Origin of the sequence: Bradyrhizobium canariense, from assembly GCF_019402665.1 — a bacterium.
Taxonomy (GTDB): Bacteria; Pseudomonadota; Alphaproteobacteria; order Rhizobiales; family Xanthobacteraceae; genus Bradyrhizobium; species Bradyrhizobium canariense.
The window spans coordinates 1-56,265 of record NZ_VSST01000025.1; the positions used below are offsets into that span (position 1 = coordinate 1).

The following is a 56,265-nucleotide window of genomic DNA, read 5'->3' on the forward strand; positions in this document are numbered from 1 at the left end:
CTTTGCCTCGGATTCCGCAAAGATGCCGCTTGCTCATTTCCTCAGGCCGCGTTTCTAGCGCCTTTTGCGGCAGCTTCTTTCGGACGCGATCGCGGCGGGCAGCCATCGACGTCGGCCCTCGCTTGGGGACCGATCTAATCTTGAGTTTTGCTGTTGGTGGCTTGTGACCTCGAGTGAGACCCAACCGAGTCAGCCTGCCGCAGACGGCTTGCGACTGCACTCGAGATGACCCGCGATCTGCGCGGCACTCTGTTCCTCGGACCAGAGCTGTTTCAGGTGTGCCAATTCTCTTCTATTCCAACGCATGGAAGATACTTTGTTGCCAGTCCGGACATCCGTCGCTTCGCGCAATGTAAGTGGTCGAGTGGCGAAGGGCTGCCTGCCCGAGAAAATGACGATAAGCGGCTGGGTGCCACAGCTGCGAGTGCTTGCGGCTTGATGTTGACTACCACAAAGGGCACGTTCGCGCCCTCCCAATCCTGATAGGGGAGCTTCGCTCGCCTTTCGATTATTCTTTGTCGACAGGGACCGAACCAAAGTCCGTAACATGATTTCAGATTTCGGAGCTCGCGCGAAGTCCAGCCATGAACATGCGTGACAGATCATTAGTGCACCGCCCAAGCTCGTCGTGTTCGAGCAAGCTTCCCCGCGAACGCTAGACAGCGCACTCAGCTGATCCAGCAAAATTGCAGGCCAATGTCAGCGAGACAATCATGACAGCGTTATCGACAGAAAGCGCCTGCGAGAGCACTGATATCCCGCTGAGTCGCCTTGATGTAAGCGAGCCCAAGCGCTTCGAGGATGACACAGTTTGGCCTTATTTCGAGCGGCTGCGAAGGGAAGATCCCGTCCATTATTGCGAAAACAGCCCATACGGACCATATTGGTCGATAACAAAATACCGCGACATCATAGCCGTGGACTCAAATCACACAACATTCTCATCAGAGCGAAGCGTCACAATAGTCGACCCGCCGGAGGAGTATTGGACCCCCAGTTTTATCAAAATGAATCCTCCTCTCCACGCTCAGCAGCGTAAGACTATCAGTCCGATAGCGGCATCGGAGAACTTGGCAAATCTTGAAGGCTTGATCCGCTCGCGGGTTCAGAAGATTTTGGACGGTTTGCCGCGCAACGATACCTTCAACTGGGTCGACAGGGTCTCGATCGAGTTGACGACCCAAATGCTGGCCACGCTGTTCGATTTTCCATTTCAGGATCGGTGGTTGCTGACCTACTGGTCGGACGTAGCTGCCTTGACTCCACAAATGGGCGACCAGATCGACAGCTGGGAAAAGCGAAAGGTGGTGCTGTCGGAGTGCCTGGACTATTTTACGCGGCTTTGGAGCGAACGGGTCAATTGTGAGCCGCGCGGTGACCTGATCTCGATGATGGCGCATTCACCGGCGACCCGAAACATGGAGCCCCGCGAGTTCCTGGGCAACCTCATTCTGCTGATTGTTGGAGGTAACGATACTACGCGCAACTCAATTACCGGGGGCGTCTTGTTCATGAGCCAAAATCCATCCGAAATGCGAAAACTCCGGGATGATGCTTCGCTCGTGTCCGGCGCGGTATCCGAGATTATACGATACCAAACCCCCATTGCACACATGCGCCGGACCGCTGTGGACGATTTCACGATAGGCCACAAGCGAATCAGGCGAGGCGAGAAAGTTGTGATGTGGTACATCTCTGGCAACCGAGATGACGAGGTCATTGCGAGAGCCAACAGCTTCATCATCGATCGGGAAAATGTACGGCAACATCTCTCTTTCGGATTTGGGATTCATCGCTGCGTGGGTAGGCGCCTTGCGGAGCTGCAGCTGAAAATCCTGTGGGAGGAGATGCTGAATCGATGTTTGGAGGTAAATGTGGTCGGCGAACCGGAGCGAGTTCAATCGAATTTTGTGCACGGTTATTCCGCACTGCCGGTGCAGATCCCAGGTTAGTCTCGGCTGCGGCCGACCTTCAACACTGTCATGCCGTTCAGAGCCGGCGGTTGGGACAACGACTTTCTGGAGACCAGTTCTCTAGGTAAGTTCACCGGCGTTGCGTGCCGGGCTTACGGTTGTTTCGAAGGTTGCGGGCAGGGGCCGCTATCGCGTCGAGGATTTCGGCCGGGCGGCTACGATACTCATCACGGCCTGCTGGAGCCGTGCCAGCCTTTCAAAGTGTAGGGAAGCAGTCCGTCCAGTCGATGAACTGAATGACCAGACGGGCCATACGAGGGGGGCTCACTTCATGTGAAGACGAGGAAAAGCAGGCTCGAGCAGAGTAGCGCAAATCCGGCTGCGGTCAGCCCGAGGAAACTGCTGGAGACAAGATCATGACTGCCCATGAACGACCTCTGCGGCGAGGAATAGAGATCGGCAATCGCCGCTCCGCTTCCCTTTCTGGCCAATCTCGGCATTGTTATTCAAATGAGCCGGATAATTCCTGCTGGTCTCGGGGCAGAGCGCACTTTTCCAGCAAGATCGAGCGACAGTTCGCCGCCTTCCGGCGGGCATTCCTCGTTTTGTGCTCTCGTGCTTGCAAACGGATCGCTCCGCCAGAAGCTGAGTAGACCAGAGCATCTTGACAGCACAACTCACTCAAATCGTGCCGTCAGCGTTTGAGCGCTTGCAGGATTGAGCGCCCATCTGAACCGCCGCCGCAGGTTTGGCGGAGGCTCCAAGTCTTGAGAAGGTGGAGCCAAGACAAGCAAAGACGACGCAAATGTTCACCCGACGCTCGAGCCCGAGCGGTTCGTATAGCTCTGTATCAGGCCAACGAGCACAGGTCGCGCTGGACGACGGTGACTTCCATTGCGGCCAAGATTGGCTGCACGCGCAGACCTTGCATGACTGAGTCAAGAAGGTCGAGATCGACAGTGGGCAGCGGGCCGGCGTTCCGACCGAGCTGGCCGAGAAGCCCAAGGCTCTGGACCGGAAGAACCGCGAGCGTCGGCAGCCAACGAGATCCTGCGCAAGGCAAGCGCTTATTTTGCGACGGCGGAGCTCGACCGCTGGTCCAAGCCATGATCGCGTTGACGATGATCGTGCGGTCGGGCGACATGCCACCAGCGATGTTCAGATCTTCGGCAAAGGCTGTCTCGGGGCAATAGCTCTCATTGGTAGAGCGCGAAGAGATCGGGCCTCTCAAGGTGCAGGGCCAATCGATCCAACAGATTGGACGTCGCCTGGGGCGGGCTGATTCGACAGTCTCGCGTGAACTGCGGCGCAACGGCCGCCCGCGCCGAACCAGAGGGCCATGGCCGCCCATGTGAGGACCATAGCGCCCGCGTGAGGCTCGCTCAGGGAAATGAGGTTGGCGAGAGCCCGGAAATCCGAGCCGTACGGGACGATTCCGTCCTCCTCGCAATGAGACGATTCGAACGCGGCGCGATCGTTTCGAACGCAGGCGCCGCGCGAATTGCGAGGATACCAAGCCGCGTCAAACCATGAATTCACTTCTGCACGCGAGAGGCTTTTAACCGCTCGACAAATGTGCGCTATACCGAGTGCAAAGAGGGCACTAACCTTATCGCATTATCCCTCGAAGGGAGAGATGGAGCGTGAGCGAATTTACGGGAGAGGTTCAAGCGAATATGGGCCTGGTCTTGGATCAGGTCTGTGCGGGACTGCCGAATGGCGGTGACCACGAGAGCCGTCGATATGTCGCTGAGCAAGTGATCCAAGCGGTGCGGGCGGGAAAAACGAGTCTGGGGGAGCTGACCTCTGCGGGACGTCGCGCTGTCGTCTATCTGAAGAATGCGCCGAAATCAGCCTAGCAGTCCCTTGTTGCCGGCCCGATCTGCCCTGCGTTCGCTCGCAGGCAGCCGCGTACCCCACAGACCTGGCGTTAGGGCACATTGACGGATGGCATGGGCGCCGTCGGGCGCGGCATGAACGCGCTTTGGTGGTGGCCGCGTGCCGCCAACATGATCGCGAAAGCCGTGAGAACGATCAGGAGTCCACGCATATCGACAGATTACTCGGAGAGCTGTATCGCAATTATGAAACGGCTCATAGCCGGTGTGCCGAATCAAGAAGAAAATGAAGCTGTGTTGTATCATTCGATGAGGCGAACGCGTTTGGACTGCAAAGCGCCAAAGTCATAGCGCTTGTTCTTGCGGCAAGACGGCAAAGCCATGCCTTTTGTGCCGAAAACGTGCGTACGGGCCTCGTTGGAAGCAGAATCTGCGGCGGATTTCAATCGTAGGATCAATCGCTGGATGCCTTCGTTCTTGGCCTTCTGTTGGGCTTTCGTCCCCGTCACGAGTTCACCGAACGGGCCGCGGATCATGAGCGTCTAGGCCTCCAAGCTTCTCCTGACCACTTGCGATAGAGACTGACCCACGAGCTGTTCGTAAACGCCAGGATCCGTCGCACCCTCGGTATTGATGAGGAAGACCCGTGCGTCAGGTTCAAGACCAATCAGGCCGCGCAAGGTCGAATCGGCAGCAACTTTCAGCAACCCTGCCAGACCAACCCCGCCACTTTCGCCTGCAACGATAGCCGGATCACCGTCCCGGGGATTGGCCAAACGGTTCATAACCCCGACGGCGTCCTCGTCATCGACAATCATAAAAGCGTCGGCTGCGCGCGAAAGGATGCGCCAAGCGACGAGCGAAGGTTCGTAGCACTCGAGCATCGCCATCACTGTCGGCTGCCCATGAGCTACCTTGACACGATGCCCGGTTCGAGCGCTTTCAAACAGGCACGCTGCGCGCGATGGATCGACAACCGTGAAGAACGGGCGATTATCACCTAACAACACCGAAAAATGTCCGGCGACCGCTGCGGCAAGTCCACCGACTCCTGCCTGGACGAAGACGTGGGTCGGAGGTTCGGGCAACTGTCGTAGTGCTTCAGTCAGGAGCGCGGTATATCCCTGCATTACCAGACCAGGAATACGCTCGTAGCCCGGCCAGGACGTGTCAGACACCGTGATCCAGCCGTTCTCTGCGGCAACTCGGGATGCTTCGGCAACGGAGTCATCGTAGTTGCCGCTGACGCGGATCATCTGCGCGCCATGTCGGACGATTGCTGCGCTACGCTGATCGCTGACGCCCGAGTGAATGAATATAGCGCAGTTCGCCCCCACTAGCTGAGCGCCCTGCGCTACGGACCTGCCATGATTGCCGTCCGTGGCGCAGGATACCGTCATCCCCCGTGCTACGGCCTTCACCTCAGGTGCGTGAAGCTCCGAGATGTCGACAGCCCTGCCGAGGCGCGGAGTTGCTGCTTCTAAGACGAGCCGGATCACGGCATAGGAGCCGCCCAAAGCCTTGAAACTGCCAAGGCCGAGCCGGTGACCCTCGTCCTTGACTTGGATCGAGCCCACGCCAATCTCGTTGGCGAGGCCCGGCAATGAAATCAGCGGTGTTTCCTTGTGGCCATTGCGATATCTAAGAAACCGCTCCACCTCGCACGCAGCTTCGCAACTCAGCATGTTGGCATCCGCACCATCCAAAGGCGCCCGGTGGTCAGTGCGATGGTTAAGAAGCAACATGGTTCGAGTTCCCGGGGCGCAGATCTAAGCATCGCGGCGATGCGCTTGTCGAAACACTAGCGGGAATCCCAGCGATGTCACGCCTTCTCGCTAATCCGCAACAAATGGGAGGCCGCTCTCGATGACGACCCTGACGGTGCTCAGGATCGGGCGGGTGATGCCTGATGTTTGAAGATCCGGCGGGAGGGCGTTGCGGACATCGCTCACCCGTTCCTCGCTGCACTCCTCGTTTCGAGCACGAGGAAGGATGACGATTTCTAGGCCGTGGACACGAACTCGGTTTCTCATCACGTATCCAGATCCACCAGCACGAGAGCAAAAGAGGCAGCAGAGGCAAGCGCGTTGGATTGCGGTGGCGGGCCCTGCTCCCGGCCGGTTGATGCGTCCCTTCATGTTCTGCCGGCCCGGACGGCCAAACCGCGGCCGAAGTCGAACCAGCATCGACGCTGGTCGTGATCGCGTTGCACGGTGAAGCAAGGACCTCCGGTGGCAAGGCGTCCTTCGTAGCCGAATGGAGACTCTGCGCGCTATTCGGACGCGGAAGTTCGGCAGCGGTGAACTCGTGCGGCCTGCGAAGAGTAGCGTCGGCCCCAGCCCGCAGATGATGGCGCCTGATGCCTATCGCGCCTTAACGAAGAATGAGGGCCGTTTTGCAAAGCCATCCCTCGTCTTTGGAGCCCAATAGGTCACAATCAGGTCTACGCTCGTGTTGAGTCCGACCGAAATGAGCCAGGACGATGAACTGCATGCTGACACTCCCAGATGGGTCGACGAGTTGCGGGATGAACACGAGAAAGCATGCGGCTGTCTTCGGGTTCAGCGCCTCTACGACGATGCCCTGGCGAAAAGCAGAATACGCATCTGTCGTCTGCAATTCTATCGGATCGACGCTTGCCTCGCGCCACGCCTTGATCCCGAGCCAGATGAGATACAGGCCTCCGGCGATCTTTAGCAAGGTGAACGCTTGTGCGCTTGCGACAACACGGGCAGACAGACCGACGGTGCTGCCGAAAACGTGGACAAGCCCTCCGGTACCCAGGCCAACGCTCGATGCGAGCGCTTCACTTCTGCCGCCAGCAAGCGTCCGGGCCACAATATAGAAGAGATCCGGGCCCGGCGTGACCACCACAAACAATGCCACGGCCAGGAACAAAAAAGAACGTATGCGAGTCGAACATCGCTCAGCCCGTTAATCGTTTCAACTGACGTTCGCGGCGCCAATCTTCGTGCATGATGGCTAGACCCGTTTCACGCCTGAGTGCAATTGGACAAAGCTCAGGACTGCAGCGGCCGTGTGGCTTGCTGCAAAGCCATTTGTAACGCCGCCGGCCGCTGGACGGTTCTGGCTCATTTGCGCTCTTATCGGAAGTGATGGAATGCACAGCCGACGCCTCGCAGGCCTTTGCCGATGAAGCGGCGGCGCGTGGCTGAGGGACCCAAGGCTTCGCGGTCATGGCTGTCCAACAGTCGGATGACCAGTTTCGGCTGCTCGAAGAAGGAATGCACTTCTTCTCTGAGAGATCTTCCTACTGCCGGGTTGACGGCCTTGACCAAAACCAGAGGACGTCAAACTGGTACAGCAAGAATGCCGCAGACTGGCTCTATGGAATGAACCAGTTCTGGCCTACATCGGTCTCATGAATGCTCCACAGCATAGGCGACCCGAGATGAGCAATGAAAGCGCTCACCTGCACTCTGAAACAGCGATCGGCGCACCGGTTTACAAGACCTGGATATGCGCGCTCTGCGGGGTTGTTTACAGCGAGCGGGAGGGATGGCCGGACGAGGGCATTCCGCCGGGCACTCGCTGGGAAGACGTCCCCGACGAATGGATCTGCCCCGATTGCGGTGCAGACAAGAGTGAATTCCAGATGACCGAGGTCTGAACGAAATCCCGTTGATGCTGCGAGCAGCGTGCGCGGCATTCATCAATTGCCAGGGAGCTAGCATGTACGTCCCCCCACATTTCGCCGAGTCGCGCCCCGAGGCGCTTCACGATCTCATCAACAAAAATCCTCTCGGCATCCTCTTTACCAACGGGAAGAGCGGGCTCGACGCAAATCACCTACCTTTCGAGTTGCACGCGAAGGAAGGGCAACAGGGCGTGCTTCATTCACATGTGGCTCGCGCAAATCCCATTTGGCAGGATATCGGTACGGGGAACGAGGTGCTGATCGTATTCCGCGCCGGGGATGCCTACATCGCGCCGAACTGGTATCCCAGCAAGGTCGAGTTCAAGAAGCAGGTCCCGTCCTGGAACTATATGGTGGCTCATGTGTACGGACGCGTGACGATCCGCGACGATGAGCGTTACGTTCGTGGCATGGTCGCGCGGCTGACGCGCATCCATGAGGCGAAGCAGGCCGATCCTTGGAAGATGACTGACAGTCCCAAGGACTACATCGACATGATGCTCAAGATGATCGTCGGAATCGAGATCGAGATCACACGACTCGTTGGCAAGTCGAAGCTTAGTCAGAATAAAGAGGTCCGGGACATTCTCGGTGCAGGGAACGCGCTCAAGGCCCAGGGCAAGGATGTGATCGGCGATGCAATGCTGGCCGCCGCTGTGGCCAAAGCGGAGCAGGCCTGACTCATATCCGACGGAGCGACATGCTCGGAGAAATCGTGGCGCAACGCCCTACTTGTGATCCTCGGGTATGGCGGGGCCAAGCCCATCGGCGGCCCTGCGCAAGCATGGATAATCTCATTCGCCCTACGATCGTCTGCCGCTGGCGAAAGCTCTGGTTGGAGTCAAAAACTGGAGATCAGTGCGCGTTCTTCCCGGCGCGCTGCGGAGCACCCCAACCCAATGTTCAAGTTCGCGGCGAGCGCCGATTGCTGCGAAAGAGACCTGAGCGCGGCCATCCAGATATTATCTGGCAGTTTCCATCCGTGGGCGCTTGGACAGTTTGGCCTTTCTGTTCGCGCGGACCGATGCCTCAAGGACACCTTTCAGGCGGACTGCGGCCCCCTGCAATTCCGCGACGGAAAAGCCGCCGAAGCCGAGCATTAGACCGAACCGAGCAGGCGCATCTTGGTACATGGGCGAGATCGGTCGCACAACCAGCCCGGCCTTCTGTGCTTGCTCGGCTAGCTTGACGTCGTCGAGGCCGGCATGAAGCCAAAGCACCAGGTGCATACCTTGGTCGCTTGGTTGGAGCGCTGTCCAGGACGGCAGCTCTGTCTTAATGGCGGAGATCAGGGCCGCGCGCCGTTCTGCGTAGGCGCCCCGGATGCGCCGTATGTGAGCTTCGAAATAGCCCTCGCGCATATATTGCGCGAGCACATATTGATCGGCTGTCGGAGAATGGCGGTCAATAAGAGCACGGGCGCCTGCGAACGCCTCCACCAGCGGAAGGGGAACGATGGCGTATCCGATCCGCATGGAGGAAAAGAGCACTTTGCTCATCGTCCCGAGATAGACGACACGTGTAGGATCGAATCCCTGCAGGCACGGAAATGGATGTCCCGCGTAGCGAAGTTCGCTGTCGTAATCGTCCTCGACAATCCAGGCATTGTTTTGACGGGCCCAGGACAGCAGAGCCGTGCGTCTCGCCATGCTCATCGGCATGCCGAGCGGATATTGATGCGATGGCGTAACGAACGCGACCCGAGCCTTCGAGCAGCGGACGAGGCCTTCGTGGACGTCGATGCCCTGCGCGTCGACGGGAATCCGAGAGGTCTGGACGTTGAAGTTTCCGAGAACCGCGACAATACCGGGATAGGCGGGGTCTTCCGCCCATACTGCGTCTCCGTCCGCAAGAAGAACGGTTGCAGCCAGAAAAAGACCCTGCTGCGTACCCGCCGTGATCACGACCTGGCCGGCCTCGCATTTCACTCCACGGGCTTTACGAACGTAGTCAGTAATCGCGAGCCGCAAATCAGGCAATCCTTTCGGGTCGATGTATCCCGACGGGGCAGCCACGCGCAGCGCTCGGACGCGATTACCGAGACGGCGCCACTTGTCATCCGGGGCGACCGCGCCTGCCGGATGAGCGATTGCAAATGGCATCGTCCCTTGGGGCCGAAGAGTTTGCACGACCTCTGCAAGACGGGCGACGTTCTCCAGCAACACAAGGCCGATCCGCGGCGGCTCGATGAATGCCTGCGGTGGGCTCACGAGTTCGCTGTCGCCGTCGACGTTCGCCACGATTGTGCCGCCTCTGGCGCGCGCTTCGAGGTAGCCTTCCGCATGTAGCTGACCAAACGCCTCGATGACCGTACCCCTCGCGAGTTGGAGCGATGCAGCGAGGGTGCGGGTGGACGGCAGCCGTTCGCCCGGCTTCAAGATCCCGTTTGATATCGCCTCGCGAAGTGCCTGCGTGAGTTGTTGTCCGACCCGGCCTGCGGTCTTGTCGAGAGAACCCAGCGAGGGAATTGCGATGATGTTTCGGCGCCTTGCCATTGCCGTTCTGGTCTACCTATCCGCTCGTACTTTGAAGTCCAGAATAGACCAACTCTGTGAGTCATTGAAAGAAATCGTCACATACCGCTCTACCGCTCGGCTTTGACATCCCAACCCCCGACCAGTGATGGCCTTGCGGGTCAGCTACCATCTACGTAGGTAGGCCGGCCCGAGGGCCGTGGAAGATCGCCTCGTTGAATCAAGGGCTGAGCATCTTCGTTGTTGAGAGGCTATCCAGTTTCGAAGCCCATCGAAAGTGTGAAATCCATCGGCCGCGTAGCAGCGGACGTCCGGAAGGAAGGCCTGCATCAATTCGGCGAGCGCATGTCCCGGATCGAGGTTCAGCACCCCTGCTGACCCCCAGCTCTGCCACGGCCTCCAGGGTCGCTGACCAGTCGATGAGGCGCGCGACCTGGCAAGCGAGCTTCACTGTTGCATCGCTTGGGTAGAAGATGCGCTCGCCGTCGCCTCCTGCGAGCGGAATCCGCTGGCTTGCGATCGGCTCACGCCTGCTGGCGTCGAGCGCATCTTGCAACGGTTTGCAGGCGCGCGCGAGCCGTACGTGTGGGAAGTGATCTCAATGCGTGTCTATATGTTGAACGCGGCTGCGGCGCTCAGGCGCTACATCGATGATCGCCTTGTAGAGATGGATCGGCGAGCATCAGCGATAGCTCGCTGCCAGACCAATGAAGAATGCATGATCTGAGGTTCTCCGCAGGCGCGGACGCCCCGGCGGCGAAGGTTGCTGTTCGGCGCCAAGCAGAGGTTTGCCCTGAACCAAGCTCCAGCCAGACCTGCAGTTCATCGCGAGGAGCGGGCGTGTTCGCCATCGAGTTGCGCCAGCAACCAGTCTGCAAACGCTCGTACGGCCGATCTTTGTCGGCTGGCGCGCGGATAGATGAGACGGTGACCGACGTAACTGATATCGTTCGCGCGTCCCGCCAATGGGGCAACCAATCGCCCATTGGCCAGTTCACGCTCGGCCAGGAGGGGTGATTCCAACGCCACTCCCAATCCCTCCGCAGCGGTCGCAATCGCAAGAAAGCTCCGATCGAACCTCATGCCGTGGAGCGCGGGGGCTTCCAATCCGTTCGCGGCGAACCATTGATGCCACTGCACCTGCTTCACGTCTGAGCGGATGAGCGTCTGATCGAGCAGATCAGCGGCCTTCCTTATCGATTTTGCGAGCGAGGGAGAGCAGAGCGGCGTGACCGTCTCCTCCGGTAGAGGAACAATCTCCACGCCTTCCGCGCGCGGTGGACCGTAGACGATATCGATATCGAAATCATCGTTGCTGAAGCGCGCATAATCCGTGCTTGCGGCCAATCGAACCTCGAGCTTCGGGTAAGCAGCGAGAAACTGCGCAAGCCGTGGCGCCAGCCATTGCGCAGCAAAGCTTGGGGCGGAGTGGACGCGCACCAGTTGCGGTCCGCGCGCGGCGACTTCCTCAAGGCCGCGGCGGAGCTGATCGAACGCCGTCCCGGTGTGACGCATCAGATTTTCGCCGGCTGGCGTGAGCCGCACAGACCGCGCGCTGCGCTCGAACAGAACCGTCCGAAGCGTGGCCTCCAGCTTGCGGATCGCGTGACTGACGGCGCTCGGCGTCAGGTGAAGCTCATTCGCCGCATCGCGAAACGATCCGGTCCGGGCTGCGGCTTCAAAGGCACGAATTGAGGATATCGGGATCTTCGAGAGCATCCGATAAGTGAACCAGATTCATCGATCCGTGACAACTGTGCGTTAGTACATCCGGCCTCCGCGCCTCATTCCTAAATCCAGCAAGGAAGAACAATTTGCGGGAGGAATTGATGCTGCTCAGCGGTAAGACGGCAATCATTTCGGGCGCGGCCTCGCCGCGCGGGATCGGGCTTGCCACCGCCCGGCGATTCGCCGCCGAGGGCGCTCGGGTGACCATTCTGGATATCGACGCGGGCGCCGCGGCGGACGCTGCGGCATCGCTTGGAAAGTCCCACATTGGACTGGCGTGCAACGTCGCCGACAAATCGTTCTGCGAACAGGCAGTCGCCCGCGTGATCGAAACCTTCGCACGCATCGATATCCTGATCAACAATGCCGGGATCACCCAGCCGGTCAAGTTCCTGGACATTTCGCCGGCCGATTGGGATCGAATTCAGGACGTCAATCTCAAGGGTATCCTGTTTCTGTCGCAAGCGGTGATCCCGCATATGCGCGCACGAAAGTCCGGATCGATCGCGTGCATGTCGTCCGTCTCGGCCCAGCGCGGTGGTGGCATTTTCGGCGGCCCACACTACTCGGCTGCGAAAGCAGGGGTCCTTGGCCTCGCCAAGGCGATGGCGCGGGAGTTCGGCCCTGATGGGATTCGCGTCAACTGCGTCACGCCCGGCCTGATCGGCACGGATATTACGGCAGGCAAGCTGAACGATGAAATGAGAGCGAAAATTCTGGAAGGCATTCCGCTCAATCGCCTCGGCACGGCAGAAGACGTTGCCGGTATCTACACCTTCCTAGCCTCCGATCTATCTGCCTACGTCACGGGTGCCGTGATCGACGTCAACGGCGGCATGCTTATCCACTGAGCCCAGCGAGATAAGGTCCAGATCGATGGAAACGCCCACCAATACGCTTATCAACGCGCCCAAGCTAGCGGACCGCGCCTACAATATCCGCCGCAATGCGCTGCGCATGGGCAAAGTCCAGGGGCAGGGTTATATCGCGCAGGCGCTGGACATATCCGATGTTCTCGCCGTGGCCTACTTCCACGCCATGCGTTACCGGCCTGAAGATCCGTCATGGGACCGCCGGGACCGCTTTCTGCTCTCCAACGGACATTATGCCATCGCACTTTACGCAGCTTTGATCGAAGCGGGAATTGTCCCGGAGGAAGAACTCGAAACCTATGGCAGCGACGAGAGCCGCCTGCCGATGTCGGGCATGGCCTCCTACACGCCCGGAATGGAAATGTCGGGCGGATCGCTCGGACTTGGGCTGAGCATTGCAGTCGGCATGAGCCTAGGACTCAAGTGCAAGAGATCCGAGGCACGGGTATACACGTTGTTTTCCGATGGCGAACTCGACGAAGGCTCCGTCTGGGAAGCGATCCAGTGGGCAGGCCACTACAAGCTCGACAATCTGATCGGCATCGTCGACGTCAACAATCAGCAGGCGGACGGTCCTTCCACACAAGTCATGACCTTCGAGCCGCTGGTCGAGAAGCTCAAGGCCTTCGGCTGGTTCGTGCAGCGTGTCGATGGCAACGATCTCGACGCCGTGGTTGCCGCGTTCGACACCGCCAAGTCCCATCCCGAGCCCAAGCCGAGGATGATCGTCGCCGACACTCTGATGGGGAAGGGCGTTCCTTTCCTGGAACAGCGCGAGAAGAGCCATTTCATCCGCGTCGAGCAGCACGAATGGCAGCTCGCGCTTGCCGCGCTCGAAGCCGGGAGGCAGGCATGAGGACCATCAGATCAGCACCGCAGCCGGGCAAGCCGCGCCTGACCACCTCCGCCATGATCGCATCGATCGCGACCGAAGGACAGAAGACGAAACCGGCGCCCTTTGGACATGCGCTCGTCGAGCTCGCCCGCAGCCGCCCTGAGGTGGTCGGCATGACGGCCGATCTCGGCAAATACACCGACCTGCACATCTTCGCGAAGGAATTTCCGGACCGTTATTATCAGATGGGCATGGCCGAGCAGCTTCTGTTCGGCGCAGCGTCGGGCCTTGCCGCCGAAGGCTTCATGCCGTTCGCGACCACTTACGCCGTGTTCGCATCGCGACGGGCTTACGACTTCATACACCAGACGATCGCGGAGGAAGATCGCAACGTGAAGATCGTCTGCGCGCTGCCGGGGCTGACCTCGGGCTATGGCCCGAGCCATCAGGCCGCAGAAGATGTCGCCCTGTTTCGCGCGATGCCAAACATGACCGTCATCGATCCCTGCGATGGCCATGAGATCGAGCAAATGGTGCCCGCCATCGCCGCGCACCGCGGGCCGGTCTACATGCGCTTGCTGCGCGGCCAAGTACCGGTCGTGCTCGACGAATATGACTACAAATTCGAACTCGGCAAGGCCAAACTGATCCGTGACGGGGAGGACGCCCTGGTCATCTCATCCGGCATCATGACAATGCGTGCACTCGAGGCCACGCAAACTTTGATGCGCGACAACGTCGATACCGCGGTGCTGCATGTTCCGACGATTAAGCCGCTCGACACTGAGACGATCTTGCGTGAAGCCGGCAAGCCGGGCCGCCTTGTCGTTGTTGCCGAAAACCACACCGCAATTGGCGGACTTGGCGAGGCGGTTGCTGCACTTCTGATGCGTTCAGGCGTTCATCCGCGTTTCCGCCAGATCGCATTGCCGGACGAATTCCTTGACGCTGGCGCACTTCCGACACTGCACGACCGCTACGGGATTTCCACCGCAGAGGTCGCAAGGCAGATCAAGCAGTGGCTTTAGTGCACCGGCGCTAAGCGCCAATCAAGGGAAGCCCCTTGAGGAGCTACGCCCGCCGTATATTGCGGCGGCGAGCGATGGCTCTTGCCCAAATGCCGGCGATCGAAAGCCGGTGAAGAGCCCGGAAGGCTGCACGCCAGCGCAGCTTGCAGTCGGCAGCAACGTCAATGCAGGATCAGGAGTAAAACATGATTGTCTCGAAGCCCGGAATCATCAGCCGCCGTTCGCTGTTGAGGGCGGCTACGGCCGTACCTCTCTGCAGGATTCTGACCCGTCCGGCGTCTGCCGCCGAGTTCGTCTAGAAGTTCGCGACCGGACAGGATCCGACCCATCCGGTGAATATCGGCGCAAGAGGCGATCGACCGATCCGCGAAGCGACGAGCGGCCGGCTGGAGATCAGGCTGTTTCCGGCCAATCAGCTCGGCTCCGACACCGAACTCCTGCCCCAGGTACGCAGCGGCGGCGTGAGTTCTTCAACCAATCGTCATCGATCCTTGCCACCTGGTGCCGAGCGCGGGCATCGTGAACACCGGCTTCGCATTCGCCGATTACGATAGCGTATGGAAGGCGATGCACGGCAAACTGGGCACCTATGGAATTCCGGTCATTGCCTGTCAGGACGACTGTCAGACCTGCTTCCTTTGCGAGCTTTATTGTCCCGAGGATGCGCTCTGGGTCTCCCCCTTCGCCGATGAGAACAAGCCCGTCGACGTCAGGGCACTCAAGCGAACGGCGCGATGGGCAGCTATCGCCGAGCTGCCGGCTGGACCGACGAGACGCGGGATCGCCGCGGCATCGACCGGAGCTATCTACTCTTTGGTCAATGAGTTGGGCTGCCGCCGCGCCCTGTCCACTTAAGATGCATGCGCTCGCGCGGGTTCGCGGGCTTCGCGGCGACGCTGGCGCCGTGCGCGTCGGCGCTTCGCTCGCTCTGCCGGGAGCGGCAAGGATGGCACTGGTGGCCCGGCCGTTTCCACTAGCACCTTCTCGACCGGTTCGTCTTCGGTCCGGCGCGCCTCCATGGATTCGAGCACGGCTCGTCCCTTCACAGTAATCCTCCAGCCGCCGTTTTGACGCTCAACGAGACCGTCCGAAAAAATGTCGAGCCCGGGCACGCGCGCGGCCAGCCGCTTGGTGCGTTCGGCCCATTCCGGGCCGCTGGTGGCGAGGATTGCCATGTCGCGCTTGAGGTCCGCCATCACGGCGAATCCTTCCGGATAACTCACCAGGATTTTCAAGACTGTGACCTGGAAATTCACCCCGGACCCGCCCGATCAACGCCAGATCGTCGGCGCTTCTGTCAGCGCTATCCGGCCGATCTGCCGCAGCTCGTCCGGGGTCGTTTCGCCGGTCTTTGCGGCTTCCAGGATCTTGCAGGCCACGTGGGTGCGAGCGCCGGACTCGTCGCGTGGTAGCTTTTCGCAGACCTCGTCGAGCACCGCTCGCAATAGAGCGGTAGTCGCTTGTTCAAACATGGGTGCGGCCCTCGGAAAAACCTGATCCTACCGCAAGTCTTTCGATTTGGGGATTCACGAATGTTAACCAATGAGCTCTGCCACGCTGCACACGACCCGCGCCTGCGCCCCTTCCTGAAATCCTGCTCGAAACTGCGCCTCTCAAATCGGCGGGCCGAGTTGCGGCTCAGCCTGCCCCTCACCATGGCGCGAGGACAACGATACTCCCAAGAAGCCGAACCGGCTTTGAAGCGGGCATCTCGCTTTCAAGCAGCGATCGAGAAGTGTTCGAGCTCGCTGTGGTTCGAAATCGCGATCGGCATGGACCTGCTGCGCGTGATGATGTCCAAATCGTTGACTTGAGCCTTCAGCGTGACGGTCCGGGCCCGCGCGGTCCTTGTCCTCCCAGTGCCGCCAGACCTTCTCGATCAGCGGGCCCAACTCGGTGGCCATTGCGTCGAAAGCGCTAAAGATCGGTTGAGAACGTGTTCTCCGCACCAACCGACTTCCGGATCCGGTTCGCGCGGACCTCGGGTGATCAATGCCCTCGATATCCAGTAGTATTACGCGCCGGCCTTGCCGAAATTGGCTTGCAGAAGTCGAGCGACTGATTGCGGACCTCGAGGCAGTGTACAGGCCCGTTCGGCGAATCGCGACGAAACGCGGTGGGAACGGCCCGACCAGTTCGACATCACCCGGCGCGTTTCGGGACATATCGGCTTCAGCACCGGGATCCACGGCTGCGTGGGGCAGATGGTCGCGCGGCTCGAAGGCGAAGCCGTGCTGGCCGCCTTGGCGGCGAGCGTCGCATCAATCGAGATAACGGGCGAGCCGGTATACCGCGACAGCAGTGGATTGCGGGCCCTCAGCTCACTGCCGGTACGCGTTACGACGAAATAGCGCCAGCCCGGGCTCTTTGCAGCGGCTGTCATTGCCCTCCAGGACGGCTGACGGACCTGCTTCCTTTGCGAGCTTATTGTCCCGAAAGGTGTTGTCGTGCAAGCCCCGCTGCTTCCTCGACGTAGTTGCTATAGTTCAGCACGCCTTTCGCATGGAAGTTCGTTGAGCCGAGAAGGGATCTTGTTCTTGAAAATGAGCTTCCCAAGGGCCCGAAGGATCAACGATCGCGTTGATAACGTTTGCATCGAAAATCAACGCGGGCCCTCTATCAGCCTTGCGAAATACCATCGTCGTCGTCGTGGCGAACCCCAGGCCGGTCACCAGATCAACGCCGGCGGCGAGCAGCGCATCGCGCTGCGAGTCCGTGCTCTGGCGGTCGGAGTCCGACGACACGCGCATGTAGCCAACCAACATAGGCGGATACGCATCGGAAATAGGTTTCCGTATTGCAGCGCGTGGCGACAGAGTTTTCCGCATGTTTTTTGCGCCGCCAGGCGTTTAGTTTAGGACGCCACTACAAGATTCGGTAGTTGGCTAAAGCCACTTTGAGGCCCTAGGGTCCGGCCGCCTTCCCCGCCGATTATCATCGACGAACTAAAGTGAACGCAAGCGCACGTGAAGCCCGCAGCGCCTGCCGGTCACCTTCCGCCCTTCCATCGCGTAGAGACTGAAGTGTAACCATGTCCGAACAATCCTTGCCGACGCTGCCGATGTGGCGCGTCGATCATATCGAGCCCTCGCCCAAGATGTTGGCGCTGCGCGCCAACGGTCCGATCCACCGCGTGCGCTTCCCGTCCGGGCACGAAGGCTGGTGGGTGACAGGCTACGACGAGGCCAAGGCGGTGCTGTCCGACGCGGCGTTCCGGCCCGCGGGAATGCCGCCGGCGGCATTCACCCCGGATTCGGTAATTCTCGGTTCGCCGGGGTGGCTGGTCTCGCACGAGGGGGGCGAGCATGCACGGTTACGCACGATCGTGGCGCCGGCCTTCAGCGACCGCAGGGTGAAGCTGCTCGCGCAGCAGGTCGAGGCGATCGCCGCGCAGTTGTTCGAGACACTCGCGGCCCAGCCCCAGCCCGCCGACCTGCGGCGCCACCTCTCCTTTCCGCTTCCGGCCATGGTCATCAGCGCGCTGATGGGCGTGCTCTACGAGGATCACGCGTTTTTCGCCGGGCTGTCCGACGAGGTAATGACGCACCAGCATGAAAGCGGCCCGCGCAGCGCGTCGCGCCTGGCCTGGGAAGAACTGCGCGCCTACATTCGCGGAAAGATGCGGGACAAGCGCCAGGATCCGGGCGACAACCTGCTGACAGATCTGCTCGCGGCGGTCGACCAGGGTAAGGCGACCGAGGAGGAGGCGATCGGCCTGGCCGCGGGCATGCTGGTGGCGGGGCACGAGAGCACCGTCGCGCAGATCGAATTCGGCCTGCTGGCCATGTTCCGCCATCCGCAACAGCGCGAACGCCTGGTCGGCGATCCATCCCTGGTGGACACGGCGGTGGAGGAAATCCTGCGCATGTACCCGGCGGGCGTGGGCTGGGACGGCATCATGCGCTATCCGAGGACCGACGTGACAATCGCCGGCGTGCATATTCCCGCGGAGAGCAAGGTGCTGGTCGGACTGCCGGCGACGTCGTTCGATCCGCGCCATTTCGACGACCCGGAAATCTTCGATATCGGGCGCGACGAAAATCCGCACCTAGCGTTCTCCTACGGTCCGCACTACTGCCTCGGCATGGCGCTGGCCAGGCTGGAACTCAAAGTGGTGTTCGGTTCGGTCTTCCAGCGCTTTCCCGCGCTGCGCCTGGCCGTGGCGCCCGAAGAACTGAAGTTGCGCAAGGAGATCATCACTGGCGGGTTCGAAGAGTTGCCGGTGCTCTGGTGATGCGCGGACGCCCCTGGGAGTCGCGATCTTCTCCGCAATTTGCCGGCGCGCCTGGCGCGCGCCGTTCAGATCAGCCAGCCAACAACTAAGCAAGATGGACGTGCAAGAAACCACAGCAGCATGCCGGGACGCCTTCGCCGAACTGGCTTCGCCAGCGTGCATCGACGACCCGTATCCGTTCCTGCGATGGTTGCGCGAGCACGATCCGGTGCATCGCGCGGCGTCGGGCCTCTTTCTGTTGAGCCGCCACGCCGACATCTACTGGGCGCTCAAGGCCACGGGGGATGCGTTTCGGGGGCCGGCGCCCGGCGAACTCGCGCGCTATTTCCCGCGTGCGGCGACCAGCCTGTCGCTCAATCTGCTGGCGTCCACGCTGGCGATGAAGGACCCACCGACGCATACGCGTCTGCGCCGGCTGATCTCGCGCGATTTCACCATGCGCCAGATCGACGACCTGCGGCCGAGCATCGCGCGCATCGTCGCAGCGCGCCTGGACGGCATGGCGCCCGCGCTGGAGCGCGGGGAGGCGGTGGACCTGCATCGGGAATTCGCGCTGGCCTTGCCCATGCTAATCTTCGCCGAACTGTTCGGCATGCCCCAAGACGACATGTTCGGGCTCGCCGCCGGCATCGGCGCCATTCTGGAAGGCCTAAGCCCGCACGCCAGCGATCCCCAGCTCGCCGCGGCGGACGCGGCCAGCGCCAGCGTGCAGGCCTACTTCGGCGACCTCATAGAGCGCAAGCGCACCGATCCCCGCCACGACATCGTGTCGATACTGGTCGGCGCACACGAGGACGATGCCGACACGCTGTCGGATGCGGAGTTGATCAGCATGCTGTGGGGCATGCTGCTGGGCGGCTTCGCCACCACTGCCGCGACCATCGACCATGCGGTCCTGGCGATGCTGGCGTATCCCGAACAGCGGCACTGGCTGCAGGGAGACGCCGCGCGGGTGAAGGCATTCGTCGAAGAAGTCCTGCGCTGCGACGCGCCCGCCATGTTCAGCTCCATTCCGCGTATCGCCCAGCGCGACATCGCACTAGGCGGCGTGGTGATCCCGAAGAACGCGGACGTGCGCGTGCTGATCGCGGCCGGCAATCGCGACCCGGACGCCTTCGCCGACCCCGACCGCTTCGATCCCGCGCGGTTCTACGGCACCAGTCCTGGCATGTCGACCGACGGGAAGATCATGCTGAGCTTCGGCCACGGCATCCACTTCTGCCTCGGTGCGCAACTGGCCCGGGTGCAGTTGGCCGAGAGCCTGCCGCGGATCCAGGCGCGCTTCCCCACGCTGGCATTGGCCGAGCAGCCCACCCGGGAGCCCTCCGCGTTCCTTAGGACATTCCGCGCGCTGCCGGTGCGGCTGCATGAGCACGGGGGCTGAGATGCGCGTCGTGGTCGACCAGGATCTGTGCGGAACCACCGGGCAGTGCGTGCTGACGCTGCCGGGCACCTTTCGCCAGCGCGAACCGGACGGCGTGGCGGAAGTGTGCGTGGCGACGGTCCCGCAGGTGCTGCACGCCGCCGTGCGGCTCGCGGCCAGCCAGTGCCCGGTCGCCGCCATTCGGGTCATCGAAAGCGACGCTGGCGATGACGAGCGCGCCAGCGCCGACCCCGCGCCTTCTCCGGTGAGGCCGAGCGGCATGCCGCGAAAGACCAACGCAATCCACGAGGACACGATCGGACGGTTTGAAGGCAAGGTGGCCGTGGTGACCGGCGCCGGCGCCGGCATCGGCAAGGCATGCGCCCTAGCCATCGCGCGCGAAGGCGGCAGAGTGGTGGTGGCCGACATTGATGGCTCGGCGGCCATCGCCTGCACCGCGCAGATCGCGGCCGAAGCGGGCCTCGCGCTGGCGCTGGCGATGGACATCGCCGATGCGCAGGCGGTGGCAGCGCTGTTCGAGACGGCGGAGCGGCACTTCGGTGGGGTCGACCTGCTGGTGAACAACGCGAGCGCCATGCATCTGACCCCGCGCGACCGAGCGATCCTCGACCTGGACCTGGCGGTCTGGGATCAGACCATGGCGACCAATCTGCGCGGTAGCCTGCTCTGCTGCCGGCAGGCCATCCCACGGATGATCGCCCGCGGCGGCGGCGCCATCGTCAACATGTCGTCGTGCCAGGGGCTCAGCGGTGACACCGCGCAGACGTCCTACGCCGCGTCGAAGGCGGCGATGAACATGCTATCGGCCTCGCTCGCCACCCAGTACGGTCATGCGCAGATCCGCTGCAACGCGGTTGCGCCGGGTCTCATCATGACCGAGCGTCTCCTCGCCAAGCTGGACGAGCGCATGCAGCGGCATCTGCGCCGGCACCAGCTCCTGCCGCGCGTCGGCCGTCCCGAGGACGTGGCCGCGCTGGTGGCGTTCCTGCTTTCCGAGGATGCTGCGTTCATCACCGGCCAGGTGGTGTGCATTGACGGCGGCATGCTGGCGCATGTGCCGACGTACGCCGACGGTGGCAACAGCCGCGCCGCGCGGCCTGCCGGCAACACCGCCGAAGCGCCTGCGGCGCCGCGCTGCTGATGGACATGCTGCTCAACCCCCTGGCTCGTCGGCACCGGCGGCGGTACGACATCCCGGTCGTGCCCGGCGCTTTCCCCCTGGTCGGGCATCTTCCCGCCATCGTCTGCGACCTGCCGCGCCTGCTGGGGCGCGCGGAACGGATGCTGGGCAGCCACTTCTGGCTGGATTTCGGCCCTGCCGGACACCTGATGACGTGCGTGGATCCGGATGCGTTCGCACTGCTCCGGCACAAGGACGTGTCCTCGGCGCTGATCGAAGAGATCGCGCCCGAATTACTTGGCGGAACGTTGGTCGCCCAGGACGGCGGCGCGCACCGGCAGGCGCGCGATGCGATCAAGGCGGCGTTCCTGCCCAAAGGGCTGACTCAGGCCGGGATCGGCGACCTGTTCGCGCCCGTCATCTGGGCGCGGGTGCAGGCGTGGCGTGACCGCGGCGACGTAACCATCCTGCGCGAAACCGGCGACCTGATGCTCAAGCTCATCTTCAGCCTCATGGGTATCCCCGCGCAGGACTTGCCGGGATGGCATCGCAAGTACCGGCAACTGCTGCAGTTGATCGTCGCGCCCCCGGTCGACCTGCCCGGACTGCCCTTGCGGCGCGGCCGCGCCGCCCGCGACTGGATCGACGCGCAGTTGCGCCAGTTCGTCCGCGACGCGCGCGCGCATGCCGCGCGCACCGGGTTGATCAACGACATGGTGAGCGCCTTCGATCGCAGCGACGATGCGCTCTCCGATGACGTCCTGGTCGCCAATATCCGCTTGCTGCTGCTTGCCGGTCACGACACCACCGCCTCGACGATGGCCTGGATGGTGATCGAGCTGGCGCGGCAGCCTGTGCTGTGGGACGCCCTGGTCGAGGAGGCGCAACGCGTGGGCGCGGTGCCGACCCGGCACGCGGACCTGGCGCAGTGTCCGGTCGCCGAGGCCCTGTTCCGCGAGACGCTGCGCGTGCATCCGACGACCACGCTCCTGCCGCGTCGGGCGCTGCAGGAATTGCAACTCGGCCAACGGCGCATTCCCGCGGGCACCCATCTGTGCATCCCGCTGCTGCATTTCTCGACCTCGGCGCTGCTGCACGAGACGCCTGATCAGTTCCGCCTGGCGCGGTGGCTGCAACGCACGGAGCCGATCCGGCCGGTGGATATGCTGCAGTTCGGTACCGGCCCACACGTCTGCATCGGTTACCACCTGGTATGGCTCGAACTGGTGCAGTTCTGCATCGCCTTGGCGCTGACCATGCACAAGGCCGGGGTGCGGCCGCGGTTGTTGGGCAGCGCCGAAAAAGGCCGGCGCTATTACCCGACCGCACATCCCTCCATGAAAATCCGCATCGGATTCTCATGAGCTGGCATCGCTTGCGCCCGTATGGCGAGGCAGCGACGCCGGCAACACCGCGGCGGCCCGCCGCTCGCCGTGGCCGTCTCCTGTCAGGTACAAGGACATGAACAGCATGCAGGCCGGTTCCACGCTACACGACGACCGAACTGGCGTTTCCGCGCTCGGCGGATTGGGCCCGCAAGCGCGCGGCGCTTCCGGCAGGCTGCTGCCGGACATCTGGATGCACGACGGCGTAAAGCGGGTCGAACAAGCGCTCGCGCGCCTTCTCTGCGCCGAAGACAAGGGTGAGACCGAGCTGATGGCGGCGATGCGCTACGCCACCTTGCATGGCGGGAAGCGCACCCGCGCCTTGCTCTGTTTGGCCGCCGGCGCACTGGCCGACACGCCGGCGCACATGCTCGACGACGTCGGCGCCGCCATCGAGATGATGCACGCCTGTACCCTGGTCCACGACGACCTGCCCGCGATGGACAATGACGTGCTTCGCCGCGGCCTTCCGACCGTGCACGTCAAGTTCGGCGAAGCCACCGCGATCCTGGTCGGCGACGCGCTGCAGGCGCACGCCTTCCTGACCCTGGCGAGCCTGGATGCGCCGGGCGACAATCCTATCGCGCTCGTGCGCGAACTGGCGCGGGCGGTGTCCGCCGAGGGTGCCGCAGGCGGGCAGGCCATCGATCTGTCGCTGGTCGGAAAGCACGTCGAGCTGGACAGGATCGTCGCGATGCACCGGATGAAGAGCGGAGCGCTAGTGCGCGCGTCCGTTCGCATGGGCGCGCTATGCGCCATCGCGGAGGATGCCGCGCACGCTGCGCTGTACTGTGCGCTCGATCACTACAGCGCCTGTTTCGGCCTGGCGTTGCAGGTGGTCGATGACATTCTCGATGCGACAGCGGATACCACAGCGCTGGGCAAGACCCCCGGCAAGGACGCGGCGGCGCAGAAGCCGACCTGCGCGTCGATCATGGGGCTGCAGGCTGCGCGCCAGTTCGCGCTCGATCTGTTGCGCGACGCCGGAGAGGCCATCGTCCCGCTGGGGCCGCGTGCGGAACGGTTGGAGCAGATGCTGCAGCGAGCCAACGCGCACCTGTTCAAGCACGCGCCATGCGCATGAGCGCGCCCGTGCGCATGGAGTCGCCCCTGTGCCGCTGCGATCGGCCGGCGGTAGCGGTGCATGCTGCACCGTGTCCGAGTCCGCGGCGCCGATGGCAGCGGTTGCCCTGCACGGCCGCGGCGCGCTGCGGCCAAGCCTATGCGGCGGACCGGCGCCAGCGTCGGTGGCAAGTCGCCGCGCCAGAGCAGTGCGGCCGTCCGGCGCTGCCCATCGGCCGGGCCGCGACGGACCTGCGGCAACGTGCGCGGCGTCTGCCCGATCCTGGTTCTCGTCAACCGCCTGCAGAAGGAACATCTCGCGTGAACGCGCAGTCCGAACAGATCCTTTCCGAATTGCGCCACCTGCTGAGCGAGATGAGCGATGGCGGCAGCGTCGGTCCGTCCGTCTACGACACGGCGCGAGCTCTGCAATTCCACGGCAACGTCACCGGTCGGCACGACGCCTACGCGTGGCTCATCTCGCAGCAACAGGCCGATGGCGGATGGGGAAGCGCGGACTTCCCGCTGTTCCGCCATGCGCCCACGTGGGCGGCGTTGCTGGCATTGCAGCGTGCCGATCCTCTTCCCGGCGCTGCCGACGCAGTCCAGGCTGCAACCCGGTTCCTCGAACGCCAGCCCGATCCCTACGCGCATGCGGTGCCGGAAGACGCGCCGATCGGCGCGGAGCTGATCCTGCCGCAATTTTGCTGCGAGGCCGCATCCTTGCTGGGCGGCGTGGCGTTCCCGCGCCACCCGGCGCTGTTGCCGTTGCGGCAAGCGTGCCTGGCCAAGCTGGCGGCGGTAGCGACGTTGCCGAGCGGCCATCCGTTGCTGCACTCCTGGGAAGCCTGGGGGACCTCGCCGACTACCGCATGCCCGGACGACGACGGCAGCATCGGCATCAGTCCGGCGGCCACCGCCGCCTGGCGTGCGCACGCCGTGACACAGGGGAGCACGACGCAGGTCGGGCGCGCCGACGCGTATCTGCAGGCAGCATCGCGGGCGACGCGCAGCGGCATCGAAGGCGTCGTTCCCAACGTCTGGCCGATCAATGTGTTCGAGCCATGCTGGTCGCTGTACACCCTGCATTTGGCCGGGCTGTTCGCGCATCCCGCGCTCGCCGAGGCGGTGCGCGTGATCGTCTTGCAGCTCGACGCCCGCCTGGGCGTGCGCGGTCTCGGCCCGGCGTTGCATTTCGCGGCCGATGCGGACGACACCGCCATCGCGTTGTGCGTCCTGCGCCTGGCAGACCGCGAGCCGGCGGTCGATGCCTTGCGCCATTTCGAAACCGGCGAGCTGTTCGTCACCTTTCCCGGCGAGCGCAATGCCTCGGTGTCGACCAACATTCATGCCCTGCATGCATTGCGATTGTTGGGAAAGCCCGCCGCCGGCGCCAGCGCCTATGTCGAGGCCAATCGCAACCCGCACGGTGTATGGGACAACGAAAAATGGCACGTTTCGTGGCTGTATCCCACCGCGCACGCGGTCGCTGCGCTGGCGCAAGGCAACACCGAATGGCGCGACGAGCGCGCGCTGGCGGCGCTACTGCAGGCGCAGCGCGACGACGGCGGCTGGGGCGCTGGTCGCGCGTCCACATTCGAGGAAACCGCCTATGCGCTGTTCGCGTTGCATGTGATGGACGGGAGCGAAGAGCCGACAGGGCGCCGGCGCATCGCGCAGGCGGTGGCGCATGCGCTGGAGTGGATGCTCGCCCGCCATGCGGCGCATGCATTGCCGCAGACGCCGCTGTGGATCGGTAAGGAACTGTATTGCCCCACGCGGGTCGTGCGTGTGGCCGAACTTGCCGGGTTGTGGCTGGCGCTTCATTGGGGGCGGCGCGCCCTGGCCGAGAGAGCAGGAGCGGCGCCATGATCCTGACCGAACGCGCGCTGCAGCAGGTGCTGGAGTGGGGGCATTCCCTGAACGGGTTCGCCGACGAGCATGCCATGGAAGCGGTCAGGGGCGGCCAGTACATCCTGCAGCGCATCCATCCGAGCCTGCTCGACACCAGAGCCCGCACCGGCCGCGATCCGCAAGACGAAACGCTGATCGTGGCGTTCTATCGCGAACTGGCGCTGCTGTTCTGGCTCGACGATTGCAACGACGTTGGCCTAATTGCGCCGGAGCAGCTCGCCGCTGTGGAGCAGGCGCTGGGGCAGGGCGTGCCGTGCGCGCTCCCCGGATTCGACGGCTGCGCTGTGCTGCGCACCTCGCTGGCCGCACTCGCCTACGATCGTCGCGACTATGCTCAGCTTCTCGACCATACCCGGCGCTACTGCGCGGCGCTGCGCGCCGGACACGTGCGGGCGGCGGGGGCGGAACGCTGGTCCTACGCCGAGTACCTGCACAACGGCATCGATTCGATCGCCTACGCGAATGTGTTCTGTTGCCTGTCTTTGCTGTGGGGGCTGGACATGGAGACCTTGCGCGCGCGTCCGGCGTTTCGCCGGGTCCTGCGGCTCATCTCCGCGATAGGGCGTCTGCAGAACGATCTGCATGGACGCGACAAGGACAGCTCGGCCGGCGAGGCCGACAACGCGGCGATCCTGCTGCTGCAGCGCTACCCGGCTATGCCTGTGGTGGAGTTCCTCAAGGACGAGCTGGCCGGCCATACGCGCATGTTGCACCACCTGATGGCGGAAGAATGCTTTCCCGCGCCGTGGGGAGCGTTGATCGAGGCCATGGCGGCCATCCGCGCGCAGTACTACCAGACCTCGACCAGCCGCTACCGCAGCGACGCCGCGGGGGCAGGCCAACGTGCGCTGGGCTGAACTTGCGGGACGCGGCGGCGTGCGCCCGCTGCCGTCGCTCCGATCCGACGCAACGCCGTCGCCCGACGGAGCGAGCGTGAGCGACACCGCCCTGAGCCGGTGCAAGGACGACTATCTGGACATCGTGCTGGATGGGCGAACGGCGCCGGCCACGCTCGCCGGCGGCTGGAAGTATATCGGTTTCGAACACTGCGCATTGCCCGACTTTGACCTGGCGCACATCGAGCGCTGCGCCTGGCTGCTGGCAAGATTATGCGCGACGCGGACTCTATAGCGGTCACCGAGAAACCCGGTACCAAACCTTCCAGCGTCATGCCGACGAAGGTCGCGGAGATGAAGACCGCATTCTGGGCTAGGGTCGAAAAGCTCGTCTTCAGCATCAGGCTCAGCACGGTATTGGCAATGTAGATGTCGAAACCGTCGAAAAGCGTTCCTATGCCGATCAGCAGTATGATGCGGCGATAGAACGGCCCGACCGGCAGTCGAGCAAGACGAGTGCCTGCGTTCACGGGTGTCGACATTGACGCTCTCCATTGATGCGGCCCGCCTTCTTCGAACGTCTGCCGCTTGTCGTTCTGTTAGTTCAGCCGCTTCTGGTTGGCCGTGTCGCGATACCAGTCGAACGGCTGCTCGTGCGTGGCGATCATCACGCTCTTGGTCTCGAGGTGGTCGTCGAAGGTCTGGGTGCCACATTCGCGGCCGGTGGCGGCGAGGCCGCCCCAGGGCGAGGCGGGGTCGAGCCGGTGATGATCGTTGACCCAGACGACGCCGGCCGACGGAGGCGGCAACTCGATCCGCGCGGGCGACGTCACGGGTGCGATCGCTGCGGCAAGGCTGAAGGGGAAGTCGTTGGCAATCCTTGGGGCAGACAATCCCAAGCACCTACCTCGGTTGGCAGGTTCCAAATTAGACTGCGGTGCTTAGACTCGTCGAGCGAATGCAACTCGCAACGTTTGGCGAAACAAGATCACCTTGTAACACTAATCGTCCTTCTCGCTTCCTTCGGAAGGCTGCCAGGCTTGTCGACGCCGATAAAATGAGCCCTTCCTTTCGGAAAGGGCAGGAGCCAGATGACGCTCTCATGGCGAAAAGCACAAGTCCTCGGCAGGCCCAAGGGTCAGGGGCTCGCAGCGAGAACCTTCGTCCGAAGCCGCCGTCGAAGGCGGCCTTCTGAGGCGGGATGAGAGCCGGAGGCGGAAACTAAAGGGGATGAATGTTCGGGGCACATCCATTCCGCTCACGTCCAAGGTGTCGGTCCTGTGCTCCAACCTTCAACCCTGCGATCGAAAAGCGGTGCATCATGACAAGAGAGCCGGGCGTCACCTCGGCGAACGCAAGTATTCGGGCAAGAATCGTCTGGACGATTGTCCTTGGCTTTGCCGCCGATCCTTTGATGCGTTGGAGTTGGCCGGACCCTGGGCAATATCTTGGCAGCATGACTCAGTTCATCAAGGCCTGTGGCGGACGAGCATTCGAGCATGGCACAGCATACGTCACGGGAGAGACTCGCGCGGCGGCCCTGTGGCTGCCTCCGGGCGTGCAGCAGGATGAGGATGCGCTGGACGCAATCATGGCGCTGTCCCTTCGCCCTGAAATCACCGAACATATGGCACACCTGCGCCAGGGAATGGCCGAACATCATCCCTCCGAGCCACATTGGTATTTGCCCCTGATCGCTGTCGATCCGAACTGGGCCGGACAAGGGCTTGGCACATTGCTGATGAAGTACGCTCTTCAACGCTGTGATGAGCAGGGCCTCGCTGCCTACCTCGAAAGTTCGAATCCTGAAAACATTCCGTTTTACCAACGCCACGGGTTCAAGATTATTGGAGAGATACAGCACGGTTGCTCACCGCCACTTACGCCGATGTTGCGAAAGACGCGGTGAACGGAATTCGGAGACGCTTCGCATGCTGCGGCTCCCGAAGCGTCCTTGGAGACGAACTGAGGCGCATTGCCTCATCCGGATTGTTACTGGACAACTTCTCGCCGGTGATTGGGTGGCTGCCATCGAATTTGTCCGGTGGCGTCTATGGTGGGAAAGATCAGCATGGGCGCGCGGCGGCAGGTGGTGTCGGCCGAGAGGGATCGTTGCCGGTCGGCCACCCGGGCGGAAAAGAGGCGCATCTCGATGCGGCATGCGCGACGACCGGCTGGCATCGCAAGTATGCGGTGCGTGCAATTCGGGCACGCGCAACAGTTCGACCGAGGCCGGTCGAGGCACCGCGAGAGCACAAGCGTGGATGTGGGGCTACGATCAAGGACGCGATGACCGCAGTGTGGGGGCGTCGGATCGGGTGTGCGGCAAGCGGCTCAAGGGCCGGGTTTCGTCAACTCCTGCAGCTACGCCAATCATGAGGCTGGCTCCCTTTGTGTCTCGATCGACGGCAGTGGCCCACCGTGGATCTTTGCCTCAAAACTCCGCAGCCGCTGATAGATCGAGATCAGTTCGACAATCGTGCTCCAGGAGTTGACGAGATACTGAAACGAGGTTCGTACTTGCGTGAACGCGTTGAGGATCTGGTTCATCGCGCCGAGGGTGATCCTGCCCGCGATGATTGTGGGCGCAAGCAGCAGATAAGGAAAGATGACGTCAGTCTGCAGATAGACGATCCGGCCGATATTGAAGTACATGAAGTTCAGATAGAGCCGGAAGTAATTCCTGCGAATGTCGCTAAACAGCACGCTCAATGTCGGCGCATTGGCACGCGCCGTATCATCCTCGCCGAGCACGAGCTCCTTGCGATAGGCCGCTTCGACCCGCTGGTTGAGAAATTCAATTCCGGGCAGGCGGATGCCGATAAGCGCGAGAACGCCGGTGCCCAGGATCGACCAGATCACCGCGGCGAACACCAGCGGATAGGCAATCGAGCCGAACAGAGGCAGCTCCGTGACGTTGCTGGACAGCCTCACCAGAACCGGCAGGAAGGCCAACAGTGTCAGCACCGCGCTGATGAGATTGACGCCTAGACCTTCCATGGTGCTGGCGAAGCGCATGGTGTCTTCCTGGATGCGCTGGGAGGCGCCTTCGATCGTGCGCAGCCGTGGCCAGTTGGCGACATAAAAATCGTTCATCGCTGTGCGCCAGCGGAAGATGTAGTGGCTGACGAAGAATCGCGTCATCACGCCGACCACGACGGCCACGAGCGCGATACCGGCAAAGGTCGACAATTCGTTGTAGAACTGCTCAACCGTGACCGGCGCCGATTTCGAAAGCGCAGCCTGGACCAGGTCGTAGAACGGTCCATACCAGCTGTTGATCGCGACCGAGACCTGGACCTGAAAGTAAGAGGTGAACAGGATCAGCGCCGAACCAAGAATGGACCACGTCGCCCAGGGATGGGGGGCAAATAACATCCATGCAGCCGCGAACACCGTAACGGCCAGCGCAAAATAGAGATCAAACCACAGCGCCGAGGCCGACCAGAACGTCGCAAGCCCGACCGGCTTCTCCGGGGCTTGAAAGAGATTGCCGGCAAATACATACCAAAACGCCATCGCCAACGCCGTCCAAAGAATTGACGACGCAAAGAACAACTTTGGTCGAGGGAAGAATGAAACGAACATGCTCGCTGTCTTTTATCGACTCAGAACTTCAGCTCAGAAGATGAACACACCGCGGCCGCTGGCCACCACCGGTCGGCAAGCGTTATCGGCGATCTCGGCATTGGCGGTGTGGTAGGAAGCCTCGGGTGGAGAACGGCTCGCTCAACCAATAAGGGGCCGCATCCTTCATCCGCCGAGGGCGGAGGTTGTGTTTCGCATGCTCTGTCGACCGCGGGACACAGCGGCATCTGCGACGAACGGGTCAGCATCTGCAGGACATTGATTCAATCGAAATAGTCATCTGATCTCTCGGAGCCGGTGGGTGCAACACGAGCATGGTCGTAACGGGGTCTTTAGTGGCGGCACGGGACAAGAGCAAGAGTTTTGCAAACCGCTTCACTCTTCTCACTTGCGGTGTGGCTTGCGACGATCTGACTTGCGTGCGCTTACTCCGCTGAAATCAGCGGCCGCAATCTATGCTCGCACGCGAAGGTGGATTGCGACGCTGTTGGAGCTGATCTGCACCGCAACCCGACGCGCCGTTCGGTTCACGCATTTCTTTCAGCGCAAATGTTGCGATGCAGTTACAGCAATTCGCGCGGACGTTGTTAAGACGCATGAGGCTCGGGGCACTGAAGAGATGAGAGTAGAAATGAAGAACTTGTTGCTTGCGACTGTGAGCATTGTGGGGCTTGGCGCGTTGGTGCCCGCATTCGGCGCGGATCTGGCTGCGCAGCCCGCCAAGCCTCTCTACACCAATGCTCCGCGGCCTGTCGCGGCTGCAATCTACGACTGGAGCGGCTACAACGTCGGTATGAACGGCGGCTTTGGTTCAAGCTCGAATTGCTGGGATTTCCGATGATGGCAAGCCTGAGGGCTGCCATGACGCCACCGGGGGAAGCGTGGGCGGGCAGATCGGCTATCGATGGCAGGCGGGCCCGATCGTGCTTGGTGTTGAAGGCCAGGGGAACTGGGCTCATTTGACTGGTTGGAATCCCAGCGTTGCTTTTTTGGATATCAACCAGACCAAGACTGATGCGTTCGGCCTGGTAACGGGGCAGATCGGTTATGCCTTCGACAACGTACTGCTTTACGCCAAAGGCGGCGCCGCGGTGACGAGCAATACGTTTCGGGTCATCTGGACGACGGGCGAGTTAGGTGGAGAAAGCAAGCACGTTCTTTGGGGCGGCGCGTTGGCAGCCGGTTTCGAGTACGGCTTCGCACCGAATTGGTCGATTGGATTCGAGTACGCACACCTGCTCATGCGGCCCACCATGGTGGGCTTCACCGAGCCCGCTGGTGGGGTCGACCGCATCCGCCAGGATCTCGATCTTATGACTGCACGGCTCAACTATAAGTTTGGCGGCCCGATTCTTCTCAGATATTGATCTATCGTTCAAAAGGTGGATCGAAGGCCTTGGCCTATGGGCCGGGGCCTATTTTGGTGCGCCAGGCATGCGGAGCGCCGCGACTGGCGCGGTTGACCGGGTTTCAATTACCCATAACTTTCTCCGCTTGAGCTGATCCGCTGATCAGCAAAACCTTGAAGAATCAATTGTGATTCCTTGCTGAGCACCTGATGCGCGAGGGGGTGCTCTATGGGGCTCACATTGAGGGATCGATCGGCAAAAGGCCGTTTGCGATTTTTAGGCGGTGAATGTTGGATTGATCGAGAGACTAGTGGATGCCAGTTTAGGGACGCGCGGCTCGGCGACAGATTCCGCTGCTCACGCAGATTGGAAGCGCCATCGGACAAAGTATTCCGCTCGTCTGCCAATTGGGCGAACACCAAGGCAGCTTATCACTTCTTCTCTAATGACCGGGTCAGCGAAGCGGACATTCTGGGCGGGCCACTTTCAATCGGCGCGTGAGCGCACGATTGCCGCCGGCGGTCCGGTTCTAGTGCTCCATGATACGACCGAGTTCAGCTATCAAACATAGAACTCCGACCCGATCGGAATCACGAAGAGCATAAACAGCGGCCGGGGACAAGGCGGGCTGCCTGAGGTCGCACACGGTTTGCGGCATCCTGATGCACTCGAGCCTGGCGGTGACGACTGAAGGGCTCCGCTTGGGCTGGCCGCCGTCAAATTCCGGACCCAGAAGAAATTCAAGGGGCCGCCGCGCTCAAGAAGACTAGGATCCAGATTCAATTGACCCAATATGCGACGAGAGCGGCAAGATGCGCAGCGGCCAAGAAATTCCGGCCGAGCTTGTCGCACCGCGGGCGATGCGCCGCAAGTCCTTGAGCCTGCAAAAGCAGTTTCGAGACGTTTCGGCCTTTGTAGGCGCATTTTGTTGAAGCGCTGGATGGCAACACGGTCAGATTTATTGGGGATTACGGGTTTCGCGCCGCGATGAATGATTTCGCCGCGAAGCTTGTCGCCGTCATACACTTTGTCGGCGAAAAGCGCACTCATAGGTGGCGCGAGCGCCAGGGCTTCGGGAGCCGCTGCGATATCGGCACCCTGGCCTGCGGTCAGATGCAGGACGACCGGCTGGCAAAGGGATCGCTCAGCGTATGGAGTTTCGTCGTGCGGCCTGCGCGCGAGCGGCCGATTGCTTGATTGTGCTCCCCCCTTTTCCGCCGGAGGCACACCGGTGACCTTTAATCGAGGTCGAATCGAGCGACAGCACAACCCCATCTTCGCCAGGCTTGGCCAGCGCTTCGAAGATTGCGCAACATCGTCCTCGCTTGGCCCAGCGATGAAGCGATTGTAGATCGTCGTGTAAGGGCCATTGCTGTGGAAGGAAAATTGAGAACAGCAACTGTGAATATGGTTGGCTGCGGTCAACCGATCGGCGGAGCGGTGAGGAGGCGGTTTGATCGTCCGCAGGTTGATCGGGCCGTTGCTTTTGCTGCAACATGGTTAGGGTTGGTGGGGCATAGTATGTTGCAAGCTCCAGTCCGCACTGAAGGAAATTCAGCAATCCATCGAACGTTCGAATACGCCAAGCACGACACTGCACGGTCCAGTAGGCCGTGTGAAATATCCGCAACGTGCCGCTAAGTCCCGATCTATCTCAGTATAGGCAAGAGCCTCAAAATGTTCGACTGACCTTGACCGGCCATGCGAACAGCGCCGGCCACGCAGCTGTGTCGGTTCTTGCACAATCGATGTCATCGCTTGCGCGCCGCAGCCGACCTGCAGCACCAGACCATTATCCAGGCGGCGACAAATGCGAAAAATCACAAGCCAGAAGACGTCTCCGCGTGCATTAGTCGCGGGTGCCATGCAGATCGCACGTCTATTACAACATCCGGTAGATGCCAGCGCTGACGAATGGGTGGCGTTTTTGTGCGGTAACCCACGCGCGCTCGTGGTGGGCCATGACGCAGTGAGCCGGTCGGTTCAATTTAACGACAAGCTCATTGCGTTCGCGAAGCATTGGGGCTTCCGTCCTCGCGCCCGCGCTGCGTATCGGGCGCGCACGTAAAGCAAGATGGAGAATGGCCTCGGCTACGTGAAGAAGAACGCGATCGCGGGTCATTCATTTGCGGGTTGGTCGGACCTCGACCTGCTTTGCAGGGTGGCGGCAACCAAGCAGGCCAGCACCCTGCGCTCTGACATCGCCGTGATCGCTCGCCAAGCGCTGATGCGGCTCGACCAAGAGATCATCTGTGGCGCGGGCAGCGTGCAATGGCGTGAGCCAACAACCGCGGAAACGGACGAACTCCTGGTGAAGCGTCAAGGCGGTGTCGACAGCATGACGTGAGTCCGCGGGACCACTGACCCGGACCCCGACTGACCACAGCTTCACCTTTCCGCCACTGGAAGACCATAAGCTAATCGCAGCGCTTCGGCACGACTACATCAGCGCACCCTGCGTCGTCCCGTGCGCTCTCATCTGGAATGGCTCCGACCGCCCCAGCGCGCCCTGAGGCGCGGCGTGACTCAAGGTGCTTCCACATGACAATTTGATTTTTGGAAGTTCTTGCTTGGTGGTTGCGCGACCATTGGAATGGTTGTGCACTCGGTCGCGACCTTGGAGACATATGTTTCTTTCTTCCTTTCACGGTTGACAGTTTTCTCTTGTCCTCCATACGAAAGCATGGTCCCAGGATGCGCGTAATACTCAGCCGCGTCGCTCGCAACATCGGATTACCGTTCGCCTAGTTGATGGAACGTATCAAAAATGAGCCACGCTTCGGAAGTGTCAGTTGAGCGGGTCACAATTCCAATCTTGCAGCGGTGGAGGCAGGAGCGGCGGCGTGTCACCATGACCACCGCCTATGATGCGGTTACGGCAGGCATCGCCGACCCCATCGTCGACATCATTCTTGTGGGCGACAGTGTTGGCAATGTCTGTCTCGGATTCGACAACACGTTGCCGGTCAGCATGGCAATGATGAACCATCATCTGGAGGCCGTTGCACGCACAAGGCCCCGTGCCCTGCTCGTGGCCGATCTGCCGTTTCTTAGCTTTCACCTTGGTCCGGAGGAGACGATACGTAACGCTGGAGGGTTCCTGCAGCGAGGCGCAGATGCCGTGAAACTCGAGGGCGGGGCCAAGCGCGTGGAAATGGTGCGTGCCTTGGTCGATTGCGATATTCCTGTCATGGGCCATCTCGGCCTCACTCCGCAAAGCGTCAATGTCATGGGCGGATTCAAGGTGCAGGGCCGGAACGCCGATGACGCTTTACGGCTGCTCGATGACGCTCACCGTCTGCAGGAGGCCGGATGCTTCGCGTTGGTGCTTGAAGGCATTCCGGCCGAGCTAGCCCAGCGAGCGACCGAATCGCTATCGATACCAACCATGGGAATCGGCGCGGGTCCCGACTGCTCGGGCCAAGTGCTCGTATTCCATGACGTGCTGGGGCTAACCACAGGTCATCGGCCCAAATTCGTTCGCGCCTATGCAGATGGTTTTCAGATGTTACAAGAGGCGCTCTCGCGCTGGGCTGCCGATGTCCGCACCGGTGCGTTCCCGGCGCCGCAGGAGTGCTATCGGCTTCCTGAAAGCCTGAGTGACATTATCGCAACCTGGGCTCCTCCCAAACCCAACCTGATGTAAGGTGCAACGATGCAGACGATTACCACGGTCGCTGAGCTTCGTCGTGAGCTCGCGAAGGCTTGCAGCGCGGGCAAACGCGTCGGGTTAGTGCCTACAATGGGGTATTTGCACGATGGCCATCTGGCCCTGGTCGAGGCGAGCCGAGCGCAATGCGATGTCACCGTCGTTAGCATTTTCGTCAATCCGACTCAGTTCGGACCAAACGAGGATCTCAGCAGCTATCCTCGCGATTTCGTGCGCGATGAAAAATTGTGCCGCGATGCCGGTGTTGCGATTGTGTTCGCGCCGGGTGCACAGGAAGTCTATCCGGCTCAATTCGAGACCTTCGTCGAGCCGGGCGAACTGGCGAAACCACTCTGCGGGGCTTTCAGGCCTGGGCACTTTCGGGGCGTGGCGACCGTCGTGTGCAAGCTGTTCAACATGGTGCATCCGGCCGTCGTGTTTTTCGGGCAAAAGGATTTTCAGCAATGCGCGGTCGTGCGTCGCATGGCGACAGATCTCAATCTTCCCATCAAGATCGTCACCGTGCCAACCGTTCGGGAACGGGACGGGCTCGCGATGAGCAGCCGCAATCGGTATCTCAGCAAGGAAGAACGTCGGCGAGCCGTTGCCATCACTCGTGGACTGTTCGCCGCGGCGGAAGAATTCCGCGCAGGAGTGCGCGAGGTGGAGAAGCTGATTGCGATCGCCGAGCGGCAACTTGAGACAGTTGATCGGCTGCAATATCTTGAACTTGTCGACGGTGATACGCTCAAGCCCGCCGAGAGTCCCCTGCGGTTTCCGGCGGCGCTCTGTGTCGCAGCCTACGTTGGTTCGACCCGACTGATTGACAACGTCCTACTGGGACCACCAACTCCGTAGCGCAATTCAGAACCAAATCGATAAACTATCTTCTCGTTATAATCCACGGATCGGCCGACCGATTCACCTTTTCAGGCCGTGGGCCCAACCCAGCGATTTGAGACGGTGCAGGTCCCCGCAACCACTGATGCTTGCGATAGCAAGCCATCCAGAGCCCCGGCCTCCGAAAAGAAGTCGGGGTTTTTCTTGCCCGCCGCAAAGCGCAGGATCGCGGCCAGATCTCCGCGCAATATGATCGCCAGCTCTTCGCCATTGGGGACGAGCGTCACCTGATCGACCAACGTGCGGCAAACCTCCGCTGCTTCGGCTCTCTCGCCTTCACTTTGCAGGCTCTCGTACAGGGCGGCCACGCGTTGATGGTAGATCTCCGCCATATTCGGATGGAGGAGGGGCGGCGGCTCCTCCGCGTTCGCAAGGAGGTCGACCAACTCGGCCTTGCGCGCTTCCAGAGCACCAATCTTGTCCTTCAACTTTGCCCCCGGTACACCCTCAAGGATAGCTTGTACCCCCTTATCCAACTCGCGGTCAGTCCGCTCGAGCTCGCGCCTTTGCGCCTCGATATCGGCTCCGCGCTCGATCCTCAGCCGATTAACCTCCCGGGTAAACTCTTGGCAGAATTCCTTAAACAATTCGGGTTTCATGAGATGCGTGCGGAGGCCGCTCAATACGGACGCCTCCAGCGCGTCGCGCCGGATGTTCAAGCGGTTATTGCACGTTCCCTTGTTGCGCGCCGTTGCGCAGCCGAGCAGGTCCTTCGAAATCATCGTGTACCCGCCGGCGCAGCATCCGCACTTCACGAGGCCGGCGAAGAGGTATTGGGCCGGCGGCGATCATTGAGCCTGTTCTCGCCGGGTGCTGACTGCTCGTAGGCGAGCGTCTGCTGACGCGCCTTGACCGCATCCCATCTTTCCCGATCGACAATGCGCAGCTCGGGGACTTCTTGGATCACCCATTCGGATTCGGGGTTCAGCCGAGAAACGCGCTTTGCGGTATCCGGGTCTTTGAGATAGCGAAGCCGATTCCACACGAGGCGGCCGACATAGAGCTCGTTGTTGAGGATGCCAACGCCGCGCTTTGGGTTGCCGTGAATGGTCGATGGTCCCCATTCAGCGCCCTGTGGTCCGGGCACACCGTCGCGGTTCAGCTCGAAAGCGATTGTTCGCGAGGACTTGCCGGCAGGTAGTCTGCGAAGATACGTCGAACGACAGCCGCTTCGGCTCCGTTGATTGTGCGGTCACCTCGGAGCAGCTCTCCATTTGCGGCGAACTGTTTGACGACATCATAACCGAAGCAGAGTCCGCCGCCGGACTTTCCGCCCTCGACGCGACCGCGCAAGCCTCGTCGCGTCTTGTCGGCCAAGTCCTTCAAGAACAGGGCGTTCATCGTGCCCTTCAGTCCGACGTGGAGATGCGTGACGTCTCCTTCCGAGGGTGACAATCCGTACCCCGGCGAAGGCCATGCGCTTAAAGAGCCCAGCAATATCTTCCTGATCGCGGCTGAGGCGGTCCATCGCCTCGGCAAGCACAACCGCAAACTTTCCGCGCATAGCGTCACTGATCAGTTCCTGGATACCAGGGCGAAGCAGCGATGCGCCGGAGATCGCTCGATCCGTGTAGCTGTCGGCCACTGTCCAACCTTGCTTCTCAGCGTGGAGGCGGCAGAGCCGCAACTGATCTTCAATCGATTCGTCGCGCTGATTGTCGGACGAGTAGCGGGCGTAAAGTGCGATCTTCATGACGCCTCCTTAGTCCGGGAGACGGTCATGCTTCCGGCTGTTGGTTTCGGCTCGAACGAAATCCCGCGCGGCTTGCCGGGCGAGCAATCGCACCAGATTGAGAAGGCGAGGATCAGGGTTGGACGCGACGGATGCAACCGTGGTTCCGGGCGCCGCATCGACGACCACGCGAAGCTTTTCGGCTGTCGTTCCTCTCGCTCGCGCCACCGCCGCGTCCTCGCCATTGCCCGGAGATCGCGAGTTGCACTTCCAAGACAAGGAAAAACTTCTCGTAATATCAGTGTGTTGCATCGTAGTCGCGCGCTGATCCGAGATGAGAAGCGTAGCAAGTCGGGCTGGCGCAAAGCCGAGCGTACAGCAAACATTTCCGTGATGGCGTGTCCAAACCGCTCATTTCCTTGATCGCGACGTGACGCACATCTTCGCCCTCTTTTTATCTGTGCCGCGCTCGGGATTACAAGAGCCGCGGCCTTGCAGCGAGCCGAAGATTCGGCTATATATCCAGATATGGAGGTGATCAGTGAGCAAGAGCGCACAGAAAAGGGCGATCGAAAATTACCGATCCCGGCTGACGAAGCGTGGCATTGTGCGGTTCGAACTCCAAGCCCTCGAGACCGATCGCGACCTCATCAGAGTGCTTGCGCGTAAGCTGAGCGAGGAAGGGCCAGAAGCTGGTAATCTCCGACGCACGGTTCAACAGGCCGTTTCTGGCGAGCCCCCCAAGCCCGGAGGCATCTTGAACGCATTGCGTCGCTCACCACTTGTCGGCGCCGATCTCGACCTGACGCGCCCGCGCCAAGAAGGGCGCCAGGTCGATCTGTGACTCGCTATCTTCTCGACACCAACATCATCAGTAACGCCGTCAAGCCGCAGCCGTCAGAGCCGCTAATGGCTTGGATGGCAGCACAGCGAGATGAGGATCTGTTCATCGCATCACTTACGATCGCGGAAGTCCGGCGCGGCATCCTGGAGAAGCCGAGCGGTAAAAAGCGCGCAGCGCTTGATGCCTGGTTCTCTGGTCCGGAGGGGCCTCGAGCTTTGTTCGCGGATCGCATCCTGCCGTTCGACGAGAATGCGGCCCTCATCTGGGCGGAATTGATGGCGGAAGGAAGAGCCGTCGGCCGGCCACGCAGCGGGCTCGATATGATCGTCGCTGCCGTCGCCAGCGCGAACGATTGCAGCGTGGTGACAGACAACGAGAAAGACTTTGCCGGCGTCCAGATCATCAATCCGATGCGTGGACCGGCGTGATGCAACGAAAGACTACGGCTTCCGCTTACGGCGCTTTCTCGATCGCCGCGATAATGCGATGTGCCGGACCGCCTAACACGAATGATGCGGGGGAAGCGTATCTCCGCAATCGCGGCATTACGTCTTTGCACGAAACCGGAAGTCTGCGTTTTCACCCGCGGTGCTACTACAGGCCCGACGACCACAGTCCGACCGAGACCTGGCCGGCGATGATCGCCGCCGTCACCGATCTCTCCGGCCACCTGACCGCCGCGCACCGCACCTGGCTTGACCCCGACGGCTTCAGAGAGAAAACGCTCGGCAAGGCGCGGATCGACACCCCGAAACGGGCGATGGGCGACCTGCTTGGTCACGCCGTTCGATTTGGCGTAGCGGATGAAGTCATAGCAGCCGGCGAGGGCATCGAGACGATGCTGTCGCTCCGCAGCATCCAGCCGACGATGCCGATGGTCGCAGCCCTCTCGGCGGCGCATCTCTCCGCCATCCTTCTCCCGGACACGCTCCACCGGCTCTACATCGCCCGCGACGACGATCCTGCTGGTGACGGCGCCATGGCGACCTTGATCGACCGGGCGCAGGGGGCCGGGATCGAGGCGATCGTGATCTCGCCACGGCTTGGCGACTTCAACGAGGATCTTCGCCTGCTCGGATTTGACGCCCTTCGGGCCACGAGCCGCGTGCAGATCGCGGCGCAGGACGTCGCACGCTTTATGGAGCTGGCGGCATAGCCGGAACGAGGGACGAGGGGCGATGCGCCGCTTCGTTATACCACGAGGCCGTTGGTCCTGCTTCCCCTCGGCGGCGGAGAGGACCGCACCCACGGACTTCTGAGAGGGCGATCGGGCGGCAAGCGGTCCGGACCGGCAACCTCGTGGGCCGACTATTTTCCGTCGGCGGCAGAGCCGCCTTTACATCGCGAGGCAAAATAGTCGGCTCCCTTCGGTCCTCCGCCAAGGCTGCGGCCCTCCGCTGCGCTGCGGGTGCAAGTCCGTTCCGCCTGCCGCTTTCGTCGCCATGAAGGCCGCGATGGGCGGTCGATCCGAGGGAAAGCCGCGATGACTACCGACCACGACAACGATTTCGAGCCGCACCAAAGCTCATCCCCGACCGATCAGGTCCTCCAGGAACTCCAGCTCTATGGCTACCGTCCCTTCCACGATGAGCCCGATCCCCGGAAGCTCCCTGAAGGGCGAGTCGTCGCCGGCAGCATCGCCGATATCTTCGATGCCCTGGTGGTGACGCTGTCCGATACCCGTCTTGAGCCGGACCTCGAAGACCTGCTCTGGTCGACGGCGAACGTCTTTCATCGTGCCGTCGACAGGATCGAGCGCGAGCTCGACGACAACGAGCTGGCGCAGCAGCGCTCGCAGCGGGAGCAGGACGGCAGCGAGATCAAATCCGTCGAGCTGGAGCGATTGACGGCGGAAGGGCAGACGCTGATCGAGCGACGCAACGCCTTCGAACTGATGCGCGACCAGGCCGCCGACGAGTTCGAACGCCACACCCATTCCGCCTGGCGGCCGCGCAACGGGTCGAAGGTCAACCACCGCAATCTGACCTCGGCGATGATCGACAGCCGCGATTTCCTCGCCGCGAAGAAGCGCGCCGACAACCAGGTGCTTCTGCCTGCAGGACCGAAGGTGGCGCTGACCGGTGGACTTGACTTCAATGATCACCGGTTGATCTGGGCTAAACTAGACCAGGTGCATGCCAAGCATGCGGACATGGTGCTGCTGCACGGCGGATCGCCCAAGGGCGCCGAGCTGATCGCCGCCAAGTGGGCCGACAATCGCAAGGTTTCGCAGATCGCCTTCAGGCCCGACTGGACGAAGCATGCCAAGGCCGCTCCGTTCAAACGCAACGATGCGATGCTGGAGACCCTACCCATCGGCGTGTTGCACTTCCCCGGCACCGTCTCGCCGATAAGGCCAAGAAGCTCGGAATCCCGGTCTGGAAATTCGGCGGCGCGTGAGCGCTGCCGCATCTTCCCTCCGGCTCGCTCAATGCCGCTGATTGTGCAACGAGCCGCGGCCCGCGCGCATCGGCCGTCGCTTGGCATCAGTCTCGCTCAGATCACAATTTCGATTAAGGCTCCCACTCACGTCCCCGTGCGCGGCCTTGATCACTTCTCTGACCACGCGGGCGGTGTTGGCGATTGTCCATCCTTGCAGAGCGGAGGTCTGCCGTACCTCCTCATCGGTCGCTGCGAGGACTTCCTTGCTCAATGAGTCGAGCAGGCGGGCCAAATCGAGAGCAGGGTGCCAGCGTGTCATCACTTGCTCCAGTTCTGTTGATGGCGCAGCAAGGTGCGTCGCATCCGCCGTCGCGTCGTGTCGTAGTCGAGCTCGGACATATCGTAGACCCTGCAAATCTCCCTGACCGCCAGGCCGTCAGCCATGCCCGCGATGATCTTCAGCGCTAGCGGATCGGCTTCGAACAGCCGATAGACGTTGGCCAGCGTCTGTGCGGCGGCAAGGACCCGCTCAGGATCGGGCACCTCATCGGCTTCCTCACAGGACCAGCTTCGCTGGTCCGGATCATCGCGGCTCACAAGTAGCCTTTGCTCGAGCCGCGCACGCCGCCAATGGTCGTTGCAGATGCTGCGCATGACGCCCGACAGGAACGCCAGGATGGGGACGTCGGGCGGCCAGGGGCGCGAGCCGTCGAGGGCGCGTGCAATCGCTTCGTGGAGGATGTCGCTCCAGCCGAGTCCTCCCGGCAAGTCGCGGCTCCACAGCCGCGCCAGAGCTTCTAGTCGCACGAGGTCGACGTCGGACATTGCATCGATGGCGGACGCGACATCAGCCGCGTGGGCACCCCGGTCATCAGCTTTGGGAGCTATCGTCAATGTTTCCATGGTCACACGATATATGCGCTTCACCGAGCCCAGTGCGGACATCGGATGAAAATAATCTTTGACGTGTCCGCGTGTGCAGACCTCAGACGTATCGTCTGTATCGTAAGAGGAGAGCTTTCATGGACGACACGTTGGCAGCGGCGCGCCGCTGGTATGCAGAAGACCTGCGATACAAAGTCCCGGTCCTGCGCAACCCCCATGTGATCGAGGCATTTGCGTCTGTTCCTCGCGAGCAATTCGTGGGCCTTGGGCCGTGGCGCATCATCTCGGACCCGTACAGCGACGCATTCCTGACCCTCGATACCGACCCGCGCTGGGTCTATCATGACGTTCTCGTGACGATCGACGCGAGCCGCAATCTCAACAATGGGATGCCCAGCTTCTGGGCGCGCAACTTGGAGCATCTCGACATCGCGCGGGGCGAACGCGTGCTCCAGGTCGGCGCCGGGACCGGGTACTATTCCGCGGTACTGGCCGAGATTGTCGGCTCCACTGGTCGCGTGACGGCGGTTGAAACCGACCCAATGCTGGCCTCGCAGGCCCGCGCGAACCTCGCGAACTGGCCGCACGTCGATGTCATCTCGGGCGATGGCCGGACGGTGGACGTCGGCGAACTCGATGTGGTCATCGCATTCGCCGGATCCACCCACCCATCCCGGCGCTGGCTCGATCGCCTTGCCGAAGGCGGCCGGCTTATGATGCCGCTGACCGATGAATCCTGGAGGGGCTTTCTTCTCCATGTGGTCCGGCGTCGAAACCAGTTCGAGGCCTCTTCGATTGGTGCCGTGTCTGTTTATCCTTGCATGGGTGGACGCGACGAGGATGCTGGAAAACGTGTGCATGCCGCGCTCGAAGGCCTGCCGCCTGGCAAGGTTCCGATTCGCGCGCTGCACGTCGGTGATCCCGGCTCCGACGATGCAGAAAAGGTCTGGTTTCAAGGAGCCGGATTTTGGCTGGAACGCGAGCCCGTCGATGCGAATGCCGGCGCTCCGAATTGATCGGAAAGGGTTTTGATAGTGTGAGACACTCTCACGCTGGAGCGCATCAGTTGTTTGCCACCCGATCCAACTCTCTGAAACAGGCCGTCCGTTCAGACAAGCCGCCGGTGTCTATTTGTGATTCGTCCCATCGAAACGGATGTATCCTAATTGCCGTTCTAGGGCGGCCAAAGCTAGGCGGGCGAACTCTAATTTCGCAGTCGCCTCCACCAGGGCGTTTCGCGCTTCGTCAGACCGCGCAACGACTGTCGCGCCGGTCTCGAATAGGCTGTCCTTGAGATTCGGCGCCGCTTCGCCTCGCATGGCATGACGCAAATCGACGAGCGTGCGCGTCAGTGCTCGATGCGCGTCGGAATCCTCTCGTTCCAGATGTTCCACCCGTGTGAGGGCCCCGCGATATCGTCGCATCGCAGCGACGACTTTGCTTTCGAGATCGGTGTTACCGCTCATCCGCCCTTCTCCTCGCGAATGTTTGATAAATTTGTGCAAGCCTGAAACGAGCAAAAATTAGGCGGCTCGTAGGCCGTGAGAGGGACAAGATGAAGTCAATTGGCTTGAAAATTAGGCCACGTACTCATCTGTGGACGCCCCGCGAGATGCAAGCGATTTTTGAAGAAGATCGGCACGTAGTCGGATGCTGCCATCTGTCCGGCCTCTGATGGTGCAGCGATGAAGCTGCGGGCCCGTATGGGAGTTCGCGGACCGAAACCAAATCATAAACGCGTGCTCTGGGCACGATGAGTACACCTGGTTCTTCCGGCCCCGTCTCGCCGACTGTTGCGCCATACCCTCCTTCGACCGACTACATCTCTGACGACCTCAGGCCCCCCAAGATCAAGCCTTGGCTGAGACCGGAGCCCTGTAGTTTTCGCGCTTTACAAGTAATGCCCAGACGATCCGGGCCATCTTGTTCGCAAGTGCGACCGTTACCAGCATGCGAGGTTTGCGGGTCAACATCTGTTCGAGCCAGGAACCCTTTGGCGCTCCGCGTTTGCTCGCCTGTTGCACAACGGCGCTGCTGCCGATGATGAGGAGGCGCCTGAGCGTTCGCTCCCCCATCTTGGACGTCGCGCCAAGCCTCTGTTTGCCACCCGTCGATTTTTGAAGAGGCGTGAGACCCAACCAGGCGGCAAAGTCGCGCCCCTTGGTGAAAGTCTCGATCGGCGGCGCTAGGGCGGCGATCGCGGTGGCGGAGATCGGGCCGACGCCAGGAATGGTCATCAGTCTGCGCGATACCTCGTCTTCGCGAGCGCGTCGCGTGATCTCCTTGTCGAGATCCGCGATCTTGCCATTCAACTCGGCGAGAAGGTCTAGCATCACTCGGAACATGGGACGGGCCGCATCGGGAAGGGAGCTGGCCATCGCTTCTTCCTCGATCAGGTCGGCAAGCGTCGCCACATGCGATGGCCCCTTGGGCGCTATCCAACCATATTCCGTGAGGTGTCCTCGGACCGCGTTGATGAGCTGGGTTCGCTGCCGCACCAACAGGTCCCGGGTTCGAAACACCAGACCCGCAGCCTGCTGCTCTTCACTCTTCACGGCAACGAACCGCATGTTCGGCCGCTGCGCAGCTTCGCAGATCGCCTCAGCATCGATTGCATCATTCTTTTGCCGCTTTACAAACGGCTTCACATAGGCGGGCGGGATCAGCCGAACCTGATGGCCAAGCTGCGTAAGCTGCCGGGCCCAGTGATGGGCTCCGCCACATGCCTCTAAAGCTACCGTGCAACTCGGCTGAGCTGCGAAGAAATCCAAGAGCTTTCCTCGGCTGATCCGTTTGCTGAATACAGCCTGTCCTTTCCCGTCCGCTCCATGTGCGTGGAAAACATGCTTGGCGATATCCAGACCGATTGTGCTAACCTGCACCACGGACGCCTCCCTTAAGTGGTGCTAAACACCTCCACTTTGCCTCATCGATGCCGTCGGCGGGGCGTCCACCCCATCATAAAATAACCGCGTGAATCGATGTCCGCTTGTCCCCCAAGAGAGCGGCGCGAAACCGGACGTTGTCGCACTTCCGAGAAGGGTCAATCGCGTCGATCAGCGACCGTGCCGCCTATGTCCAGTCTACCCAACAAAGCGGACTTCGGTCACCGCCCAAGCCTTTTCGCCTTTGGGAAGAGTAAACTCTCTACTCAATTGCAAATTGCTGCGGTAATAGGGCGGGGGCATCTACGAAAACATTGCGTACATGATGAGCTACCACCGCGATCACGACAAAATAAAGCGTTGCGCTAGTTATCTACCTCACTGCGCTGGGCTTGGCTTGCATTAGTACCACTGAAGCTCAGGAGATGAGGCCTTCAAGCATGGCGTACCCCATATCTCAATGGGAAGCCGTAGAAACCGAAGGTAGCAGGCTGGTCCGAGGATTTGCTGGAGAAGGCACGAATCTATTCGGCGGCCAGCGGTTCAAGCGCCGTTATGATAATCCATCGTGGACGAGTGGTCGCCGAATGGGGTGACACGCACGGTAGGGTGGATGTCGCGTCGGTGCGCAAGAGCTTGCTCAGTGCGCTGCTCGGGATCGCTATTGAAGAAGGACGGGTCAAGCTTTCGGATACGCTTGGCCAGCTCGGGATCAACGATAAGCAACCCAGCTTAACGCCGACTGAAATGCAGGCCACGGCTGCCGATCTTCTGACGTCTCGCTCAGGAGTCTACCACGCCATTGATCTGGAGCCTCCGGCTGTGGCGGCACAGCGGCCACCGCGCGGCAGCCACGCCCCGGGTGAGTTCTGGTATTACAATAATTGGGACTTCAACGCTGCTGGATCAATTTACGAACAAGTGGCCGGGGCGGGAATCTTCAACGCATTCAAACAACGTATTGCCGACCCCATTGGAATGCAAGATTTCAGTACGGAAGCCTGCTACTATGGCGAGACCAACGTTTCCAACCACAGGCACTATGGATTTCGCATCAGCGCGCGCGATCTCGCACGCTTCGGGCTACTTTACCTGCAGGGCGGCCGCTGGAATGACAACAAGTTGTCCCTGCGAATTGGGTTCAGGATAGCGTCAAACCACAGGCAAAGCCGCACAACGCGCTTTTTCCGGGCCGGGGATATGGCTACTTGTGGTGGTCGGGCTTTGCTAGCGACTATGCGCCTACGGTGCCTTTGAAGGAAACGTTCTACGCCTTGGGCTTCGGCTCGAAATATCTTTTCGTTCTTCCGGCACGAGACATTGTCATCGTGTGACATGGAACGTGAGCATTGGCCATGGGTGAGCGACTTTCAGATCGGTCGGTCATTTGGCTGGTACTATCCGCGGCGCACGTCGATAACATAGGCCCAGATACTTCCGTTGCAACGGCAGTCTTGTCATCGGCCGACGTGCTGAAAGGCTCTCTATCCGGAAAGACCCTTCGCTACGCTGAGACGGCTCCCGACGGGCCATACTTCATGCGCCTCGCCTCTGACGGTACGGCGTCTTTGCAAAAGGGCGAAGCACGCAAACAAACCTACTCTGGTAAGTGGTGGGTCGATGGCAACAAACTCTGCCGTGGGTGGGACAAATTTCATCCCCGTTTCGATTGCTGGCCCGCCGGGATAAGCCGCTCTACCATCAGTCTGTATGGCGATTACGATACCATGTTCTTGCAGGGGTCTCTTGAAACTGAATGACCGTGTTCAAATGCCTTCCGTCTCGGGTCAAAAGCAGCGGACGCGGTGGTCGATGGCAACGCTCTCCCTGTACGGCTGGCGTTGAGCCCCGGCGAGGCGCACGACGTTCGATCGGCCGGAAAACTGCCGTCCCGTCTTAAATCCGGATCAATGCTGCTTGCCGACCGAGGCTATGACGCCGACTGGATCAGAGAGCTTGCCATGAAGAAGGGCGCATGGGCCAACATCCCACCGAAAAGCAATCGCAGCGATCCGATCTGCTTCAGCCCGAACCTCTACCCCGCTCGCAATCACGTCGAGCGGTTCTTCAACAGGATCAAGCAGTGCTGCCGGGTGGCGACGCGTTACGAGAGGCTCGCCGCCAACTACTGTGCATTTGCTCGACTCGCGTCAATCCGGTTGTGGCTGCGCCTCATGAGTCCGCGTGCCAGGCTGGCGCCAGAACCGAGTGCTGTGATTGTTCAGCCCGCGGGTTCAAGCGCGCATTCGTTGCGCCTCGGCTTGGCAGTGGTTCGTCAACGTCTTCTAGTCGATGACCAGATCGTGCCGCCTTACCACTTTGATACGCGCCTGAGTGTCAGACTGAGCTATCGGTGGCGCGGGGCCGTCGACGACGAGTGGGACATCCGGTAGCATAACGTTCGTCCATAAGGCAGATCTACGTCTCGACTATTCGATGCTCGCCCCCCAAGCGAAAGCCAAGCGCAGCGAAGCAAGAGCAAATCGGCAGACCAAGCTGTATGAAACATGGCAGCACCTGATGAGAGGCGTGCTCTATTCGGTCAGAGATGATAGCGAATTTTGGCGCGCCGGAAACGCGAGGCTGTCGTGTTTCCGCTATGCGCCTTCAAGCGCTAAGGTGGTCAGGAAGTCGACGGACTGCCCCGATATTGGTGATCGGCCCATTCAGTCGGGCTCGCCGATGACAGCGATCCTTGCCACCCGCGTATAAAAGGCCAGCTCGGTGTCGTTCTCGATCGTATCATCGAGCAACGTCTTCATGTCGCTTTGATCCGAAGCCGACTGAAATGGCCCTGGCTGACGCTCGATCGCCAGCACCGCGATCGCGAGCGCTTTTTTCACCAGATGCAGGTCGCGTCCTGTGAATTCGGCCATGCCGGCCTCCTCAACCGCACATCGACTCACAATCCATTCTAGCCGATCAGCCACTGCACCGTGACGGCAACGATGTTCCAGCCGGGAGCCACGCAGCCAGACAACCAGCCGCATGTTTGGCGGACACCGCCCCGCGGCTTTGCCTACTGCGTCATAATTTTCACCGACTTCGAGGTGAGATTGGTCTGATGCAACAAGGGCATCGAGATAGTGTGGACACGAGAGCCGCGTTCAATCTTCTCCGAACGGTGGCAATCTCAATTTGGGACGTGTCGTTCAGGCCGCAATGGCGGATCCCCTCGGTCGATTAGTTTCGGGAATTGCAGCTTCCTTGAACAGCTTGGTGGAGGCTGTTTCTGAGGGGGGATCGTTTCTCGCTCGGAGACCAGAAAATCCGTAGGCGGCAATGCACAGTGTTGCGTAATGGTGGAAGCCACGCCAGCTTCGCCCCCCGAAGTGGCCAAGGCCAACTTCCTGTTTGACTTCGTGGTAGTCGCGCTCAATGCGCCAGCGCAGCTTGACGATATCGACGAACTGATGGAAGCCAATGTTCGCCGGAAGCGTTGACAACCAATATTTTCTCGGCGCCTCCTCGCCCTGCCGGCCACTCGATCAGCAGCCATTCCTCCGGCCGGCGCGCCAGTAGTCTCGATCTGCCGGACGGACGCGCACACGGGCAAAGCGCGAGGACAACCGTTCTGCCGTACCCTCACGCCACGTGATCTTGTGCCAAGCATGTGATGGCAGGCCGATCGCAAGCTTCTTGGCCGAAATCGGCCGGTGCTTGCTGTCACGCCGCAGCAACTTTGGAGGTCGCCCGTTCCCCGACCATTTCTTCGGCGGCCGCGGCCCAGTTCCAAGCGTCCATACCGATGTTTGTGGCAGGGTGCCAGCCACATAGCTCAGGCCAGGTGCGGTGATATCTCCACGCAGAGCGGTGTCGGTGCCATAGCTGGGTCCATCAGTACCACGCCGCGCGGCAAGCCGGCCGCACAGGCCCAGCGCAAATGATCGAGTGCAATTGCCGGCTTGAGAAGGTAATCTCCTTGGGTATACCGGTTTTGCGCCGACGTGTACGGTCCGTCACCCACTCCTTTGGCAGATATAGACGATAGGCCACCGGCAAGCTCGCATGATGGCCGCAATATTGCCGTGCAACCCCGACCGAATGCCGGCCCTTCTTGGGAAAGCCCGTATCATCGATGATCCAAGCTTCGATCGGCCCGTTCCGTTCGATGTCCGGCAGCACCATCTCGCGGACCTTGGCCAAAACCTGCTGGTCCGACCAGTCGCTTTGACCGACAAAATGCAACAACGACTGATGTTGCGCTGCTGTCCGATCAGGAGCCGTGATCGCCGCCATCGGATCGACACTCTTGCGATGCAAGGCATCATCAGACCGGTGCAGTAATCGCGAAGTGGTTTGACTCGGTCCGCATGCCGATCACGCTCGTAAGACCCTCAACATACGCCGAAAACCGCGACGCCACGTCCCTCGATTTTGCCAGACCGATCTCAGCCTCTCCGCATGCTGAAAATTGAGTGTTTTCAAATATATGATTCTTCTCGGCAATAGCCCCGACGCTCTGACTCAGTAAGAATAGTGACGGAGCTTATCGTTCCGCGCTATGAGGTGTTCCCGAAATATATTAGTTATTCGGCGGCACGAATTGAAAAGCGCATTCTTATTTTTCTTCCGCCGTTGACGCTGGTCGACCACTATGTCGATGTGATGATCGTTAGAACCTCGCGCGGTGGCGTTTGTTGGGGCCCAGTTGCGCCGCGTCTTGCCAAAGCGCCACGACAGGTTCATGGCTCCGAAAATAGAGAGGGCTGCGATGACGTTTTTGACTCTCCTGTGCACGACCAACGGTCGCGCATCTGTCGCGTGATGATGTCGAGGGGGCGCAGAAATTGCCATCGATTGAACCTGAGCTTCGTCTTGCCCTGAACCTACATGGCGCAGGGGGGCATGCAGCAGCTTGGCGGTGGCCTGGAAACCCTCCGGGGGCATTCTATGACATCGAACATTACGTACGAGCCGCAAAGGTCGCCGAACGGGGGAAGCTCGACGCGGTTTTCCTTGCCGACACGCCAGCGCTTAATCTGGCAATCGACAAACATCCCCCGCTCAATGGTATCGAACCGACGATTACGCTTGCCAGCATTGCACGAGAAACAAAATTTGTCGGCCTGATCGGCTCGGCATCTACCACCTACAACGAACCATATAACCTGGCGCGCCGATTTCAATCGCTTGACGTCGTCAGTGGCGGCCGTGCGGCCTGGAACGCCGTCACGACATCCAATGTCTATACGGCCAAAAGCTTTGGCGGCAGCGAGCTATCCCGTGATGACCGTTATTGCCGCGCCGAAGAATTCGTAGAGGCCGTGCGAACCCTCTGGCATAGCTGGGGGGAGGGCGCTCTTGTCCTGGATCAGGTGTCAGGGCGGTTCGGCGATCCGAGCCGATTGCAGACGACGAGGCATGCCGGCAAGTTCTTCGACATCAGCGGCCCGCTGACACATCCGGGCTCGAGACAGGGACGGCCCGTCATTTTCCAGGCCGGCGGATCGGATCAGGGGCTTCAGTTTGCGGCCCGAAGTGCCGATGCAGTGTTCTCATCGACAGGCAATTTGGAGATCGCCTTAAGCGAGGCCGAGCGCCTACGGTCGTTTGCTTCTCAACACGGACGCCGGGCGCCGCTAATCCTGCCCGGCATCGTCACTTTCATCGGCGGGACCGAAGAGGAAGCAATCGAGCGCAAGGTGAAGCTTGACAACCTTATCAACTTTGACGTCGCCCTTCATTCGCTGGCCATGCGTTTCGGTATTCCTGCCGAACGCCTGAAGATCGACGAGCCCATCCACCTCAACTTACTGCCGCGACATGCGGATCCGGTTTTTTCCGTCGGCCAGCATCGTACTGTCGAAGCGCTCGTGCGCTCCGGCAAAACCGTCCGCGAGATCATCGTAGAGGCGCCTGCTTACGGTCACCGAGTGCTCGTTGGATCGCCGGAACAGATTGCTGCTTCCCTCGAAGAGTGGTTCCGGGTTGGCGCAGTGGACGGGTTCAACGTCATACCGGATGTTCTGTCCGACGGCACTCCTGCGTTCGCCGATCATGTTGTTCCCGTTCTCCAGCGGCGCGGCCTGTTCCGCTCTGATTATCGAGGCGAGACGCTGCGTGAGCATCTGGGCATTCCACTGTAGGGTGAGCGCGCCGCACAGGTCTCCGCCGCCTGAGTTTTTCTCCTGTACCTTATTCGGAGCTCATCATGTCTAAGTTGGCTGCCGTTCATTCGGCGCTTCTCTTGAAAAAGCTGAACCGTCGTCTGAAGTCTCACGCCGCAATCATCGCCATCGCGGTTTCGGGCCTTTCGATAGCGAGTGCAATGCAGACCGAAGACGCCTCCGCTGGCAAGTCGCAATCGGGCGTGATTATCCGATACGGACACTTCCAGGAGCCGCCATGCCTTTATGGTGGTTGGGTGCAGCAGTGGTACCTTCAGCGTCAATTTAGCGACAATCTGGTTGCTAGGGCTGAAGACGGAACGATCCTGCCTTGGCTTGCGACCGCGTGGACCGTCTCCGACGATCGCAAAAAGTACACCTTCCAGATTAAGCCCGATGTAAAATTCACAGACGGGACGGTTCTGGACGCCCAGGCGATTGTCGACAATATTAATGGATGGCTGAGCGACAATGCGGAGCTCCAGAATCCCACCGCCGGTCCTTATCTCAGGAGCCTCTTCGAATCCGCGGCGGCGACCGGCCCGCTGACGCTCAAGATTACGTTGAAGACGCCCTTCGAGCCGCTGCTGAATGTCTTTGCGCAGTCGTCGCAAGGCATCTTATCACCAACGGCGCTTAAGCGTGGCAAGGCCGTGAACTGCGAAAGCCCGATTGGTTCTGGTGCGTTCATTGTAGAAAAATGGAACCGCGGCAAGAACGTCATATTCCGTCGTAACCCTAACTATAATTCGGCACCGGCCAATGCCAAGCATCAAGGCCCAGCATATGTCGAAGGAATTGAGTGGCGTTTTCTCGCTGATCCCACGATACGCTACGGCTCACTCCTCACCGGCGAATCCGACGTTGTCTATCACATCCCGGCCGTAAACTGGCAGGACGCCAATTCCCGGTTCAAGGTCGTGCGCCACATCACGGGTGGAACGCCGCTTCGGCTTGCGTTGTTCTCGGCGCGGCCGCCTTTCGACGACATGCGTGTTCGACAGGCTTTTGCTTATGCCTCCGACCGAAGTGCTGCCGTTCAAGCGGCGTTCCTCGGCTCTCTGCCCTATGAGGGCAATTTTTCTTTAAGCCAAAGCTCGCCGGAATATATCAGGGAGCTGTCAAAGTCCTATTCCTATGACGTCGATAAGGCGAACAAGCTCCTCGATAAGGCCGGATGGACAGAGCGCGATGCAAACGGCATTCGCAGCAAGAACGGCAACCCGCTTATCATACGCATCACCTACACCAACGCCTTCTCGCCTCCGGACGGCGATCAGGTCCTGCAGATCATCCAGCAGCAAGCGAAGGCTGCAGGGTTCGATGTACGGCTCCAGCCGACGAACCAGGCCGATTTCTGGGCAGGAAAGAATCTCGGCCCAAACGACTATGAAGTGCTTCCACTGTATTGGGTTGCGCCGGGCGCTGAGATCTATCGCATTTCGTACAAGCCTGACCTGAATGGTGTGCGCAACCCCTTCAACCCGTCCCGCTATCAGGATTTGACCTTGTGGGACATCATCCAGAAGGCTGAACAGGTCGCTGAAAAGCCGGAACGCATCGCGCTTTATCAGCAGGCGGAACGCCGGATCGTCGAGAACGCACCGTCCCTGAGTTACACGGTTTTGGACGTCACCCTCGCTTCTGCCGATAACGTTAAGGACATCTGGCTCGACGGTGGGTCGGTGGGCGAGCCGGTTTTCTCGGACGCATATTTCACCGATAAGAAATGAATGCGACGAAGACGATAGGCGATCGAAGCTTGTGGCTTGTGCGCCGGCTCTTGTCCGGCTTGATCGTGGTCTGGGCCGCGGCGACATTCACGTTCTTCATGCAGTTTCTGATGCCTGGAGAACGCGCACAGATCATCTTCAATGCAAATAGCGGAAACATCGGAGAGATTCCTCCGGACCAACTGCTCGCAATCAACGCCAAATATGGCTTTGATCAGCCCGTCATCGCGCAATATGGAAACTATATATGGGATGTGATGCACGGAGACCTTGGGCAGTCTTACGTTCAATATCAACCTGTCACCGAGTTGATTGCGCATCAGATCGGACCTACGATTGCGCTCGCTTTCGCTGCGATGTTGACAGCATGGATCATCACCATCACAACCACGGTTCTTTTCGCCGGGCGCGACAACATATGGTCCAAGGCGATTGGTGGGTTTCAGGTCTTCTTAGCAACCCTGCCGCCCTATTGGCTGGCGACAATCCTGCTGGTTGTTTTCGCGATACAGCTTCGTTTGTTTCCTGTCGTGGGCGGCAACACCGTCATGGGCCTCGTTCTGCCAACGATGGCCTTGGCTTTGGAAATCTACGGCTTCCTAGGTCAAGCGGTTCTGCGTGAATTCACGCGGGTTCTTGAACAGCCTTTTATCACCTCGTCGAGAATGCGCGGTACGGGAGATTTCAGCGTCCGGTTACGTCACGGCCTGCGCAATGCCGCCTTGCCTGGTATTACCCTTTCGGGCTGGATAATAGGCAAGCTGCTATCCGGCGCGGTACTGATCGAAGCGGTCTTCGGCCGTCAGGGGCTGGGCGGCGTCCTTGTCGCTGCGACGTCCTCACGCGATGTCCCCGTCGTGTCAGGGGTGATTTTGGTTTCAGCTGCGCTGTTTGTCGCTGCCAGCCTCATCGTGGACCTCACGTATCAGCTCATCGATCCGAGGATAAAAGCGGCATGACTTACGCCACTACCTCCGCCGGAAATGAAAAAGCGTTCGTAACTGCGAGAGTGCTGACGGCCGCTCGTACTTTTCCGGTGCTGGTCTATATCGCGACCGCCTTCATCGCGTTCTTCTTCATCGCAGCGGTCGAGCAGAAACTGCTTCAGACGCATGACCCATTGGCGCTGGATTTAATGTCACCGCTCCAAGCCCCGTCAAGGGCCCATTGGCTGGGGACGGACCAGTCCGGACGAGATCTCTATTCCCGGATCGTGGCGGGGACGGGTCAGTCTCTTTCGATTGGACTGGGGGCGACTGCACTCAGCCTGACCGTCGCGCTCATCCTTGGTGTCACGGCGGGCCTGTCTGGCGGCTGGATCGACAATGTGCTCAGCCGGTTCTTCGATGTCCTATTCGCCCTTCCCACTCTGTTCCTTGCGCTTCTCTTCGTTTCGTTGTTTGGCACGACGGTCTCGACGCTCATTGTCGCTGTCGGCATTGGAACATCACCCGGCTATGCGCGAATGGTGAGGGTGCAGGTTCTGAGCGTCAAAGCGACGGGTTATGTTGAGGCGGCAAAGGTGTTGGGCCACTCGCCCCAGCGCATCCTGTTCAACCATATCCTCCCCAACGCAATCGGCCCACTTGCGACAATGTTCACGCTCGGTATCGGGCAAGCCATCATTTGGGCATCCGGCCTTTCGTTTCTTGGGTTGGGAGTCGCGCCCCCGTCATCAGAATGGGGCGCACTGCTCAACGCCGGCCGCAACTACGTGATCTATGCATGGTGGCTCGAGATCATGCCTGGCATCGCTATCGCTATATTCGCACTCTCAGTCACTGTCATTGGACAGTACGTGCAGCAACGCCTCGAAGGAAGGATTGATCTTCCATGAACGTGACCTATTCCGCAGCCTTGTTCCGACAAAATGCCACGCATCTCCCGGTCAGCGATCCGTTGCTCACGGTAGAGAACCTGGACGTTTCCTTCGGGCCGGCGCATGCGCGGCGGGCTGTGGTGAAGGGAGTCTCTTTCACGGTTGAAGAAGGCCGGTGCATCGCCATTGTCGGCGAATCGGGATCGGGCAAGAGCGTTACGGCTCGGACATTGGTGGGCCTTACCGGTCCGCGCTCTCATGTCCAAGCTGACCGTCTGACTTTTCAAGGGATGGACATCGGTCGCTTGGGTGACAAGAAATGGAGGGCTTTGCGCGGCAAGCGCATCGGCTTCGTGCTGCAGGATGCGCTGGTGTCGCTCGATCCGCTAAGACCAATTGGCAAGGAGATCGGCGAAACGCTGCTGGCTCACCGTGCAATCAGAACACGCGCGGAATTGACAGAACGGGTGCTTGACCTTCTGAAACTCGTGGGCGTGCCCGAGCCGGCGGTCAAGGCGCGGCAACTTCCTCATGAGCTGTCGGGGGGGCAGCGGCAACGAGCCTTGATCGCGACGGCAATAGCTCTCGATCCGGCTCTTTTGGTCGCAGACGAGCCCACGACGGCACTGGACGTCACAATCCAGGCTCAAATCCTGAATCTGCTCAGCGAAACCCGCGAACGCGGCAAGGCCATGATCCTTATTAGCCACAACCTTGCCGTGGTATCGCAGATGGCTGACGATGTCATAGTGATGCGTCACGGCGAAATCGTCGAGCGCGGCTCATCAGAACAGATTTTTGGCGATCCGAGACATGAGTATACGAAATGCCTTCTTAAGGCTATCCCATCCGTCCGGTCACGAGGAAAACGTCTTTCGTCCTCATCGGCGCCGCGCTTCATCTCCGCTGAAGGGGAAAACATAAAAGGGCTGACTCAATCGGACATCGCACGGCCCGGTAGGCCGCTGCTTGAGGCGGAACGGCTCGTCAAGCGCTTTCGTGGACCTGACGGTCGGCTGCGTACCGTTGTCAATGACGTCTCGTTTAGCCTCGGGTACGGAGAGACGCTTGGCATCGTTGGCGAGTCAGGGTCGGGGAAAACGACCGTGGCGCGTATGGCACTCGCGCTCGAGATCCCGGACGAAGGAGAGGTGACATTCGAAGGCGCACCGTGGACTTCGGCGACTGAAAAAGAGCGCTGTCTCCGGCGATCGAGTATCTCGGTGATCTATCAGGACCCTCTCAGCTCATTTGATCCGCGCTGGACGATCGAGCGCATCGTCGATGACGCCTTGACTAAACGCGACGGAGGATCTTCCCTCGACCGAGCCAGTCGACAATCCGAGGTCAGCGAGTTGCTTGATCTTGTGGGGCTGTCGCCTGCGTTCAGGACCAGGCGCCCGCTCGAACTGTCAGGCGGCCAACGCCAACGAGTTGCGATTGCCCGCGCGCTTGCTCCTCGCCCGAAGATCATCGTATGTGACGAACCGGTCTCGGCACTGGATGTCTCAATCCAGGCGCAAATCCTCGATCTGCTTGGCGACCTGAAGTCGCATTTGGGTGTCAGCTATCTCTTTATCTCGCACGATCTTGGCGTCGTGCACCACCTTAGCGATCGTGTTCTTGTCATGAATCATGGGGACGCCGTCGAAGCAGGCGGAGCAGACGACGTATTTCTACAACCTCGGCAACCTTATACGAGGAGGCTGGTCGCGGCCGTTCCGCGATTTCACTTCCAGGCTGCGTAGAAGCAACTAAAGCTCTAGCACCGGGACGAGGCGCACGCTTTGCGACGTTAAGCGTCATCACCCCGTGCCCGCCAACGATGCCGAAGACGGATCGGTCATCTATACTCCCGTCGAGAATCCCATGCGACCATGGTGCTCAAAGCAGGTAACGGTGGTGCTTTTCGTGTGGTTCGGCTACAAGTGATGGTCGTGGAGCGCAGCCAGTGGCAACTTAAGCACTGGCGTCGGACGGCACGGCTCGAACACATCGTCCATCACCTGGGGTTGGCGCTCGGCGGCCGGCCGGCAGCCAGCTTCGCCAAGCGGCTCATGCTGCCTGTCAGCAACGATACCTTGCTGCGGGTGGTCCGCCGGCGGACGGCGATGCCGACGGATCCATTGCTTGTTGTGGGTCTCCATGACTGGGCGTTCCGGAGAAAC

General features: G+C 60.9%; 49 protein-coding genes and 14 pseudogenes (1 of these 63 only partly in view). 41 read left to right on the forward strand and 22 right to left on the reverse strand.

Annotated features, from left to right (window positions below):
- The first annotated feature begins 713 nt into the window (after window positions 1–713).
- The 4 genes and pseudogenes from FXB41_RS14800 (at window position 714) to FXB41_RS14810 (ending at window position 3,772) form a co-directional block, all read left to right on the forward strand.
- Window positions 714–1,952 carry a cytochrome P450 gene (locus FXB41_RS14800; RefSeq protein WP_085348739.1) on the forward strand — a complete coding sequence of 413 codons (1,239 nt, stop codon included), beginning with the start codon at window positions 714–716 and terminating at the stop codon, window positions 1,950–1,952.
- Between the two features lie 728 nt (window positions 1,953–2,680).
- Window positions 2,681–3,028 (forward strand): annotated as a pseudogene (locus FXB41_RS40700) (transposase); the annotation flags it as partial.
- 21 nt (window positions 3,029–3,049) lie between these two features.
- Window positions 3,050–3,238: pseudogene (locus FXB41_RS42160) on the forward strand (helix-turn-helix domain-containing protein); the annotation flags it as partial.
- Window positions 3,239–3,556: 318 nt separating this feature from the next.
- Complete coding sequence (locus FXB41_RS14810) at window positions 3,557–3,772, forward strand: hypothetical protein (protein WP_219682262.1); 216 nt, start codon at window positions 3,557–3,559, stop codon at window positions 3,770–3,772.
- A 281-nt stretch (window positions 3,773–4,053) separates the two neighbouring features.
- On the opposite strand, the gene FXB41_RS14815 is transcribed toward FXB41_RS14810, so the two are convergent.
- The 3 genes from FXB41_RS14815 to FXB41_RS14825 form a co-directional block, all read right to left on the reverse strand.
- Window positions 4,054–4,287 carry a hypothetical protein gene (locus FXB41_RS14815; protein ID WP_219682263.1) on the reverse strand — a complete coding sequence of 78 codons (234 nt, stop codon included), beginning with the start codon at window positions 4,285–4,287 and terminating at the stop codon, window positions 4,054–4,056.
- 6 nt (window positions 4,288–4,293) lie between these two features.
- Complete coding sequence (locus FXB41_RS14820; protein ID WP_219682264.1) at window positions 4,294–5,496, reverse strand: diaminopropionate ammonia-lyase; 1,203 nt, start codon at window positions 5,494–5,496, stop codon at window positions 4,294–4,296.
- Window positions 5,497–6,124: 628 nt separating this feature from the next.
- Window positions 6,125–6,649 (reverse strand): LysE family translocator, encoded by a 525-nt coding sequence (locus tag FXB41_RS14825; RefSeq protein ID WP_246648854.1) that lies wholly within the window; start codon window positions 6,647–6,649, stop codon window positions 6,125–6,127.
- A 514-nt stretch (window positions 6,650–7,163) separates the two neighbouring features.
- Here FXB41_RS14825 and FXB41_RS14830 point away from each other — a divergent pair.
- On the forward strand, window positions 7,164–7,382 hold the full coding sequence (locus tag FXB41_RS14830; protein WP_446479880.1) for a rubredoxin: 219 nt from the start codon (window positions 7,164–7,166) through the stop codon (window positions 7,380–7,382).
- Window positions 7,383–7,444: 62 nt separating this feature from the next.
- A complete protein-coding gene (locus tag FXB41_RS14835; protein ID WP_219682265.1) occupies window positions 7,445–8,089 on the forward strand; it encodes an FMN-binding negative transcriptional regulator in 645 nt (214 codons plus the stop codon).
- 282 nt (window positions 8,090–8,371) lie between these two features.
- Here FXB41_RS14835 and pdxR read toward each other — a convergent pair whose 3' ends face one another.
- Both pdxR and FXB41_RS14845 read right to left on the reverse strand, forming a co-directional pair.
- On the reverse strand, window positions 8,372–9,904 hold the full coding sequence (gene pdxR / locus FXB41_RS14840) for a MocR-like pyridoxine biosynthesis transcription factor PdxR (protein WP_219682266.1): 1,533 nt from the start codon (window positions 9,902–9,904) through the stop codon (window positions 8,372–8,374).
- Window positions 9,905–10,705: 801 nt separating this feature from the next.
- On the reverse strand, window positions 10,706–11,602 hold the full coding sequence (locus FXB41_RS14845) for a LysR substrate-binding domain-containing protein (protein WP_219682267.1): 897 nt from the start codon (window positions 11,600–11,602) through the stop codon (window positions 10,706–10,708).
- A 110-nt stretch (window positions 11,603–11,712) separates the two neighbouring features.
- Here FXB41_RS14845 and FXB41_RS14850 point away from each other — a divergent pair, with 110 nt between their 5' ends.
- The 5 genes and pseudogenes from FXB41_RS14850 to FXB41_RS14870 all read left to right on the forward strand — a co-directional run bounded on the left by FXB41_RS14850 (window position 11,713) and on the right by FXB41_RS14870 (window position 15,201).
- The gene (locus tag FXB41_RS14850; RefSeq protein ID WP_219682302.1) at window positions 11,713–12,462 is read left to right on the forward strand and encodes an SDR family NAD(P)-dependent oxidoreductase; all 750 of its coding nucleotides are present in this window, start codon (window positions 11,713–11,715) and stop codon (window positions 12,460–12,462) included.
- Between the two features lie 25 nt (window positions 12,463–12,487).
- On the forward strand, window positions 12,488–13,339 hold the full coding sequence (locus tag FXB41_RS14855; protein WP_219682268.1) for a transketolase: 852 nt from the start codon (window positions 12,488–12,490) through the stop codon (window positions 13,337–13,339).
- Window positions 13,336–14,346 (forward strand): transketolase family protein, encoded by a 1,011-nt coding sequence (locus FXB41_RS14860; protein WP_219682269.1) that lies wholly within the window; start codon window positions 13,336–13,338, stop codon window positions 14,344–14,346. The genes FXB41_RS14855 and FXB41_RS14860 overlap by 4 nt, the downstream gene beginning before the upstream one ends.
- Window positions 14,347–14,531: 185 nt before the next feature.
- Window positions 14,532–14,937: pseudogene (locus FXB41_RS41950) on the forward strand (TRAP transporter substrate-binding protein); the annotation flags it as partial.
- Entirely contained in the window at window positions 14,914–15,201 is a 288-nt protein-coding gene (locus FXB41_RS14870) for a hypothetical protein (RefSeq protein ID WP_246648867.1), read from the forward strand. The pseudogene FXB41_RS41950 and the gene FXB41_RS14870, both read left to right, overlap by 24 nt.
- On the opposite strand, the gene FXB41_RS14875 is transcribed toward FXB41_RS14870, so the two are convergent.
- The 3 genes from FXB41_RS14875 to FXB41_RS42235 all read right to left on the reverse strand — a co-directional run bounded on the left by FXB41_RS14875 (window position 15,198) and on the right by FXB41_RS42235 (window position 16,147).
- The gene (locus tag FXB41_RS14875; RefSeq protein ID WP_219682270.1) at window positions 15,198–15,602 is read right to left on the reverse strand and encodes a hypothetical protein; all 405 of its coding nucleotides are present in this window, start codon (window positions 15,600–15,602) and stop codon (window positions 15,198–15,200) included. The genes FXB41_RS14870 and FXB41_RS14875 overlap by 4 nt on opposite strands.
- A 15-nt stretch (window positions 15,603–15,617) precedes the next feature.
- Window positions 15,618–15,818, reverse strand: a complete 201-nt coding sequence (locus FXB41_RS14880) for a hypothetical protein (RefSeq protein WP_219682271.1) — start codon at window positions 15,816–15,818, stop codon at window positions 15,618–15,620.
- Between the two features lie 245 nt (window positions 15,819–16,063).
- Window positions 16,064–16,147: a hypothetical protein gene (locus tag FXB41_RS42235; RefSeq protein WP_473284514.1), complete on the reverse strand. Its 84-nt coding sequence runs from the start codon at window positions 16,145–16,147 to the stop codon at window positions 16,064–16,066.
- Between the two features lie 292 nt (window positions 16,148–16,439).
- Between FXB41_RS42235 and FXB41_RS14890 the strand changes: the two are divergent.
- A pseudogene (locus FXB41_RS14890) lies at window positions 16,440–16,697 on the forward strand (cytochrome P450); the annotation flags it as partial.
- A 135-nt stretch (window positions 16,698–16,832) separates the two neighbouring features.
- On the opposite strand, the gene FXB41_RS42165 reads toward FXB41_RS14890, so the two are convergent.
- Window positions 16,833–17,174 (reverse strand): recombinase family protein, encoded by a 342-nt coding sequence (locus FXB41_RS42165; RefSeq protein WP_446479881.1) that lies wholly within the window; start codon window positions 17,172–17,174, stop codon window positions 16,833–16,835.
- A 203-nt stretch (window positions 17,175–17,377) separates the two neighbouring features.
- On the opposite strand from FXB41_RS42165, the gene FXB41_RS14900 reads away from it, so the two are divergent.
- The 10 genes and pseudogenes from FXB41_RS14900 to FXB41_RS14940 form a co-directional block, all read left to right on the forward strand.
- On the forward strand, window positions 17,378–18,580 hold the full coding sequence (locus FXB41_RS14900; protein ID WP_219682273.1) for a cytochrome P450: 1,203 nt from the start codon (window positions 17,378–17,380) through the stop codon (window positions 18,578–18,580).
- 94 nt (window positions 18,581–18,674) lie between these two features.
- A complete protein-coding gene (locus FXB41_RS14905; protein WP_219682274.1) occupies window positions 18,675–19,964 on the forward strand; it encodes a cytochrome P450 in 1,290 nt (429 codons plus the stop codon).
- A gap of 1 nt (window position 19,965) precedes the next feature.
- A pseudogene (locus tag FXB41_RS40710) lies at window positions 19,966–20,273 on the forward strand (ferredoxin).
- Window positions 20,260–21,105 carry an SDR family oxidoreductase gene (locus FXB41_RS14910; protein ID WP_310473303.1) on the forward strand — a complete coding sequence of 282 codons (846 nt, stop codon included), beginning with the start codon at window positions 20,260–20,262 and terminating at the stop codon, window positions 21,103–21,105. The pseudogene FXB41_RS40710 and the gene FXB41_RS14910 overlap by 14 nt, the downstream one beginning before the upstream one ends.
- Complete coding sequence (locus FXB41_RS14915; RefSeq protein ID WP_219682276.1) at window positions 21,105–22,448, forward strand: cytochrome P450; 1,344 nt, start codon at window positions 21,105–21,107, stop codon at window positions 22,446–22,448. Before FXB41_RS14910 ends, FXB41_RS14915 begins: the two co-directional genes overlap by 1 nt.
- Window positions 22,449–22,554: 106 nt before the next feature.
- Window positions 22,555–23,553 carry a polyprenyl synthetase family protein gene (locus FXB41_RS14920; RefSeq protein WP_219682303.1) on the forward strand — a complete coding sequence of 333 codons (999 nt, stop codon included), beginning with the start codon at window positions 22,555–22,557 and terminating at the stop codon, window positions 23,551–23,553.
- Window positions 23,554–23,613: 60 nt separating this feature from the next.
- Window positions 23,614–23,856 carry a hypothetical protein gene (locus FXB41_RS14925; protein WP_219682277.1) on the forward strand — a complete coding sequence of 81 codons (243 nt, stop codon included), beginning with the start codon at window positions 23,614–23,616 and terminating at the stop codon, window positions 23,854–23,856.
- Complete coding sequence (locus tag FXB41_RS14930; RefSeq protein ID WP_219682278.1) at window positions 23,853–25,403, forward strand: hypothetical protein; 1,551 nt, start codon at window positions 23,853–23,855, stop codon at window positions 25,401–25,403. Before FXB41_RS14925 ends, FXB41_RS14930 begins: the two co-directional genes overlap by 4 nt.
- Entirely contained in the window at window positions 25,400–26,302 is a 903-nt protein-coding gene (locus FXB41_RS14935; protein WP_219682279.1) for a terpene synthase family protein, read from the forward strand. The genes FXB41_RS14930 and FXB41_RS14935 overlap by 4 nt, the downstream gene beginning before the upstream one ends.
- A gap of 76 nt (window positions 26,303–26,378) precedes the next feature.
- Window positions 26,379–26,552 (forward strand): annotated as a pseudogene (locus tag FXB41_RS14940) (type 2 isopentenyl-diphosphate Delta-isomerase); the annotation flags it as partial.
- A 328-nt stretch (window positions 26,553–26,880) separates the two neighbouring features.
- Here the strand turns inward: FXB41_RS14940 and FXB41_RS14945 are convergent.
- Window positions 26,881–27,168, reverse strand: a pseudogene (locus FXB41_RS14945) (aldehyde dehydrogenase family protein); the annotation flags it as partial.
- Between the two features lie 434 nt (window positions 27,169–27,602).
- Here FXB41_RS14945 and FXB41_RS14950 point away from each other — a divergent pair.
- A complete protein-coding gene (locus tag FXB41_RS14950) occupies window positions 27,603–28,190 on the forward strand; it encodes a GNAT family N-acetyltransferase (protein ID WP_219682280.1) in 588 nt (195 codons plus the stop codon).
- 464 nt (window positions 28,191–28,654) lie between these two features.
- Here the strand turns inward: FXB41_RS14950 and sbmA are convergent, their stop codons facing one another.
- A complete protein-coding gene (gene sbmA / locus FXB41_RS14955) occupies window positions 28,655–29,869 on the reverse strand; it encodes a peptide antibiotic transporter SbmA (RefSeq protein WP_219682281.1) in 1,215 nt (404 codons plus the stop codon).
- A gap of 631 nt (window positions 29,870–30,500) precedes the next feature.
- Between sbmA and FXB41_RS14960 the strand changes: the two are divergent.
- A pseudogene (locus FXB41_RS14960) lies at window positions 30,501–31,236 on the forward strand (outer membrane protein).
- A gap of 210 nt (window positions 31,237–31,446) precedes the next feature.
- Window positions 31,447–31,719, forward strand: coding sequence for a transposase DNA-binding-containing protein (locus FXB41_RS41955; protein ID WP_219682282.1), 273 nt, complete (start codon window positions 31,447–31,449; stop codon window positions 31,717–31,719).
- Window positions 31,720–31,997: 278 nt separating this feature from the next.
- Here the strand turns inward: FXB41_RS41955 and FXB41_RS14970 are convergent.
- Window positions 31,998–32,589, reverse strand: a pseudogene (locus FXB41_RS14970) (IS5 family transposase); the annotation flags it as partial.
- A 703-nt stretch (window positions 32,590–33,292) separates the two neighbouring features.
- Here FXB41_RS14970 and FXB41_RS14975 point away from each other — a divergent pair.
- From FXB41_RS14975 to panC, 3 genes are all read left to right on the forward strand, one after another.
- Window positions 33,293–33,565, forward strand: a complete 273-nt coding sequence (locus FXB41_RS14975) for a phosphoribosyl-dephospho-CoA transferase MdcG domain-containing protein (RefSeq protein ID WP_219682283.1) — start codon at window positions 33,293–33,295, stop codon at window positions 33,563–33,565.
- A gap of 420 nt (window positions 33,566–33,985) precedes the next feature.
- Window positions 33,986–34,864: a 3-methyl-2-oxobutanoate hydroxymethyltransferase gene (panB, locus tag FXB41_RS14980; RefSeq protein ID WP_219682284.1), complete on the forward strand. Its 879-nt coding sequence runs from the start codon at window positions 33,986–33,988 to the stop codon at window positions 34,862–34,864.
- 9 nt (window positions 34,865–34,873) lie between these two features.
- On the forward strand, window positions 34,874–35,725 hold the full coding sequence (gene panC, locus FXB41_RS14985; RefSeq protein WP_219682285.1) for a pantoate--beta-alanine ligase: 852 nt from the start codon (window positions 34,874–34,876) through the stop codon (window positions 35,723–35,725).
- A gap of 71 nt (window positions 35,726–35,796) precedes the next feature.
- Here the strand turns inward: panC and FXB41_RS40715 are convergent, their stop codons facing one another.
- The 4 genes from FXB41_RS40715 to FXB41_RS40730 are packed head-to-tail and all read right to left on the reverse strand — an operon-like array spanning window position 35,797 to window position 37,460.
- Window positions 35,797–36,489 carry a hypothetical protein gene (locus tag FXB41_RS40715; RefSeq protein WP_246648856.1) on the reverse strand — a complete coding sequence of 231 codons (693 nt, stop codon included), beginning with the start codon at window positions 36,487–36,489 and terminating at the stop codon, window positions 35,797–35,799.
- A 29-nt stretch (window positions 36,490–36,518) separates the two neighbouring features.
- Window positions 36,519–36,881 (reverse strand): recombinase family protein, encoded by a 363-nt coding sequence (locus FXB41_RS40720; protein ID WP_374762396.1) that lies wholly within the window; start codon window positions 36,879–36,881, stop codon window positions 36,519–36,521.
- Window positions 36,866–37,108 (reverse strand): hypothetical protein, encoded by a 243-nt coding sequence (locus FXB41_RS40725; protein ID WP_246648874.1) that lies wholly within the window; start codon window positions 37,106–37,108, stop codon window positions 36,866–36,868. Before FXB41_RS40725 ends, FXB41_RS40720 begins: the two co-directional genes overlap by 16 nt.
- Window positions 37,005–37,460 (reverse strand): recombinase family protein, encoded by a 456-nt coding sequence (locus tag FXB41_RS40730; RefSeq protein WP_246648857.1) that lies wholly within the window; start codon window positions 37,458–37,460, stop codon window positions 37,005–37,007. Before FXB41_RS40730 ends, FXB41_RS40725 begins: the two co-directional genes overlap by 104 nt.
- 520 nt (window positions 37,461–37,980) lie before the next feature.
- Between FXB41_RS40730 and FXB41_RS14995 the strand changes: the two genes are divergently transcribed.
- The 4 genes and pseudogenes from FXB41_RS14995 (at window position 37,981) to FXB41_RS15010 (ending at window position 40,683) form a co-directional block, all read left to right on the forward strand.
- The gene (locus tag FXB41_RS14995) at window positions 37,981–38,283 is read left to right on the forward strand and encodes a hypothetical protein (protein ID WP_219682286.1); all 303 of its coding nucleotides are present in this window, start codon (window positions 37,981–37,983) and stop codon (window positions 38,281–38,283) included.
- Window positions 38,280–38,711, forward strand: coding sequence for a type II toxin-antitoxin system VapC family toxin (locus tag FXB41_RS15000; protein WP_219682287.1), 432 nt, complete (start codon window positions 38,280–38,282; stop codon window positions 38,709–38,711). The genes FXB41_RS14995 and FXB41_RS15000 overlap by 4 nt, the downstream gene beginning before the upstream one ends.
- 5 nt (window positions 38,712–38,716) lie before the next feature.
- Window positions 38,717–39,439 (forward strand): annotated as a pseudogene (locus FXB41_RS15005) (DUF7146 domain-containing protein); the annotation flags it as partial.
- Window positions 39,440–39,766: 327 nt separating this feature from the next.
- Window positions 39,767–40,683: pseudogene (locus FXB41_RS15010) on the forward strand (DUF2493 domain-containing protein).
- A gap of 28 nt (window positions 40,684–40,711) precedes the next feature.
- Here the strand turns inward: FXB41_RS15010 and FXB41_RS15015 are convergent.
- The gene (locus tag FXB41_RS15015; RefSeq protein ID WP_219682288.1) at window positions 40,712–40,984 is read right to left on the reverse strand and encodes a hypothetical protein; all 273 of its coding nucleotides are present in this window, start codon (window positions 40,982–40,984) and stop codon (window positions 40,712–40,714) included.
- Window positions 40,984–41,490: an RNA polymerase sigma factor gene (locus tag FXB41_RS15020; protein ID WP_219682289.1), complete on the reverse strand. Its 507-nt coding sequence runs from the start codon at window positions 41,488–41,490 to the stop codon at window positions 40,984–40,986. Before FXB41_RS15020 ends, FXB41_RS15015 begins: the two co-directional genes overlap by 1 nt.
- A 197-nt stretch (window positions 41,491–41,687) precedes the next feature.
- Here FXB41_RS15020 and FXB41_RS15025 point away from each other — a divergent pair, with 197 nt between their 5' ends.
- Window positions 41,688–42,566, forward strand: coding sequence for a protein-L-isoaspartate O-methyltransferase family protein (locus FXB41_RS15025; RefSeq protein ID WP_219682290.1), 879 nt, complete (start codon window positions 41,688–41,690; stop codon window positions 42,564–42,566).
- A gap of 111 nt (window positions 42,567–42,677) precedes the next feature.
- Here the strand turns inward: FXB41_RS15025 and FXB41_RS15030 are convergent, their stop codons facing one another.
- Window positions 42,678–43,016: a hypothetical protein gene (locus FXB41_RS15030; RefSeq protein ID WP_219682291.1), complete on the reverse strand. Its 339-nt coding sequence runs from the start codon at window positions 43,014–43,016 to the stop codon at window positions 42,678–42,680.
- Between the two features lie 384 nt (window positions 43,017–43,400).
- The gene (locus FXB41_RS15035) at window positions 43,401–44,435 is read right to left on the reverse strand and encodes an IS110 family RNA-guided transposase (RefSeq protein WP_219682292.1); all 1,035 of its coding nucleotides are present in this window, start codon (window positions 44,433–44,435) and stop codon (window positions 43,401–43,403) included.
- A 504-nt stretch (window positions 44,436–44,939) separates the two neighbouring features.
- Between FXB41_RS15035 and FXB41_RS15040 the strand changes: the two genes are divergently transcribed.
- Window positions 44,940–45,692 (forward strand): serine hydrolase domain-containing protein, encoded by a 753-nt coding sequence (locus FXB41_RS15040; RefSeq protein WP_219682293.1) that lies wholly within the window; start codon window positions 44,940–44,942, stop codon window positions 45,690–45,692.
- Between the two features lie 545 nt (window positions 45,693–46,237).
- Window positions 46,238–46,603: pseudogene (locus tag FXB41_RS15045) on the forward strand (IS5 family transposase); the annotation flags it as partial.
- Window positions 46,604–47,101: 498 nt separating this feature from the next.
- Here the strand turns inward: FXB41_RS15045 and FXB41_RS40735 are convergent.
- The gene (locus FXB41_RS40735) at window positions 47,102–47,425 is read right to left on the reverse strand and encodes a hypothetical protein (RefSeq protein ID WP_246648858.1); all 324 of its coding nucleotides are present in this window, start codon (window positions 47,423–47,425) and stop codon (window positions 47,102–47,104) included.
- A gap of 162 nt (window positions 47,426–47,587) precedes the next feature.
- A pseudogene (locus FXB41_RS41485) lies at window positions 47,588–48,825 on the reverse strand (IS701 family transposase).
- A 400-nt stretch (window positions 48,826–49,225) separates the two neighbouring features.
- Here FXB41_RS41485 and FXB41_RS15060 point away from each other — a divergent pair.
- The 6 genes and pseudogenes from FXB41_RS15060 to FXB41_RS15085 form a co-directional block, all read left to right on the forward strand.
- Entirely contained in the window at window positions 49,226–50,524 is a 1,299-nt protein-coding gene (locus FXB41_RS15060; protein ID WP_219682294.1) for an NtaA/DmoA family FMN-dependent monooxygenase, read from the forward strand.
- Window positions 50,525–50,589: 65 nt separating this feature from the next.
- Entirely contained in the window at window positions 50,590–52,278 is a 1,689-nt protein-coding gene (locus FXB41_RS15065; RefSeq protein WP_219682295.1) for an ABC transporter substrate-binding protein, read from the forward strand.
- Window positions 52,275–53,237 carry an ABC transporter permease gene (locus FXB41_RS15070; protein WP_219682296.1) on the forward strand — a complete coding sequence of 321 codons (963 nt, stop codon included), beginning with the start codon at window positions 52,275–52,277 and terminating at the stop codon, window positions 53,235–53,237. Before FXB41_RS15065 ends, FXB41_RS15070 begins: the two co-directional genes overlap by 4 nt.
- Window positions 53,234–54,115, forward strand: coding sequence for an ABC transporter permease (locus FXB41_RS15075; RefSeq protein ID WP_219682297.1), 882 nt, complete (start codon window positions 53,234–53,236; stop codon window positions 54,113–54,115). Before FXB41_RS15070 ends, FXB41_RS15075 begins: the two co-directional genes overlap by 4 nt.
- Window positions 54,112–55,845, forward strand: a complete 1,734-nt coding sequence (locus FXB41_RS15080; protein WP_219682298.1) for a dipeptide ABC transporter ATP-binding protein — start codon at window positions 54,112–54,114, stop codon at window positions 55,843–55,845. The genes FXB41_RS15075 and FXB41_RS15080 overlap by 4 nt, the downstream gene beginning before the upstream one ends.
- 177 nt (window positions 55,846–56,022) lie before the next feature.
- A pseudogene (locus tag FXB41_RS15085) lies at window positions 56,023–56,265 on the forward strand (ISL3 family transposase); its annotated part runs 996 nt beyond the window's last position; the annotation flags it as partial.

Excerpts from the sequence above, each read along its gene's own strand:
- FXB41_RS41955 (WP_219682282.1), top strand. The coding sequence starts at position 31,447 with ATGGGGCTCACATTGAGGGATCGATCGGCAAAAGGCCGTTTGCGATTT.
- FXB41_RS40730 (WP_246648857.1), bottom strand. The coding sequence starts at position 37,460 with ATGAAGATCGCACTTTACGCCCGCTACTCGTCCGACAATCAGCGCGAC.
- FXB41_RS42165 (WP_446479881.1), bottom strand. The coding sequence starts at position 17,174 with ATGCGGAAAACTCTGTCGCCACGCGCTGCAATACGGAAACCTATTTCC.
- pdxR (WP_219682266.1), bottom strand. The coding sequence starts at position 9,904 with ATGGCAAGGCGCCGAAACATCATCGCAATTCCCTCGCTGGGTTCTCTC.
- FXB41_RS14870 (WP_246648867.1), top strand. The coding sequence starts at position 14,914 with ATGCACGGCAAACTGGGCACCTATGGAATTCCGGTCATTGCCTGTCAG.
- FXB41_RS15025 (WP_219682290.1), top strand. The coding sequence starts at position 41,688 with ATGGACGACACGTTGGCAGCGGCGCGCCGCTGGTATGCAGAAGACCTG.
- FXB41_RS15065 (WP_219682295.1), top strand. The coding sequence starts at position 50,590 with ATGTCTAAGTTGGCTGCCGTTCATTCGGCGCTTCTCTTGAAAAAGCTG.
- FXB41_RS14800 (WP_085348739.1), top strand. The coding sequence starts at position 714 with ATGACAGCGTTATCGACAGAAAGCGCCTGCGAGAGCACTGATATCCCG.
- FXB41_RS14935 (WP_219682279.1), top strand. The coding sequence starts at position 25,400 with ATGATCCTGACCGAACGCGCGCTGCAGCAGGTGCTGGAGTGGGGGCAT.
- FXB41_RS14845 (WP_219682267.1), bottom strand. The coding sequence starts at position 11,602 with ATGCTCTCGAAGATCCCGATATCCTCAATTCGTGCCTTTGAAGCCGCA.
- FXB41_RS40735 (WP_246648858.1), bottom strand. The coding sequence starts at position 47,425 with ATGCGGCTGGTTGTCTGGCTGCGTGGCTCCCGGCTGGAACATCGTTGC.
- FXB41_RS14950 (WP_219682280.1), top strand. The coding sequence starts at position 27,603 with ATGACAAGAGAGCCGGGCGTCACCTCGGCGAACGCAAGTATTCGGGCA.
- FXB41_RS14900 (WP_219682273.1), top strand. The coding sequence starts at position 17,378 with ATGTCCGAACAATCCTTGCCGACGCTGCCGATGTGGCGCGTCGATCAT.
- FXB41_RS15075 (WP_219682297.1), top strand. The coding sequence starts at position 53,234 with ATGACTTACGCCACTACCTCCGCCGGAAATGAAAAAGCGTTCGTAACT.
- FXB41_RS40725 (WP_246648874.1), bottom strand. The coding sequence starts at position 37,108 with ATGAACGCCCTGTTCTTGAAGGACTTGGCCGACAAGACGCGACGAGGC.
- FXB41_RS14905 (WP_219682274.1), top strand. The coding sequence starts at position 18,675 with ATGGACGTGCAAGAAACCACAGCAGCATGCCGGGACGCCTTCGCCGAA.
- FXB41_RS14920 (WP_219682303.1), top strand. The coding sequence starts at position 22,555 with ATGCAGGCCGGTTCCACGCTACACGACGACCGAACTGGCGTTTCCGCG.
- FXB41_RS14925 (WP_219682277.1), top strand. The coding sequence starts at position 23,614 with ATGCTGCACCGTGTCCGAGTCCGCGGCGCCGATGGCAGCGGTTGCCCT.
- panB (WP_219682284.1), top strand. The coding sequence starts at position 33,986 with ATGAGCCACGCTTCGGAAGTGTCAGTTGAGCGGGTCACAATTCCAATC.
- FXB41_RS14860 (WP_219682269.1), top strand. The coding sequence starts at position 13,336 with ATGAGGACCATCAGATCAGCACCGCAGCCGGGCAAGCCGCGCCTGACC.
- panC (WP_219682285.1), top strand. The coding sequence starts at position 34,874 with ATGCAGACGATTACCACGGTCGCTGAGCTTCGTCGTGAGCTCGCGAAG.
- FXB41_RS15015 (WP_219682288.1), bottom strand. The coding sequence starts at position 40,984 with ATGACACGCTGGCACCCTGCTCTCGATTTGGCCCGCCTGCTCGACTCA.
- FXB41_RS14835 (WP_219682265.1), top strand. The coding sequence starts at position 7,445 with ATGTACGTCCCCCCACATTTCGCCGAGTCGCGCCCCGAGGCGCTTCAC.
- FXB41_RS14830 (WP_446479880.1), top strand. The coding sequence starts at position 7,164 with ATGAGCAATGAAAGCGCTCACCTGCACTCTGAAACAGCGATCGGCGCA.
- FXB41_RS15080 (WP_219682298.1), top strand. The coding sequence starts at position 54,112 with ATGAACGTGACCTATTCCGCAGCCTTGTTCCGACAAAATGCCACGCAT.
- FXB41_RS14815 (WP_219682263.1), bottom strand. The coding sequence starts at position 4,287 with ATGATCCGCGGCCCGTTCGGTGAACTCGTGACGGGGACGAAAGCCCAA.
- FXB41_RS14850 (WP_219682302.1), top strand. The coding sequence starts at position 11,713 with ATGCTGCTCAGCGGTAAGACGGCAATCATTTCGGGCGCGGCCTCGCCG.
- FXB41_RS15070 (WP_219682296.1), top strand. The coding sequence starts at position 52,275 with ATGAATGCGACGAAGACGATAGGCGATCGAAGCTTGTGGCTTGTGCGC.
- FXB41_RS15020 (WP_219682289.1), bottom strand. The coding sequence starts at position 41,490 with ATGTCCGACGTCGACCTCGTGCGACTAGAAGCTCTGGCGCGGCTGTGG.
- FXB41_RS14975 (WP_219682283.1), top strand. The coding sequence starts at position 33,293 with ATGGAGAATGGCCTCGGCTACGTGAAGAAGAACGCGATCGCGGGTCAT.
- FXB41_RS15030 (WP_219682291.1), bottom strand. The coding sequence starts at position 43,016 with ATGAGCGGTAACACCGATCTCGAAAGCAAAGTCGTCGCTGCGATGCGA.
- FXB41_RS14820 (WP_219682264.1), bottom strand. The coding sequence starts at position 5,496 with ATGTTGCTTCTTAACCATCGCACTGACCACCGGGCGCCTTTGGATGGT.
- sbmA (WP_219682281.1), bottom strand. The coding sequence starts at position 29,869 with ATGTTCGTTTCATTCTTCCCTCGACCAAAGTTGTTCTTTGCGTCGTCA.
- FXB41_RS40715 (WP_246648856.1), bottom strand. The coding sequence starts at position 36,489 with ATGATTTCGAAGGACCTGCTCGGCTGCGCAACGGCGCGCAACAAGGGA.
- FXB41_RS14915 (WP_219682276.1), top strand. The coding sequence starts at position 21,105 with ATGGACATGCTGCTCAACCCCCTGGCTCGTCGGCACCGGCGGCGGTAC.
- FXB41_RS14855 (WP_219682268.1), top strand. The coding sequence starts at position 12,488 with ATGGAAACGCCCACCAATACGCTTATCAACGCGCCCAAGCTAGCGGAC.
- FXB41_RS14880 (WP_219682271.1), bottom strand. The coding sequence starts at position 15,818 with ATGTTTGAACAAGCGACTACCGCTCTATTGCGAGCGGTGCTCGACGAG.